This window comes from Gramella sp. Hel_I_59 (genome assembly GCF_006714895.1).
Lineage (GTDB): Bacteria > Bacteroidota > Bacteroidia > Flavobacteriales > Flavobacteriaceae > Christiangramia.
Genome location: NZ_VFME01000001.1, coordinates 1845489 through 1903159, shown reverse-complemented (window position 1 = coordinate 1903159; position 57671 = coordinate 1845489). Strand labels below are relative to the sequence as shown.

Here is a 57671-nt window from a genome sequence, read left to right as displayed (position 1 = left end):
TGCGAAAACGGTAAAGAATATAAGGTCAGTCTACGTTAAAGAGATGAAAGCTCATGTAGATGGGGACAAGATTACTTCTTATGCTGTAAATGCTAAAATATCTTTCGATAAAACTAGTTAGTTTTAGAAACTTATATATTTAAAAAATGCCGGGCCTGCGCCCGGCATTTTTTTATACATTCAAGTATAATAGCTTAAATTTGCATGCAAATAATTGATTAGATGCCTGCAGATATCATTGATCACATTAGCCGGGAAATTGACCTTTCGGAATTGGAGAAGACTGAATTCAGAAGTATTCTTTCTGAAGTTTCTCTTCATAAAAAGGAACTTCTTATTAAACCGGGGCAAACCGTACAAGATGAATATTTTGTAGTAGAAGGTTGTTTGCGTGCATACTATCTCGATGAGCAAGGAAATAAACATATTATACAATTCGCAATAGAAGATTGGTGGATCAGTGATTTCGAAGCCTTTTTCACGAATCAGCCATCAAAGCTTTACGTTGAAGCAATAGAAGACTCAAAACTATTATCCTTAAACCGTACTCTTCTGGAAGAATTGTACCATAGAATTCCAAAATTCGAACGCTTTTTCAGGCTTAAGACCACCGGGGCTTTTGTTTCACTTAGAAAAAGAATTCTATCATCTCTTGAGAAATCGAACAAAGAGCGGTATCTGGATTTTTGCGAAACCTATCCGGAAATTGAAAAGCGTGTACAGAATTATCATATCGCTAATTATCTAGGAATGAAACCAGAAAGCCTTAGTAGAATCCGAAAAGATCTTGCTTGAAGCATTAAGCCTTGGTTCCAGATGTAGGTTAGAATTCGATAAATCTGGTCAAAGTATTCTTCAAAATTCAATTACATTTTTACCAATAGATTTGCCAGATTCCTGAAGCTTGTGAACTTCTCTGAAAACTTCAGCACTTAACCCATAAAATTCTCTGTTTTTAGTTGATATGATTTTGTTGGAATCTGCTAATTCAGCGATTCGCACTAATATTTCGTGCTGCCTGGACTTATCCGTGGTATTAAACATGGGTCTTGTAAACACCAATTCCCAGTGAAAACTAATACTTTTTTCTTTCAAAGCATTCAGATTCACATTCTCTGTGGTATTAACGATACAAGCGATATGTCCCTGTGGAGCGATCAGTTTCGTCATCGTTTCCCAGTGCCCAGCAGTATCTGCGAAATTTAGAATATATGAGATCGAGTCTTTTTCATTCTTCAGTTCTTCAGATAATTTATGGTGATTCACAACTCTATCTGCGCCCATCTTTTTACACCACTCAACTGTATCCTCTCGAGATGCTGTTGCAATCACTTCAAACTGAGTCAATTCTTTTAAGATTTGAATCGCAATAGAGCCAACACCACCAGCACCACCAATGATGAGTACCTTCTCATCTTTCCCATCACCTTCAGCAATGTTCATCCTGTCAAAGATACATTCCCAAGAGGTTAAGGCAGTAAGTGGTAAGGCAGCAGATTCCATCCAGTTTAATTTAGCTGGTTTTTTAGCTACAATTGCCTCATCTATACATTGGTATTCTGAATAACAACCAGGTTTCGTTATGTCGCCAGCATAATACACTTCAACTCCAACGCTAAAGTTCTCCACGTTACTGCCCACATCTTCAACAACTCCAGCTGCATCCCATCCAATTATTTTCGGTTCGTTTAACTCTTCATTTTCCGCCGAATTTTGTCTTACCTTATAATCAACCGGGTTTACCGATATTGCTTTAATCTTTACTAAAAGTTCATTAGAACTACAGGAAGGTTTATCAATTTCATATTCATTCAGACTTGAAATATTGCTAATAGGGAGTGATCTAGTAAATCCAATTGCTTTCATATTTTTTATTTCAAAATAATAATTTAAAATCAAAATTTACTTCAAATACCATTAAACCTTTATTTATAATATGACCGATAGCCGAGTGTGATTTTCTGAAGTAAAAGTTATTAAAAACAAAATTTACAGAACTCGACTATTTAAAGCTTTCAGAATTGATTTGCTATGACTATCTTTGTAAAAATTTTAGTGCAGGCCAGAATGGCTCATGCTCTCTCTGAATAAATCCTACAAAAGATAATCTTACACATTAAATTTTTCTGGTATTCGTTTAGTTGGTTCAATGCATTGAAATTTTCAACGAATATTAATTAATTTATAGTGAATGGCAAGATCCGGACAAACCCAAAACAAAAGAGAGAAAGAAAAGAAAAAGATCAAAAAGCGTAAGGAGAAAGAAGCCAAGCGTTTAGAAAGAAAAGAAAATTCCAACAAAGGTGGATCATTCGAGGATATGATTGCTTATGTTGATGCAGACGGTAATTTAACCGACACTCCACCAGATCCAACTCAGAAGGTAGAAGTAGAAGTAGAGGATATCGAAATCGCTATCCCTAAGAAAGAAGATAGAGAAGAGGAAGAGATCATTACCGATACAGAAGGTAAAGTTTCATTTTTCGATCATTCTAAAGGATTTGGGTTTATTATAGGTAAACAAACCGGTGAGAAATACTTTGTACACGTAAGTGGTCTTATTGATGAAATTGATGAGAATGATAAAGTAAGTTTCGAGCTGGAGCAAGGAATGAAAGGGCTTAACGCAGTAAGAGTTAAGATCATTGACTAATTTCCCATCCGGGAAATTGAACTAAATACAGAACTGAATTTATCCTGTAGCGTAAAAGTTTGAAAACTAATTGATTATTTATATTGTGGATGTAATAATAAAACTTACATTTGCCATAGTAAATATTTTAGTTCTCTTCACTTTTTAGTCCTTTCAGGATATTTCAAGTTTTGTTTACTTCATTATTTAGTTTGTAAATTTAATAGTACCAGTATCAACAATCCAATATTCGCTCAAAAACGAGCATCCGATTTCTCAAAGACTCTTCGAAGCCGGGTAAATACCTATTTCAAAAAAAATAATATCAGTAAACACGCTAATGCTAGCATGATCGTGAAAACTGTACTTATGCTTTTGACTTTCGTAGCTCCATTAGTAATTGTGAACACTGGAATGGTAGAAAGTACCTGGTTGTTATTCGGTCTTTATATCATAAGTGGTTTTGGAATGGCCGGAATAGGCATGGGAATCATGCACGATGCAATCCATAACTCCTATTCAAAAAATCAAAAGGTTAATCAGTATTTAGGATACACTTTAAACCTTATAGGTGCCAATGCAAGTATCTGGAGAATTCAGCATAATGTATTGCATCATACGTTCACAAATATAAAAGAGGCTGATGATGATATCAACCCTCCGTTTTTCTTAAGATTTACTCCACATACTAAGAGATATAGTATTCATAAATTTCAACACTTATACAGTTGGTTCTTTTATGGATTGTCTACGGTAAGCTGGGTAACTGCTAAAGATTTTGTTAGAATGGCAAAATTCAAGAAAATGGGCTTCTTCAAGGAAGGTAAGGAATTTAGAAAACAGTTGTCTACTGTAATTGGATGGAAACTGGTTTCATTCTTCTTTGTATTGATACTGCCAATTATTATGGCACCTCAGGCTTGGTGGATCGTGGTTCTAGCTTTTATTAGCATGCACTTCGTTACTGGATTAATGATCACTACCATTTTTCAGCTAGCTCATATTGTTCCAACGACTGAGTATCCATTACCTGATGAAAAAGGTATTGTACAGGGTGATTGGGCTAGTCATCAACTATTAACAACAGCTAATTTTTCCCCCAAGAGCAGGTTATTTTCCTGGTTCATTGGTGGATTAAATTATCAAATTGAACATCATTTATTACCAAATATCTGTCATGTTCATTATAGAAAAATATCGCATATAGTAGCGCAGACCGCCAAAGAATATGGTTTGCCTTATCATAATCAACACAGCTTTGTATCTGCAGTTGGAGAGCATTTTAAAATGCTTCGTCAACTAGGTAAAGTAGATAAATTGCGAGTTGGATAGTTAAGATCGGAAGCCATACGATCTCAAAAGTTTAATGGCATTTTATAACAATTAATTATTAAGTAATGCAAGAAGGAAAAGTGAAGTTTTTTAATTCAACAAAAGGATTTGGATTCATAAAAGCTGACGATTCGAACGAAGACATCTTTGTACACTCAACTGGTCTTATTGACGAAATTCGTGAAGATGACAGAGTACAATTTGAAACAGAGCAAGGTAAAAAAGGCCTTAACGCTGTGAACGTTGAAGTAATTGACTGATTATTTTAAGGTTTCAGTGTGAGACTTATAAATAAGGTATGATCAAGGCCGGATGATCTTTAAATTTAACCGGCATCAATAACAATTAATAAGTATAGTAATGCAAGAAGGTAAAGTAAAGTTTTTTAATTCAACAAAAGGATTTGGATTTATAAAAGCTGACGATTCTAACGAGGACATCTTTGTACACTCAACAGGTCTTATCGATGAAATTCGTGAAGATGACAGAGTACAATTTGAAACAGAACAAGGTAAAAAAGGCCTTAACGCTGTGAACGTTGAAGTAATTGACTAATTATTTTAGGGTTTCAGTTTGAGACTTAAAAATAACAGATCATTGCCGGATGATCTTTAAATGGAGCCGGCATCAATAACAATTAATTAGTATAGTAATGCAAGAAGGTAAAGTAAAATTTTTCAATGCAACCAAGGGATTTGGTTTCATTAAGTCAGACGAAACCAGCGAAGACATCTTTGTACACTCAACAGGTCTTATCGATGAAATTCGTGAAGATGACAGAGTACAATTTGAAACAGAACAAGGTAAAAAAGGCCTTAACGCTGTGAACGTTGAAGTAATTGACTAATTATTTTAAGGTTTCAGTTTGAGACTTATAAATAATAGATCACGGCCGGATGATCTTTAAATGGAGCCGGCATCAATAACAATTAATTAGTATAGTAATGCAAGAAGGTAAAGTAAAATTTTTCAATGCAACCAAAGGATTTGGTTTCATTAAGTCAGACGAAACAAGCGAAGACATCTTTGTACACTCTAGTGGTCTTATCGATGAAATTCGTGAAGATGACAGAGTTCAGTTCGAAACTGAGCAAGGAAGAAAAGGATTGAATGCTGTAAACGTTGAAGTAATCGACTAAGCACATTCTATTCTATAGAATAAAAGCCATCCTAACCGGGTGGCTTTTTTTTATGTCTTGTTTTAACTTTAGCTCTTTGTGTTTTTATTAATACAATTGAGTGAAACATTTACGATATTGTTCTAACCAACCAAAATTTTTTGATCCATGTTTAAAGGCAAGCGCGCAATACTTTACATAGCGGCGGCAATTCTCTCCATATATTTTTTAATAGCTGGTCTGGTAAAAGCGAAAGGTTTTTTTGCTCCACTGGCTACAGCAGTCATATTAAGCCTCGTCGTTTTACCTCTTAGCATCTGGATGGAGAAGTATATGAAAAGAGCATGGGCTGCCATGTTAAACAGTCTACTTCTATTCGGTATTAGTGTAGGGCTGATGGCTTTGGTGAGCATGCAGGTGAGAAACTTTGCAGAGGACTGGCCAAAGATCCAAGAACAAATGACTCCTAAGATAGAACAGCTCAAAACCTTCGCATTGGAACATACTCCACTTGATCCTAATGACATCAATCAGTCTGATGAACAGGAAAGTGCTGCAATGGGGTCTGATATGCGTAAAAGGATCACTACTTTTCTTAGCGGACTCTCAAGTTTTATGGCGAATTATCTTCTAACATTCGTTTACGTATTTTTTTTATTGAATTACCGTGAGATCTTTAAGAATTTTCTTTTGCGAGTTATGCCAGATTCCAAACAGGAATCAATAAAAAATACTCTTACAAAATCTATTAAAGTTGCGCCTCAGTATTTACTTGGGAAATTGATGCTTATGGGGTTACTCGCGGTGTTATATTCTATAGGCCTGGGGATTTCTGGAGTGAACAACTTTATTCTGGTAAGTGTAATTGCCGCGGTATTGACCTTGATTCCTTATGTTGGTAATATTCTTGGTTTCACTATGGCGGTAGCATTTGGGTTCTTAAGTAGTGGAGATACAAGTGTACTCATTGGGATTGCTCTAACTTTCACGGTTACCCAATTTGTAGAATCTTATGTACTTCAACCTTTTATAGTAGGCGATCGAGTGGATGTTCATCCATTCTTTATTATTGTTTCTGTAATAGCTGGAAATATGATCTGGGGAATCATTGGTATGATTCTCGCAATTCCTGTACTTGGTATCATAGTGGTAATTCTGTACAATATCGAAGCAACCAAACCAATAGGTATTCTTCTGAGTAAAACCAAGTTCTCAGAAAAATGATTGCTAATAATTTCTTATTTTGGGAGAGTAACTAATTAATTCATCAATGAGAAAATTTTATTTTTTTCTAATATCAGGTTTTTTATTATCTGGTGTTAGTGTTGGTCAATCTTCAGAAGCGACTCAGCAGATTCCCGAATTCGAACTTGATTATGAAAAGTTTACTCTGGATAATGGTCTGGAAGTAATCTTACATGAGGATCATAGCGATCCAATAGTTGCTGTTGCGACAATGATGCACGTAGGTTCTAACCGTGAGAAACCTGGTAAGACAGGATTTGCTCACTTTTTTGAACACATGAGTTTCAATGATTCAGAAAATGTTCCGGTGGGTGCCAATCGTAAAATGATCCCGGAGTGGGGTGGAAGCAGGAATGGTGGAACCTGGAGCGATGGTACTGTTTACTACGAAGTGGTTCCTAAAGATGCTTTTGAAAAAATACTGTGGATCGATTCAGATAGATTTGGATATATGATCAATACAGTTACACAAGCTGCCCTTGATCGTGAGAAGCAAGTGGTTAAGAATGAAAAACGCCAGCGTGTAGATAATGCTCCTTATGGATATACAGATGAGATCATAAGGAAAAATCTTTACCCAAAAAACCATCCTTATAACTGGACGGTCATAGGTCAGTTACCAGATTTACAGTCGGCAACTCTGGAGGATGTTAAGGAATTCTACAAACAGTACTATGGAGCAGCCAATGCTTCCCTGGTCATTGCTGGAGATATTGAAATAGAAGAAACCAAAAAGCTTGTTAGACAATGGTTTGGTGAGATTCCTTCAGGACCAGAGGTTGAGCCTATAAAAGCGATGCCAGTAAAACTTGAAACTACAAAAAATCTATACTTCGAAGATAATTTTGCAAAACTTCCCGAGTTACGCATGGTTTATCCTACAGTAGAAGATTATGATGAAGATATGTACGCTTTACAAATTTTAGGACAGCTATTAAGTGGAAGTAAAAAATCACCACTGTACCAAACAGTCGTAGAGGAATCCAAATTTGCACCAAGAATAAGCACTTATCAAAGTAGTAGTGAACTAGCAGGAGAGTTTGTAGTGAGAGTACGCGCAAATGCCGGAATAGACCTGGATAGCGTACAGAAGGCAATTCAAAATGGTTTTAAAAGATTTGAGGAGGTTGGTGTACGCGAGGATGATCTCAAAAGGATTAAAGCTGAACTTGAAACTCAGTTGTATCAGGGAGTTAGTACAGTTCTAAATAAAGCTTTTCAATTAGTACAGGATAACGAATTTAATGGTGATCCTGGCTATTTAAAGAAAACTGCTGAACTTACGAATAAGGTAACTTCAGAAGATGTTATGCGCGTCTATAATAAGTATATTAAAGATCAGCATTTCATCATGACAAGTGTAGTTCCAAAAGGAAGCTTAGACCTCGCCATAGAAAATTCCGAAGAAGCCGAAGTCTGGATAGAAGAAGTTAAAAGCGATGTAGCTAGCGAAGAAGTTAGCCAGGGAGATGAAGCTGTTTATGATAAAACTCCTTCAAAATATGATCGTAGTGAACCTGAATTTGGTGACCTGCCATTATTCAAATCACCGGAAATCTGGACAGCTGAACTTAAAAATGGGATGCAGGTTTATGGAATTGAAAACAACGAAATTCCACTTGTAGAATTTGATATAACAATTCCAGGTGGACAGCGTTTGGATCCAGACGGAAAAGAGGGTGTTTCTTACCTGCTAAGTGATTTGATGTTGCAGGGAACGGCTACTAAAACTCCGGCTGAATTAGAAGAGGCTCTCGGACTTTTGGGAGCAAATGTATATATAAGTACCGGGAATGAAGATTTTCGCATTTCAGGAACCTGTCTTAGTAAGAATTTTGCAGGTACCATGAAATTAGTCGAAGAAATTCTGATGCAACCAAGATGGGATGCAACAGAATTATCCAGATTAAAGCAGGCTCTGGAAACAAATCTGAACGATCGGGAAGCAAATCCTCAAGCGATTGCATCCACAGCATTTTACAAACTTTTATACGGAGACAAGCATAGTTTTGGAGTTCCTGTAAACGGGACATTAGAGACTACGACAAATATTGCTATGGAAGATCTCAAATCTTTCTATAGTAACTTATCTCCTGAAAAAGCCAAGTTCCATATCGCCGGAGCAATGGAGCAGAAACAGGTTTTAAATGTTGTTTCCACTATGGCGACCGATTGGGCTACTGATGCTCCTATGATTTCCACTTCTGAAATCAATGCTGAAGGTGAACCTGGTACATTATACTTCATTGACGTACCTGATGCCAAACAGTCTGTGATTATGATAGGTAAACTGGTACTTACTGAAAATGACGAAGATGCCAGTAAACTTCATTTTGCAAACGAAATTCTTGGTGGCGGCTCCAGCGGTAAGCTATTTCAGACTTTAAGAATAGAAAAAGGCTATACCTATGGTGCTTACTCTGGCATATCTGAGAATGAGACAATTTCACCATTTTATATTTCAACTAGTGTAAGAGCAAATGCGACCTTACCTTCTCTTAAGATCATTGAACAAATGGTTACGAATTATTCTAAGGACTTTGGTCCTGCGGAAGTAGAACTTACGCAGAATAAATTATTAAAAGAAAACACACGCTCATATGAAAGTTTAGGTGCTAAATTGGGAATTCTAAGAGACTTGAGTAAATACGACAAATCTGAAGATTTTATTGAATCGCAACAGGAAGAATTGATGAATATGACAGAAGAAGATTTTAAATCTGTTATTACTGAATACCTGAACGAAAAGGAAATGATCTACCTGGTAGTAGGGGATAAGGCAACACAGTTGGAAGAGGTGAAGAAATTAGGAAAACCAGTAATTGAACTTGACATCTACGCTAATGAAATAACTAAATAAAACACTTTAAATATACTCTTCTTCAATAAAGATAAACAGCGCGACCTTGTCGCGCTATTTATCTTTATATGGTCATAAAATCAATTATTTAACACATACTTATCGATAACAAATTGTTTTTAATAGATAAAATTATATAAATTAGAAAAATAGTTATAATCCTTAGGTTTTCTGTAGGAATTTACTTCGGTCCTCATATATCGAAAGTGTTTTTCAATTTTTTAATTGTTTATGTCAAAAACCGACTCATTTAAATTATTACATGTAGAGGATTCAGAAACAGATGCGTTTTTGATTAGCAGGCATTTACAAAACAATAATTTCGATATAAAACTTGCTAAATGCAGATCAGAATTTGAGTGTTTAGTAGCTACTAATCAATTTGACCTTATTCTATGTGATCATTATCTGCCCGATCTAAATTCAGAAGACGCTCTTAATATTGTAAGGAAAAAAGATCCTTATATTCCCTTTATAATACTATCTGGCGCCCTGCCACCCGGTGTTGCCGTAAAATTAATGGACAATGGTGCCAATGATTTTCTTTATAAAGATAGACCTGAGCGTCTTGGTCCAGCCATACTCAATGCACTTTCGAAACGGAAATTAGAGAAAGAACGTTTACAATTACAGAAACAAATTTTATACAGTGAAAATAGATTTCGAAAGCTAGTTGAGTCAGCTCAGGATATAATTTGCATATTAAACCGTGAATATCGAATTACTTACCATAGTCCTTCAATCGAAAAGTTAGTCAACGTAGATGGAGAAATTTTTGGTGAGAATATATTAGATATAATAAACTTTGAAAATCCTCAAAGATTTTCTGAACTTTTGAGGGAGTGTAAGAATTCAGCTGATCGCTTAGAAGAAATCTTAGATTTTCGAAGATCTGATAGCCATAGTATTTATAAAATTATACTTAAAAATCATCTTGATGACGAAGGTATCGATGGAATAATTGTGAAGTTTCGGGATATCACGAATGATAGATTGAAAGACAAAAGTTTACAGGAAAAAGATGAAAAGCTGAGAGCTTTTTACGAAAATAGTATCGATGGAATCATCCTGGCGAAAACTAATGGAATTATAACGTCTGCCAATCCTGCCATGTGTGTGATGTTTGGAATGCAAGAGTCTGAACTTACGGGATTGCACAGAAGTGCTATTGTTCATACCGATGAGAATCGAGTAGCAGAATTATTAGAAGAACGTAGAATAAGCGGCAAGGCTAAATCTGAACTTGAGCTAATAAAGAAAGACGGAACAGTATTTCCAGCCGAAGTTTCATCATCGATTATCCCATTCAACAGAAATGGTAGAAGATTGAAAAAAACCGCAACCATTATAAGGGATATCACGGAACACAAAGAACATGTAAGGCAAATCAATGATACTGCACAAAAATTACAGTATGCTGAAAAGATCGCCAGAATTGGATACCTGGAATTAAATCTTAAAGAAAATACGGTATACTGTTCTGGTGAAGTAAGTAACATTTTAGACATTGAAAATTGCAATGAACTTAAAGTTGAAGAATTCAGATCACTCGTTCTGGAAGAAGATTTATACATTTTTGAAGATATTAAAAGTTCCGTATTAAACCGTGGTGATACTAAAAATATCGAGTTAAGAATTCATGTATGTAAATCGGAAATAAGATGGTTGAACGTGATTGTAAGTCCATTGATGGATGGTGATGAAATAGTTGGAGGAAAAGGTACTTTACAGGATATAACCGAAAAGAAGCTTAATTTTGAAAAATTAGCTATTAGCGAAAACAGGTATAAGAGTCTTATTCAGTCTCAAACGAATTATTTTGTGAGATTGGATACAAAAGGTAATTTCACATATTGTAATCAGCGTTATATAGATGATTTCGGATGGCTATACCCAGGAAATAACCCTATTGGAGAGAATAGTCTTATAGATTCTCTTCCAAGTCAATATGAAAAGATACAGGAAACCAATGCGAAATGTTTAAAAAATCCTTTTAGAAATTACCAGATTGATATTACTAAGCTGGGTAAAAACGAACATAATAAAGCCACCATCTGGGATATCGTATTTTTAAAGAGCGACAATGGAGAGAGTGAATTACAATGTGTTGGAATAGATATTTCTGATAGAGTGAAAGCTGAAGATGAGAATAAGTTTCAAGCCAATATCTTAAGTAAGATAGGGCAGGGGGTGGTAGCAACCGATGCCGTAGGGAATATAAAATACTTCAATGCTGCTGCAGAAAAAATATATGGTTGGAAATATGAAGAAGTAAAGGATGAAAATCTTGTGGAATTAATGTTCCCCGATCTTTATGAATCAGATTTACTCAAGGAAATTTTAGAAAAGCTTTCATATGATCATACATTTAGTAGTCAATATAATGGTAGGAAAAGCGATGGAACTGTTTTTCCGGTTCAAATAACGATGTCTGGAATTCTTGACCAGGAAGGCAGTCTAAGTGGAGTAATCTGTATATTCTCAGATATTAGCAGACTAAAAAAATCTGAAAACAAGCTAAGAGAGCTTAATGAGAATCTTACTAGTTACACGAATGAACTTGTTAGCGCCAATAAAGGCCTTGAGCAGTTTAGTTACATAGTCTCACATAACTTACGAGCACCAGTAGCTAATATTATTGGAATTTCTGAGATCATTGCAGATGAAGATATCGATTCAGATATGCGCGATAAACTTCAATGTGATATGCTCAATAATGTGAAGAGACTGGATACAGTTGTTCGCGATCTTAACAATATATTGAAGGTCAAAGCCGACTATAATAATTCCAGGGAATTGGTAGATTTTCAGTGTTTAACCGATAATGTCATCCATATGACCGGTGCATTGATTTCTGAAGACCAGGTAACAATTAAAACAAATTTTAGTGATTTTAAGTCAATGCTCACTTCCAGGAGTTATTTGCATAGTGTGTTCTATAATATTATTTTAAACAGTATAAAATACAAACATCCTGAGAGAGAGCTAATTCTTCAAATCTCCAGCCGCTCTGGTAAAGAATTCAATACATTGACGTTTCTTGATAACGGACTAGGGATCGAGCTGGGCAAAAATAGAGAAGAATTATTCGAACTATATAAAAGGCATCATCACCATATAGAAGGGAAAGGAATGGGCTTATTTATGGTAAAAACTCAGCTTGATCTAATTGGAGGCAAGATCAGTCTTGAAAGTGAACCTAATGAATGGACCAAAATAACTATTCAGTTCCCAAACAAAGTTGTAAATTCAAAAAGTGAAAATCCATGATTACATTATCGTAGATGATGATCCTACTAATAATCTCATCTGTAAATTGGTGATCGAGAAATTCGATTCCAATGCGAATGTAACTGTATTTCAACAACCGGAGGAAGGTTTAAAGCACATTCAATCTGCTACCAATATAGAAGCTCAAAAAAAAATAGTTTTATTTCTGGATGTGAATATGCCTACGATGACTGGCTGGGATTTTCTGGATAAATTTCAAATGTTTGATACCAGCATTAAAAATATGTTTGAAATTTATATTCTAACATCGGCCATTGAAGATTTTGAGTTGGAAAAAACCAAATATCCCATGGTCAAAGACTTTCTATCCAAACCACTTCGGAAAGCTACACTTCATGAATTAGATCTGAATGCCTCTTCTTGACAAACTTTATGATTTCGTTTTAACCTCCCTTAAATTTAGTTTTTAGTTTTATCAAAATTAGAATTATGAAAAGATTCATATATGCTGGAGTATTTGCTCTTAGTATCAGCGTGATGAGCTGTCAGGAAAATAATAAAGAGGAGGAGACCGTTCCGGAAGCAGTTAAAACTGCATTTCAGAAGAAATATCCAGGTGAGAATGATCCGGATTGGGAAAAGGACGACCATGGCTATTGGGAATCTCATTTTAAGAAAGATGGAGAAAAATATCGTGCAGACTTTAATGCAGACGGTACCTGGGTAGAGACAGAAAATGATGTAAAGAAGAAAGAACTTCCTGAAGTCATATTAAATATCATTGAAAAGGATTATTCAGAATATGAGATCACTGAAGTTGAACATGTACAATCAGCCACCAAAGGTGAATTTTTCGATGTGGAGTTTAAACAGAAGGGAAAAAACAAAGATGTTATGTTCAAACCAGATGGAACTATCATTAAATAATTATGTTTGATCAATTTGGTGTAAAAGCTTCCAAAGACAATATAAATAGCTACGAGCGATCAGAAAACTGGAAAGACGGCAAGTTCGTTAATCTAGAAGAGACTGGCATGAATATCAAACCTACAGATATTCCTAAACTACTGTACAAACAGTTTTTTGAGAAAAATGGTAGGCAGCCGTCAAAGGATATTAAGATCAAAGCTTTTAATAAAAAAGAGTTTTTAAAACCTTCAGCAGAAAGTAAGATGATCTGGTTCGGTCATTCTGTAATTTTACTACGTATGAATGGGCTTACGATCCTTATAGATCCAATGTTCGGTCCAGATGCTGCGCCAATTTCACCATTCGGCATTAAACGCTTTTCAAATAATACCTTGCAAATTCTGGATAAACTTCCGGAGATTGATGTTGTTCTTTTGTCACATGATCATTATGATCATCTAGACCTTCAAAGCATACGAAAACTTCAGCTTAAAACTAAAGTCTTTCATACCGCATTAGGCGTAGGAAGACATTTAAAAAAATGGGGAGTCGAACCTGCTAAGATCACTGAGTATGATTGGTGGGATAGAATAAATGTAAGTGGAATAGATATGACCTTTACACCAACACGGCATTTCTCGGGTAGAGGTCTAAATGATAGGGCGCAAGGGCTATGGGGCGGTTGGAATCTTAAAACCGATACAGAAAATATCTGGTTTAGCGGGGATAGTGGTTACGGTAGTCATTTTGAGGAAGTTGGGCAAAAATTAGGACCTTTTGATTTTGGGTTTATGGAGTGCGGGCAATATGATGAGAAATGGAACCAAATTCATATGTTTCCAGAAGAATGTGTGCAGGCAGCCAGGGATGCTCAAGTTAAGAATATGATGCCTGTACATTGGGCTGGTTTTGCACTTTCATTGCATTCCTGGTTAGATCCTGTAGAAAGATTCATCGATGCCGCAAGTGATAAGAATTACTGTATACCGGAACCAGGCGAAATTTTCACGATTCACAGTAGCAAAAAAGTAAACTGGTGGAAGCAGTATGACTAATCGATTGCGGTTGCTGTTAGCGGAACATCATATGGATAGGAAAAATTTTGAAGATCGCTACCCTGCAACCAGTTTTTATGATCCTGAGGTTTTAAAATTACAGGCATCCGCTTTTTATTATTATGAACCTTGCTCATTAAATCATTTGCTTCTGTAGTGAGAATAGAGTAGGAGTTAATAATAGTATTATTTTCCGGATTCTTCCAGGTTGAAAATATTCCAGCAAAAGCAAATATCTCCTGATCTTTAGATTCTAAAATAAATTTTTGTTTAGTTTTTCCTTTAGGATCTAACCATTGCCATTCATAATAAGCTTCAGCAATTACCAGACATCTGTTATCTACTGAATTTCTGAAAGCTGGTTTTTCAGCGGCAGTTTCTATTTTACTATTTAAAGTCATTTTTTTAATAGAATCATCTTTAGCCCAAAAGGGAATTAAACCCCACTGAAACATTTGTATCTCACTGGGACTATCGTAGGTGACTACAGGAGTTTCAGAAAAACTAAAAGCATTGATTTCTAGTTGTGGCTGGTATTTATCTGGTTCAACGAATCTGGCATCCAGTGATTTTTCAAGGGAGAAGATCTTTTTATTCAACTTAGTACGATAGCACATATAACAGTTTTTATAAATTTAAACATTAGTTGAAACTAAGGAAATAGTTAAAAGTTAATTTAATGAAAATAGGACTTGGAGGTGGTTGTCATTGGTGTACAGAAGCAGTATTTAAAGCTGTTAAAGGAGTTCATGATGTACGACAGGGTTATATATCTGCTAAGGATTCGCCAGATAAGTTCTACGAAGGTATCGTTTTCAATTATGACCCAGAATTGGTGAAACTTGAAGATCTTATTCTAATCCATTTGAGTACTCATCAAAGTATGAAAGATCACAGTATGCGGCACAAATACAGGTCGGCTTTATACGTTTATGACCAATTAGAACTGGAAAAAACCTGGGAAACTTTGAAAACTGTCGAGAATAGCGCTGGATCAAAATTTATAACAAGCGTCTATGAGTTATCGTCATTTAAGGAGTCACGTGCTGAGATTAGAAATTATTATCAAACAGATCCTCAGCGACCATTTTGCACTAGATATATAAAACCTAAGCTCGATTTACTTTTCGAGGAGTTTAAAGGGTTACTAAAAGAACAATGCTAATAATTAAGGGCATATAATGCATATGCTAAGTAAATATTGAAAATAGCATAGATAAATGAAGGTGCAGATTGTATAAAATTATCTTTTATTTTTCTACGTACGCCATAACCGAAGATCATTAGCACCGCAAGTCCAATTGCAGAACTTATTGCCAGGATTGGTTTATAATAATAGCCTGCAAGTAAACCGATAGCTCCAAGAATCTGTAATGCACCTACAAGTTTGAGGTAGCTCGTGAGGCCGTAACGTACAAATTCGGTTTTCATATGTTCCGTTGTGAAACAGCTGATTCCGAAAAAGAGAAAAGATATAGATGAGAAATAGACTAAAAATGTAAGTGTACTCAAGTATTCCAAGTATTATATATTTGAACTATAATTTATATTATGTAAAATAGAATATTTTACTCTACTACTTTATCTGTATAAAAGCCTCTGTAGGAAATATTATCTCGTTGATTCATTAGTAACTGCAAATTAGATTTTCCATTGGGATACATCGTTATAATATATCTAATCTGTTCAGTACCTGTACTGGTTTCGAATCTCAATTTCACTTTATCTGTGTGACTGGAATCTATTTCCAGGTCATTTAATAGTCCTTCATAACGAATACCTGCTTCTGCATTATATCCACCAGAAAATTGCCTTACTCCAAAATATGGTAAAAATATATCGATGGAATCCTTTCTAAATCTCAAGTGATTATCGTTCGTCACAAGATTTATCTGAGCGCCACGTAATGGTAGCGCCCAATTATTTTCTATATCAAAAGATCTTGATTCAATGAGCTTTCGCAACTCACTCAAATCTGAGGTCTCACCTTTAGTGCTTTTACATGCAGAACTGAGTGATAGGCTTAGTATTCCAATAATGAGAAGAACGTACTTATTCATTCTTCCTCATTTCCTTCGAGACTATCTAAGGTATCCTGTATAGTTTTGTCTTCTTCATCACTAAGACCATCTTTCTCTTTTTTCACTCTCAGGTTACCATCTTCTCCCTTGTAAAGACTCTCATCTTTTTCATTGAAATTAGAAGGTCTCCCTGAATTCTTCTGCCAGTCTGCCTGATCTTTATCGTTAGTGTTTGCCATAATTTTTTTCTTAATTTAATTAATTGAGTATCTATAACCTCAGGATTAATTTGAGTTTAACATTCGTTCTTACATCTTTATATTAAATACAAATGCTCTGTACTTAAGTAATGCTACAAATACGGTAGCACCAATAGCATTACCTGCTAATGCAGTACCCAGTGTTTTTAAATATACCAGAAAGGTGATTTTATCTGAAACCAGCATACCTGCAAATATTTCAATATGACCAATAATACTATGGTGTAATCCTGTAAAGCCCATAACTGCCGTAATTACATATATGATTAGGATCTCTGCTGTTGTTTCCTTAGAAGAAGTTACCAACCAGCTTAAAAGTCCCATCAACCAACCGGCCATAATTGCACTCAGAAAAATTGTAAGTATATCATAATCTACAAAGTGCTCACCAATTTTAGCGATTACTTCGGCTTCAAACAAGTTTAATCCGGAGCCAAGCCAAGAAACCGTAAGAGCTATGAGCATCCCTCCTGCCAGGTTACCTAGAATAACTACTCCCCAAATCTGGAATAAACTCCAGACACTTCTACGGTTATTCAGTACTGGCAAAGCTAATAAAGAAGTCTGTTCTGTAAATAATATAGATTTCCCCAGGACAACCAGAATAAACCCTATAGGATAGACGAAGGCTATCAACTTAAAGATAGTTTCTTCAGCAACTTTGCCTTCAAGAAAGCTGAATAATGAGCATAACATAAGAAAACTGAAACCAATTTCTAAACCAGCAGTAAAAGAACTTAATAAGATGCTACTCTTACTACGATCATAGGTTTCACAGCCTTCAATAATTTGCTCTTTCAAGATCTCTCCATGTGTTTTAGTCATGGTTTTATCCTGAGAATCCTGGCTGTCTAATTCTTTATCTACTTTTTCAGCTTCTTCATTCTTCTGCTTGTTATCCATATGCAATTTTGAGTAGGGTAAATTATAATTATTTCTTGAGCCAGACCTTTAATGCTTCATCTCTACATAGCTGGATCATTTTAAACTCCTGGTGCCTGTTTTCAGTAGAGGAATTATAATACATATCTGAGTAAAGAAATCCATTTTCCTTGGCATCTTCCGCAGAAGCAGCATAGTAAATATAGTCGAAATTTGCCCAATGAGCTGCACCTAGACACATCATGCATGGTTCACAACTAGTGTACAATACGCAACCTTCCAGGTTTTTAGTCCCCAATTGCTTACAAGCTAACTGTATTGCTCTTAGTTCTGCATGTTGAGTGCAATCCTGATCGCCAGAAACTCTATTATAAGTTGCTGCTATGATCTCCTCCCCTTTCGTGATCACTGCTCCAAATGGACCACCGTTATCGCTTTCAGCTCCTTCTTTTGCCAGGGAAATAGCCTTTCCCATCATCTTCTTTGGTAAGTCCGTTGTTTTCATACAACAAAAATAATGATTGAAACTGCCCTGCAATGCTTGTTTTAGATTCTTTATCTAATTATTAGAAATACTTTAAGTAAGTAAAAAGTATGCTCTAAATACTTTATTAAAACTTTGCTAAAAGAGCCATAACAGGCTTGGTGTCCCAAGAGATATTAGGTTAATTTAAACAATCAAAAAATTGAATTAAATGGAAACTGTATTTGAATTTGTAAACATCGATAAAAGTGAAAACCTTGAAGCTTTTACTGAAAAGAAGTTAGAGAAGCTTGAGACTAAATATGACTGGATCGTAAGAGCAAATATCTATTTCAAACATGATGAAAATCAAAAGCCAAATGGATATATTACTGAAGTTAGATTGAGTGCTCCTGGACCGGAAATTTTTGCACAGTCTAATGAGAATTCTTTTGAAGCTTCTATCGCTGAGACTGTTCGTGATCTGGACAGACAATGTGAAAAGCGTAAAGCAAAAATGAGTTCTCACTAGTATTGAGAATCTTATAAAAATTAAAAACCCTCTAATTAGAGGGTTTTTTTAATAGATATACTTGAATGAATTATGCAGTTAAATCTTTCTGCTCTAATTTCTCTTTAAATTCATTTATTATTCCACCCTTCAGTAGAACCTGAATTTGTCGATCACTCAAAGAATGTTTTGTTTCGAAGGTTTCTTCATTTCCATTTTCCTTTTTAACCACCACTTTGATATTATTTCTTTCCTTAATATCTCTTTGAAGATTTTCAAATTTCACGATATCAGCTTGTTCAATCTTTTCATAATCTGATATGTCTATAAATTCTAATGGTAAAATTCCGAAATTCACTAAATTCTGCCATGCGATTCTAGCATACGAATTTGCTATTACAGCTACCTGTCCAAGATATTTAGGAGCAATTGCAGCATGTTCTCTACTCGATCCCTGCGCATAATTATCTTTGGCAACTACAATATGACCTCCATGGCTATCTTTAGTGTCCATCGCTCGATCATAATAAGTTTCATCGATTACGGTAAATGCGTATTTACTAATTTCAGGTAAATTACTTCGGAAAGGTAAAACTTCTGCACCTGCCTTTAATATTTCATCTGTAGAAACATTATCGCCCATTTTCAGAAGAACAGGTACTTCATATTCATTTAAAATCGGGTCTATATGCGGTAAAGATTGAATATTCGGACCTTTAACAAGTTCTACATTTGATCCATCTTCCGGTGGAGCCACCAGCATATCAGTATTAATGATCTCGATTTCAGGATGTTGAAATTTAGGATACTTCATATCATATAATTTCTCCAGATCTCTTGGATCTGTGATCTTTCCTGTTAATGCTGAAGCTGCCGCAGTTTCAGGACTACATAAATGAACCTGGTCATCTTTAGTCCCAGATCTGTCTGGGAAATTTCTAGGCATGGTTCTTAAACTGATGGTTCCAGATGCTGGTGCCTGTCCCATACCAATACATCCCATACAACCAGATTGATGAAATCTTGCTCCTGCTTTAATAAGGTTAGCAAAAGCTCTGTTCTCGATCATATTCTGAATCATTTGTCTTGAGGTAGGATTTATATCAAATGATACATCTGTATTAACAGATTTCCCTTCCACTATTGCTCCAGCGATCCAGAAGTCGCGAAGTCCAGGGTTTGCTGAGGATCCAACAACTACCTGACTAATACTTTTACCTGCAACCTCAGAAACTGGAACAACATTACCCGGACTGGTTGGAAGTGCTATAAGCGGAATAAGTTCATCAAGAATAATTTCATCATGATACTCATATTCACAACCTTCATCTGCCAGTAGTTCCACCCAGTCTGATTCTCTATCCTGAGATTTTAAAAATCGTTTTGTTTCTTCATCACTAGGAAATACTGTGGTTGTAGCTCCAAGTTCTGCACCCATATTTGCGATCACGTGGCGGTCCATAGCACTTAAATTCTTAAGACCATCTCCATAATATTCGATAACCTTCCCTACTCCGCCCTTGACATCATAACGTCTAAGCATTTCAAGTATAACATCCTTGGCACTAACCCAATCCGGTAAATTTCCAGTTAATTTAACGCCCATCACTTCAGGCATCTTTACGAAATATGGCTGCCCTGCAATTGCTGAAGCAACATCAAGACCTCCAGTACCTATCGCTAACATTCCCAAAGAACCGGCTGCCGGAGTATGACTGTCTGATCCTACCATGGTTTTTCCTGGCTTTCCAAATCTTTGCATGTGAACGGGATGACTCACCCCATTTCCCGGTCTGCTATACCAAAGACCAAATCTTTCAGCTGCAGAATGTAGAAAAAGGTGATCATCCGCATTTTTAAAGTCGGTTTGAAGGAGGTTATGATCCACATACTGTACTGCAACTTCTGTCTGAGCTTTCTTAAGTCCCATTGCTTCCAGCTCTAATTGTACCAGAGTTCCTGTAGCATCCTGAAGTAGTGCCTGATCTATTTTTATTCCTATTTCTTTCCCGGGAGTCATCTCCCCTTCCAGTAAATGTTCTTTGATTAATTTTTGGGTGACATTCAATTTTGACATGGTTGGTTATTTTATTCTTTAAATTAGAAAGTTTTAGCTGAAGTGAGCAGCAGTTTAACAGAACCTTAGTTTAAGTAAGTAAATTTTGGATTCTTAAACTTATAAGTAAAAGTCCATTCTATTAATATTTAGAGTAATGGGTTAATTCTTTGATTTAAATAATATTTCAAAAAAGTGCATTAAAAAAAGGTTGCTTTTAAGAGAAACTACATCGACGGATTTGCTGAATTCAGGGCAATCGTGATCGTGTAAGATCTATCTAAACAACCTTTTATATTATATATTGATATTTCTTAAACTAGCTCTTTCCAAGAGTATTCAAAATATCAATTTGATTTCCCTCTTCTAAATTGAAGCCTGGTTTTCCCTTTCGAGGAAATAGAAAGCTGAATTCAGTATCAAAGGCAGCCCAGCTTTCAGCTAAACCAAAATCATTATTTGCATTAGTTTTTTCAGGTCTGGAGAACGTAGTTAAATCTGAAGAATAATCAGATCCTACAGCGTCTTCGCCTGGAAACAACATTCCGTCATTAATTTCAGAATAAACAACTACAGAAGCTCCACTGGCACCCGGCAGGTCAAAAATATTGATGGAGAAACTATCCAGTACAGGATCCCTTTTCGTAATATCTTTAGTTCTATAATCGTCCTTGATGTTATTTCTTGGATGAGCATAAATGGCAGCACCACCAGCATCTTCAGAAATAGTTTTTAAATCTGCATAAGCTGTTTTAAGGATAGCGTCACAGGTGATCAAAATACCTTTAATCTGGTAACCTTCTTCCACGAATTTTTTTACAGCAGCTTTTGAAGATTCCTCGACAACATCAGTTAGTAGGATGTCTCTTCTATTTAAATGTCTAATTGCGTAACCCTGATTGTATTTACCATCCACTTCATCTCCTTTGATAAGAAAAGTATCCGGGATCATTTTCAAAAATTTTCCCTGTTCGCCTTGTTCAATAAACTCAGCTGACTGACTGTGAACGATCTCCATTTTATCTACTTGCTTCATAATTTTAATTTTTGATTTCTCGATTGAAGATACAAAAGAGGTGCAGAGACAACAATGGAGTTTTTAAATGTTTAACTGCTTTTAGCAGTTAATTAACGGAAAGCAAATTGCAGCAAACCTGCCATGATGCGTGATCGAAATTGGCAAGCTGGTCCCGGTGTTCTTCAGAAACAATTCTGGTATTCCTAAATTATTTTTTCGGAATTGAATATTCTGAAGGTCATGACCAGTTCGAATGGAAAATTCCTTTAAAAATTCGGACTTATAATTCGTAGAATATGGAAGTTTTATATGTTCTATATTTTTAAACTCGAGCCAGGAGTAAATTTGATTTTCGTCCTGTACCGATTTAATTATATAAATGTTTTGATTCTTATACACACTCAAATTATCCAGATCACATTCATAAGTAACCGGATCAAGCCTGACAGGAAGTTGAAAGAGCCTTTGATGAGCTTTATAAGCCGCTTCCTTCATCGACCACATTTTCCAGATTGCCAGTTCCGGATGAGAGTGTGAATGAATTTGCCTGATTTCATTATCTGAAAAAACTTTGGATAAAAAGCGATCATTATGTCTTCTAGGTTTATCCAACGCGATCTCAAGATCTATAATATCATTTCCAATGATCAATCACCCAACTTTTTGACGATGATATCCCTGGCATCGCGTACGGTCATCATTCCTTCCATAGATTCATTATCGATTTCAATATCAAATTCATCTTCAACATCCAGCACTACATCCACAAGATTAGCGGAATTGATCTCGAGGTCATTCAAAAAGTTGGTACTTTCATCAAATTCTGAAAGCCCTTCTTTTCGTTGAGTATATGGAGTGACGATTGTTTTAATTTTTGAAATTATATCCTGATTGGTCATTAGCTATTTTTTATACCGTTTAAAGATAGTGACCGCATTTACATCTCCAAAACCAAAACTGGCTTTAGCTGCGATATTAATATCAAAATCTATTGTTTTCTTCGGAATACAGGAGTCATCGATTAAATTAGTTATATCTGCATGAGCATCTTCGCAGTTAATATTTCCGAATACATATTGATTTTTAATCTGAAGTATACTTGCAACACTTTCAATTGAACCAGAAGCACTCAAACAATGTCCGGTCATTCCTTTCAAGGAATTAATCTTCGGAAAATTTGCTCCTGAAAGTCCGAGTGCCGAAGTCCAGTTCTTCATTTCAGTAGCGTCTCTGGTAGTTGCTGTGAGATGACCATTTATATAATCAATATCCTCAGTCTTAATTCCTGCGAAAGTTATTGCATCCTTTATACATCTTTGCACAGCTTCATTATTTGCTGCCGTCATACTTCCACCAGCTCTCTGGCCACCACTATTGACAGCTCCCCCAAGCACTTCAGCATAAATATTTGCACCTCTTTCCAAAGCAGATTCCAGGGATTCAAGCAGCAAAGCTCCTGCTCCACTTCCCGGCACAAACCCCGAAGCAGTTGCGCTCATAGGTCTGGAAGCTTCTTCAGGGTTATCATTATACTTTCCCGGCAGAATCCTCATCGCGTCAAATCCTCCCCAAACATAAGGTCCGTCATCACCGCAACTTCCTACCAGCATTCTTTCAGCCTTTCCTGTAATAATACGGTCATATCCCATGATGATCGCTTCATTTCCCGTGGTACATGCAGAAGAATTTGTGGTTACCTGGTTACCGCAACCAAGCATTCCGCCCAAATAAGCGCTGATACCGCTGGCCATTGTCTGGATCACACTAGTGCTTCCCAATCTTCTGGTTTTTCCGGCATCAATCAAATGAATTGCTTCTCTAAATTTATCTACTCCCAAGATTCCTGTACCAAAAATGATCCCTGAATTCCAGTCAGGTGCCTCTTCCGAAGAAATTGGAAGGAGAGCATCTTTCCACGCATCTACGCCAGCCATCACTCCATAAATGAGTCCGCTGCTATTTAAACCTTTCTGTTGAAGTGGATTGAAATACTTGTTGATCATCTCCTGAGTAACCGGTGGCTTCCCTCCTATCTGGCAGCTGAAATTAAGATCTTTCAGATTCTGGTAGAATTTAATTCCGCTAGTGCCATTCTTCAAAGCCTGGTCAAATTGATCAATACCAATTGCATTTGGCGCGGCAACACCCAATCCAGTAATCACAACTCTTCTACTCATGATTCAGATTTTAAGATCATTCCTGAAATTTCACCCCGGCATAAAATGTTTTCATCAGCATCTGTCGTGATCACCACGCACTTCAGTTTGTTAAACCTAAAGTATTTCTTTTCAGACTTCACAAAAACTTTTTCGCCGGGATAAACAGGTTTTATAAAATCTACATTCGAAGATGTCATAGCAATTCTAGGAGTTCCGGAAATTGCAGCCTCCTTACTTAACAAGTAAATTCCAAGAGAAACCACACCAATTTGTGCCATACATTCAGCTAGGATCACTCCCGGAGTTACAGGATTGTCCTTAAAATGTCCCCGATAAAAATCGTGTGATTTATTAAAAAGGTAATTGCCCTCAATAGCATTCTCGCTAATAGACGTGATTTCGTCAACGAATAGAAAAGGTGCTGAATAAGGTAATTTGGAAACTATATCTATACTTTTCAAGGACTGCAAATTTACATTAAGTGCTCACCCCCATTAACAGGGATAATACTTCCAGTGATCCAGGAAGCCTCATCTTTACTCAGTAAATAGACAACATTTGCGACATCATCTGGCACCGTCAATCTTTTAAATGGATTGTGTTTCAAAGCATGTTCCCTAAGAGTTTGATTGCCCGGAATCATCTGGAAAGATCTTGTCACCGTTATTCCCGCCTGAATACAATTTGCACGAACACCTTTTTCAGCAAATTCAAGAGCAATTCCCCTGGTTAGGGATTCGAGAGTTACTTTGGCTGCTGAAACTGCCGCGTAATTTTTCCACGCTTTTTTGTTTCCTTCACTGGTGAAAGCAACGATGCGTGCATCTTTCGCAAAAAGGTCATTTTTATATAGTTCCTGAGTCCAGTCATACAAGCTTAATGCCATGGCATCTATAGTCAACTGAAAATCAATATTACTAAGAGTTTGTTCATCTCCTAACATTGGCTTTAAATTCCCCTTTGCTATACTGTGTAAAAGGGTTCTTACCTTACCATGCTTACCAAGAGATTTCTTGATATTTGATACGAGTTCATTCCTGTTCTCTTCCTGAATTGCATCTGTATTAAAACTGCGAAATTCCACACCAGTTTTGCGTATACTTTCAAAGGCTTCTTCTATATCTTCAATTTCAGATCTTCTGTCGCGGTGGATTATAATAATATTCATTCCGTGGTTTGCAAGCTTTTTTGCACTCGCATACCCAAGACCACTGCTACCTCCAAGGATGACCGCCCAATAATCTGTATTTCTGAAGTCTTTTACCATTCTATCAAAATTCGTTGAGCAGAAAAACCAGGTCCAAAACTTAACATCAAACCCTGTTCGCCCTTAGCAATATCTTTATCCAGAAACCTTTCCAGAACATAAAGCACTGTGGCGCTGCTCATATTTCCGAATAATTTCAACACTTCACGAGTATCGTCAATATTCTTACCTAAGTTACCAAAAAGTTCAGAAACAGTCTGCACAATTTTTTTCCCACCAGGATGAAATATTAAATGATCTACTTTTTCTATAGAAGACCCATTTTTTTCGAGAAAAGGATGAACGATTTTCGGGAAATGCTGAGAGATAGTTTCAGGTACTGCCGGATCAAGAATCATTTGCAGACCTTCATTCTTGAGATCAAAGCCCATCATTTGAGTCGCATCATAAAAATGGTACATTTCTTCTCCAATAATCTTTGGGCTATCAAGACCTTCTTCAGAAGAAAGTAATACACAAGCTGCTCCATCCCCGAAAATTGCGGCACTTACCATATTCGCCATACTTAAATCTGTCAGTTGAAAAGTAGCTGTTGGACTTTCAACAGCAATCACAGCGGCACGTTTTCCGGGATTCGACTTCAAAAAATTGTAAGCATATATCATTCCGGAGATACCTGCAGCACATCCCATTTCGGTAACTGGCAAACGAGTAATATCCTGTTTCAATTTTAATTCATTGATCAAATAAGCATCGAGGGAAGGGATCATGATGCCGGTACAACTTACGGTTATAATATAATCGATACTTTTAGCGTCCCAGTTTGCAGCAGCCAGCGACTTTTTCAAAACCTGGCTACCCAGCTTCTTGATCTCTCTAACATAAATATTATTCTTATCCTCGAATGAAGTTGCAGTAAAGACTTCCTCAGGATCCATGATCGAATAGCGCCGGTCTACTGCTGCACCTTCAAAAATCTTGACAATCTTTCTACGGAATCTGTTATCCTGGTCACCAAGCCAATTTTCCACCAGGGGAATGATATCCCTGGTTTCCCGAAAATATTCCGGTAATTGCTTTTCAACGTTTACTATATGTACACTCATTCTTTTATTTATTTATGATCCATAAATATCTGAAAGCCCATTTCCACTGGATCGAGTAGGTATCAACTTTAATGGTATTCATATATTTATTAATATCATGTTCCTTAAAACCCCGTAATATTGAGATAAGACCATCTTTTCTGGCAATTTCATTTTTCACAAATACCGCACAGAACATTTTAAACAATCTGTAAGCTAATGCTGAACGTTGGAGGTCATTGATGATCACTGCTATATTAGACTGATCGTAGAATTGATGCAAAATTTCCGGGATCTGGGAATCCTTGAAATGATGCAATGTTAGCGTACACATCACCACGTCAAATTTTGAACTGCGAAATTCTGAGCTAAAGATATTCTGAGTTACAAAGTCTAATTCAGGATAATCTTTGGATAAAACCTGTGCGATATCGATGGCATATGCATTCGCATCTACACCTGTCAGTTTTAGTTTTAACTTCTCTTTTCTCCCCCAGTCTGCTATTTTCCGTAACATCGCTCCATTACCACAACCTACGTCTACGATTGAGATTTCTGAATTTCGATCAAGATCCAATTGCTTCAGACCATCTATACTAATTTGATTCCCTCCCAGCAAGGAATTGACCTTTTCCAGATCCTCCAGAGTGATTCTTAATTCTTCACCTCTAAAGTCAAAATCATCCATGATCTCCGGCTCAAGAGATCTTTTTGTTGTATCTATTTCAGACATGCATTTCTTTTCCGTGCGTTAGTTTAATGATCTTCGGAAGTAATCCGGGTACTTTCTGTACAAAACTTTGAGAGAAATTGCTCAGCTTCTCGTGCATTAATACCTTCTGAAGTACCCTGCCTGTATTCATTCTTGTTCTAAAATTATTCTTCCAGGAATTAGCGTATTTTGATTCTATCCTTTCCCGGTCCTTAGGATCTAGCTTGAACTCTAATAATGCTTCCGAAGCCAGCTTAGCGCTACGTATGGCCATCGCCATACCATTACCAGATAATGGATGAATTAAACCTGCAGCGTCCCCGATCATAATAATATGATCCTCGACCAATTCCTTATTTTCAAATGAAATTTGTGCAATACTCAGAGGGTTTTCGAAGACCATTGTTGAATTTTGAAAAAAATCCTTTAAATACGGATTGCGGCTAAGAACCTTGTTCTCATATGTTTTAATATTACCATGTTTCTGGAATGATTCATAAGTCGCCAGATAACAGACATTCACAGTATCAAGATCGGTTTTTGATAGTCCGCAATATCCACCTTGAAAGTTATGTAATGCTACCATATCATCAGGAAAATCCTGATTCTCGTAATGTGCCTTAACACCCATCCAAGCAGATCTTTTATTTATAAAGGATCGCTTAAGACTCTTGTCAAGATTGGATCTTTTGCCATATGCCCCGAGTACAAAATTTGCTTCAAAAGATTCCCCATCCTTGCAATGAATAATAAAAATATCATCCTGAAATTCACAATTTTCAGCAGTAGTCTGCATAATTTCACCTCCCGCTTCTAAAAATTCTTTAAACAATAGATGATCTAAAGTGTACCTGCTAATACCTATTCCTCCAAGGTCTAGCTCGCATTCAAGCGCATGACCCTTCTGTGTGCTAAATTGCATCCTGGAAAGTTGTGGAGCTCTAATATCCTCAAGATCAAGTCCAAGAAATTCCAAATACGGTTTTACTTCATTAGACAAGTATTCTCCACAGACCCTATGTCTTGGATACGAGTCTTTCTCAATTAGACAGACATTAACGCCAGAATTTGCAAGATGTATACCCGCAACAAGACCCGCAATTCCTCCTCCCAGCATAATAACATCTCTTGAATTCATTCTTTGAATGTACTTATTAATCACAAAAAATCCCGGTATAAACCGGGATCTTTCAGAAATAATTTAAATTATATTCTTAGTTGCCATCCTGCTGCTCAGCCTGTTCTTTAGCCTCTTCCTTTAATTCGTCATTAGCAACAATAGCAAGTTCTACTCTTCTGTTCTTTGCTCTTCCATCAGCAGTAGAATTGTCATACTTTGGTTGAGTTTCACCATACCATTTGGTAGTAAATCTTCCTTTTTCAATTCCGTTGTCTACAAGGTATCCAGTTACTGCCTGTGCTCTGTTTTTTGATAGCGTAAGGTTATAACTGTCACTACCTGTATTATCAGTATGACCTTCAACAAGAACGTTTGTTTGAGGGTATTCTTTAAAAATACCAGCAAGTTTATTTAAAGCTTCCTGAGATTTCGCATTAATTGTATATTTCTCGGTATCAAAATATACTCCACTATTCTCATCAAAAGTAACGTTGATCCCTTCACCAACTCTTTCAACTTCAGCTCCAGGAATCTCATTCTCGATCTTCTTAGCTTGCTCATCCATTCTGTTACCAATAATGGCTCCGGCAGCTCCACCTACAACACCACCAATGATAGATCCAAGAGCAGAGTTACCATCTCCGGTGTTATTTCCTATAACTCCACCAATTACGGCTCCACCTGCAGTACCTATCACAGCACCTTTTTGTTTATTATTTGCGTTCTGTACTGCATCACATCCAAATAAAAGTGTGGATGCGAAAAGTATTACGAACATTCTATTAATTACTGTTTTCATAGCTTTATGTATAATTATAGTTTAGTAAAATTCATTTTAATTGTAAACGGTGAGCCATCAAGACTAACGGTTTGTGACCAGGTCATGTTAGTATCAGTTAAACTCTGCAAGTTCAATCTGAATCCTTCATTTCCTGTTGTAGATTTGTAATCTTCATTTGTAGGCTTCAGAAGAAAATCATAGATACCCTGAGGGGTATTCTCTTCATCGATAGACCAGATGAACTGGTTCGTTTCTCCATCACAACCTGTTCCCGAAACTGTATATGTTCCACGGTTATTGTTGGATACGAAATCCCAGTTGCTATTCTCAAAACATGATGCCTGAGCTTCGTTGAAAAGAGTCACGTTAAACTGACCAGGATTATTTGGGTAGGTTACACTAGTTAGTGTCCACTGACCATCAAAGCTCTTTCTAGCCTCTTTGGCAACTTTACTCGTTCCTCCACAGGAAGCAAGTAGTCCAATTGTTGCAAGTAAAATAAATATCTTTTTCATGTAGGATTTGATTTAAAAGTAAAAATCCAATGTGACAAGGATTGTTCCGAAGCACATTGGATTTATAATGTTATTGTTCGATTATCTTCTGAATAAACGACTTAGTAATGAGATTACCAGTAGTACAAGGAAGATATAAAAAATGATCTTCGCGATATCTGCTGCACCGTCTGCAATTCCTCCAAAACCGAAGATTGCGGCAACGATTGCAATAATCAGAAAAATGACGATTAAACGTACCATAATGTATAGATTTATTGATTAGTTGAATCTAAATTACAGTAGTAGTAAGGCGTCAACAAAAGATTATTAATTATTTAACAGAGAATGTGTTAACTAATCTTAATTATCTCAAATTAATGATAAAAGCTTGCTAATAATTCAATAATTCCTGCAATCTTAATTTAAAGCGATCCTTTGGCAAATACTGGTTTTCCAGCTCTTTTGCAAATGGTATAGGTGTTTCCAGAGCACCCACTCTAAATACCGGAGCGTCAAGACTCTCAAAACAATCTTCAGAGATCATCGCGGCAATTTCTGAAGCAAAACTACCTGTAAGTGAATCTTCAGTTAGCACGATCGCCTTTCCTGTTTTCGTGACAGATTTACAAGTTGCTTCCTGGTCTAGCGGTTGTAAACTTCGAAGATCCAGAAGATCTGCAGAATCTATTTTCAACTCATCCAGAATTTCCATGGCCCAATGCACACCAGCACCATAAGTGATTATTGTAACATCACTGCCTTCTCTTATTAACGATGCTTTTCCGAACTCTGTAGTGTAATATCCTTCTGGAACTTCCTGCCTGATACTTCGATACAGCGCTTTGTGCTCGAAATATAACACGGGATTAGGATCATTAAAGGCGGTATTCAACAAACCTTTCGCATCTGCCGGAAAAGCAGGGTATATAACTTTTAACCCTGGAATTTTTGTAAACCAGGCTTCGTTGGTCTGGCTATGGAATGGTCCTGCACCTACACTACCCCCACAAGGCATTCTAATGACCACATCGGCATTCTGATTCCATCGATAATTGACCTTTGCCAGGTAGTTCACGATTGGATTGAATCCTGAACTTACAAAATCACTGAATTGCATTTCAACCATAGCTTTCATGCCCTTAATGGATAGCCCCATGGCAGTGCCGACTATTGCCGACTCACATATTGGCGTATTGCGAATTCTTTCCTTACCATAATTAGCAAGTAAACCATCGGTAATTTTAAAAACACCACCGTAATCTGCAATATCCTGACCCATAAGCACAAGATTGGGATGACGTTCCATAGATTCTGAAACGGAGGCAGCTATAGCATCTATAAATCTTAATTCTGAAGTTGTAGATGCAGGCTGAACATTTTCAAATTTATAATCAGCATACACATCATTCAATTCAGCTTCCAGATCTGCGGAAATAATTGCTTCAGAATTGGCAATCTCAAGATGTTCGTTGATCTCCTGTAATATTTTTTCTTTTATTTCAGAAATCTGATCTTGAAATATGATTTTCTGTTCCAGGAGATAATTTTCAAAATTGAGCACAGGATCCTTTGCCTGCCACTCATCCATTAATTCCTGCGGAACATATTTGGTACCACTGGCTTCCTCATGTCCTCTCATTCTAAAAGTCTTAAATTCCACAAGAACCGGCCTGGGTTCTTTCCGCATACTTTCAGCTATTTCAGAGATTTTCTCATAAACTTCGAGAATATTGTTACCATCAATGATATGCGCCTCCATCCCGTAGCCAGCACCGCGATCTGCAAGATCCTTACATCTATACTGTTCTGTAGTTGGAGTTGAGAGTCCGTAACCATTATTTTCGATACAGAACAAAACCGGTAGATCCCAAACCGAGGCTATATTCAAAGCTTCATGAAAATCACCTTCGCTGGTACCACCTTCACCAGTGAAAACTGCAGTAACATCCCCTTCTTTCTTGAGTTTGCTAGCAAGTGCAATACCATCTGCCACTCCAAGCTGTGGTCCAAGATGAGAGATCATTCCTACTATATTAAATTCCTGTGTTCCAAAATGAAAACTCCTGTCTCTACCCTTTGTAAAACCAGAAGCTTTCCCCTGCCACTGAGCGAATAGCCGCTTTAAGGGAATTTCCCGGGTTGTAAAAACACCGAGATTTCGATGCATTGGCAAAATATACTCATGTTTATATAAGGCCTTGGTTACTCCAACAGAGATCGCCTCCTGCCCTATTCCACTAAACCATTTACTAATTTTACCCTGACGCAACAAGATCAACATCTTCTCTTCGATCATTCTGGGTTTTAGAATGGCAGAATACAGATCCTGAAGAGTCTTGGTATCGTGATTGCTGGAATTGTATTGTATACTGTTTTGTGAAGTATCTACAGAAGACATATATTATAATTTGTTCGATAAATGTAAGTAAAATTATAAAGTTGAATGGATGCTAAAAATCCATGAATTACTTAATTTTACTTAACTTTGTTTGTTACCTAAAATTTTAAAAGCGCTATATGGCAATGAATAATATTCCCAGTGTAGATCTCGCCGATTTTCTTTCGGAAGATCCTAAAAGAAAAGAAAAGTTCGTTAACGAGATTGGTAAGGCATATGAAGAAATAGGTTTTGTAGCTCTTAAAAATCACTTTTTGAGTGATGGTCTGGTTGACAATCTTTACAAAGAAGTAAAATCTTTTTTCGACTTACCTGTTGAAACTAAGAAGAACTACGAGATCGAAGGGCTGGCTGGACAAAGAGGTTATATTTCCTTCGGAAAAGAGCATGCGAAAGGTAAAAAAGAAGGAGATTTAAAAGAATTCTGGCATTTTGGACAGGAACCTTCAGCAGATGCGAAACTTTCTGAAGAATATCCTGAAAATGTACAGGTAGAAGAATTACCAGATTTTAATGAAACTGGTATGGAAGCCTATAGAATGCTGGAAAAAACTGGCATTTACGTGCTTCGCGCCCTTGCTATATATATTGGATTGGAAGAGCATTATTTTGACCATTGGGCAAGTAATGGAAATAGTATTTTAAGACCAATCCATTACCCACCAATTACTGAAGAGCCAAAGGGAGCTGTTAGAGCTGGAGCTCACGGAGATATCAATTTAATTACTCTTTTGATGGGAGCATCTACGGGTGGTCTGCAAGTTCTTCGGAAAGATGGTGAATGGATCGATGCAGTTCCGCAGGAAGATGAACTAGTGATCAACGTTGGGGATATGCTGGAAAGACATACCAATAACAAACTTCGTTCTACTATTCACCGAGTTACGAATCCGCCAAAAGATCAATGGGGAAAACCTAGATATTCTATTCCATTCTTTATGCACCCACGCAGTGATATGAGACTTGACTGTCTTGAAGAATGTATCGATGAAGATAACCCAAAACAATATGAAGACATTACTGCAGGAGAATTTTTGCATCAGCGTCTTGTGGAGATAGGTCTCTTAAAAAAATAGATAATGGCGAAAAAGAAATTAGGTCTGGAAGATCTGGGAGGTTTCGTGTTTTCGACCAATGATGAATTTGATGAAACATCATATGCCAATGGAGATTCCCAAGAAGAACTCGCTCCGGAGGATCAGCAATTAGAAGCACATTTTAGTAATAAAGGAAGAGGCGGTAAAACAGTGACTATCATCAAAAATTACCAGGGTTCTGAAGAAGAACTCGTCAAACTAGGAAAATTACTGAAGAAAAAATGTGGAGTTGGCGGTAGTACCAAGGATGGAGAAATAATCATCCAGGGTGACGACCGTGAGAAAATAATGCAGATCCTGCAAAAACAAGGATATCAGGTTAAACGTGTTGGAGGTTAATTTCAGCACGTTTTTTATATCTCAAATATGAGCGAAAAAACTTTACATATAGTAAACGGTGATGGTTTGGCCGAACAAATGCAGGAGCTCAACTTACCGGGTGAATTGATTATATGGCGTGAACTTTTATGTGAAGGTCCTACAAACAGGAAGCTTAATGACAAGTTCTTCAAAATGCGCAAGAAATTCCTGTTAAAGGCATACGATATCTCTGCGGAAAATTATGAAGAACGTTTTATTTCTGAAGTTGAAAGACTGAAAGCCATGGATGACTATGACAAGATCTATCTGTGGTTTGAGTATGATCTTTTTTGCCATATTAATATGCTTGCCGCCATTCAGGTTCTTGCGAACAAGAGAATGGACATGCCTGTTTATCTTGTGTGTAGCAAAAAACTTAAAGGTGAGAAGGAATTTCAACCCTTATGCCAGCTATCAATTTCAGAATTGAAGAACCATTATGAGAACAGCATTGTATTAACTTCTGAAGATATTGAAGTTGCATTGTTGATTTGGGAACTTTATTGTGGTGATGATCCTTTAAAACTAAAAGCACAAATCAAGACCAAGTCCAATTTTGAATATCTATCAAGCTGCATTAGAGCACATATTGAAAGGTTTCCAAATAGTAAGACAGGGATCAATTCGCTTGATAGAAACATTTTAAAACTTATAGAATCAAGAGAGATTACCAGTAGAAATCATCTACTGGGATATGCTCTACAGCATCAGGGTTATTATGGATATAGCGATAGCCAGATGCAAAGAAAACTGGACAGGCTCTCCCTGTTCTATTCTGAAAACGAAAATAAAATACAACTTACTGAAAAAGGAATTCAGGTATTAAATGGAAAAAAGAACTTCTATCGTGAACTTTCAAATGAACAGGTTTATGGCGGAGTTCGAAAATTCGATTTCCTATATGATCCTGAATTGAACAGATTATTAAAACTATAGAATGAGTTTAAAAGCTTCAGAATTGATCCTCAACGAGGACGGTTCCATATATCACCTTGGTTTACTACCACATGAAATCGCAGATACAGTGATCACCGTTGGTGACCCGGCAAGAGTAGAAAGAATTAGTGCTTATTTTGATAAAATCGAGATTACTAGAATGAAACGTGAGTTCTGTACTCATACTGGTCTGCTGGATGGAAAAAGAATTACCGTGATGTCTACAGGAATGGGAACAGATAATATTGATATCGCTTTAACCGAACTGGATGCATTGGCAAATATCGATCTGCAGAAGAAAGAAGTTAAGAATGATCTTAGAGCTTTGGACATTATTAGAATTGGTACCACCGGTTCTATTAGAGAAGATATCGCTTTAGATTCATTTCTGGTAAGTGAACTTGCAATGGGCTTTGATGGTCTAATGCATTTCTATGAAAGTGATAGTTTTTTACAGGCTGATTATGCTGAAGAATTTGTAAAACAAACGAACTGGTCTTCTAAAAAAGCATATCCATATGTAGTCGAAGGAAGTGGTAGACTCATCGAGAAGTTCTCATCCAAAGATACTGTCAAAGGTTTTACTGCCACGAACATTGGTTTCTATGGTCCACAGGGAAGAGTTCTTCGGAACTCTATTCCTGAAGCAGATATGAATCAAAATATCGCCGCCTTTAGTTTAAATGGAAGGTCTATTACCAATCTTGAAATGGAAACTTCAGGAATCTATGGGATGTCCAAACTACTGGGACATCATGCAGTCTCTATGAATGCCGTATTAGCGAACAGAGCTACCGGAGAATTTTCAGCAGATCCTGGAAAACTTGTGGATAATCTCATTAAATACTGTCTTGAAAGGATCGTTGCTTAAGTAGCTTATTTAACAATATATTAAAAGCTCTGCATGGCTTACTTTGTATTTTTGGTTAAACAAAATAATGTCCATGCCGCAACCTAGTGAAAACCGTTTTAGACACCGAGATCTAAACTGGTTGAGTTTTAACGAAAGGGTTCTACAGGAGGCTGCAGATAAAATTAATCCTCTTTACGACAGGATGAAATTCCTGGCAATTTTTTCTTCCAACCTGGATGAATATTTCCGCGTACGCGTTTCTCAACTCCGCCAGATGAAAAGGGTGAAGAAAAGTATCAGGAAAAAACTAGCCCTTAAACCTTCAAGGATCACTAAGCAGATCATCGAAGAAGTTAAAAAGCAACAGAATCAGTTTGGAGATATCTATAAAAAGCAGATCATCCCGGAACTTGCAGCAAACAACATATTTTTACTGGAGGCAGATCATTACGATGAAAAGCAGAAGGCCTTTGCTGAGGATTATTTTCAAAAGAACATTCAGCAACATTTAGATCCTATTCTAATTAATCTGGATGAAGAGAATGAATTGTTTCTGAAGAATTCTATCCTCTATTTCCTGGTTACTTTTAAAGATGAAAATAAATTAGCCATTGTTAATATACCGGTAGAAGAATGTGGCCGATTCGTGTCTTTTGATGATGAAGCAGAAAAACATCAGATCACTTATTTAGATGAAATTCTAAGACATCAATTGTTTAAAATTTTTCCTGAAAGCGATATTACAGGAATCTATGAGATCAAATTATCCCGGGATGCTGAACTGTATATCGACGATATATATGAAGGCGTACTGGCAGAAAAGATCTATGAATCTTTAAAGCAAAGAACAGATGGGCAGCCCACAAGATTACTTTATGATGCAAGCATGCCCGATCCTGTTCATAGAAAAATCAGGAAACTTCTGAAATTAGGGAAGATCGATATGATGCCGGGAGGTAAATATCATAATTTCAAAGACTTCTTTACTTTTCCTGATCCAGGTGACAATAAGGATCTTCATTTTAAAAAGCTTCCTCCTCTACCTCATAAAACCCTGGAAAAAAGTAATGATTACTTTAAATCTATCCTAGAGAAAGATCAGGCGCTGCATTTTCCTTTTATGTCATTTGATTATGTGGAGAGATTTGTAGAACAGGCCGCGGCAGATGAACAGGTTACTGATATTAGTATTTCCCTTTATCGGGTAGCCGATGAGTCCAAACTTACTAATTCTCTAATGCGGGCTCTGGAGAACGGTAAAAATGTAACTGTTTTTGTAGAAGCCAAAGCAAGATTCGATGAGGAGAACAACATTAGCTGGGGAAGAAAATTTGAAGAAAAAGGCGCTCATGTGATCTATTCTTTTCCGAAGGTGAAAGTACATTCGAAAATCATGCTGGTAAAAAGGCAAGAGAATGATGAAACTGTACGATATGCATATATTGGAACCGGAAATTTCAATGCAGAAACCGCTGAAATCTATTGCGATCATGCCATCTTTACAGCAAATAAACTTATAACTAAAGAACTCGACCGCCTGTTTAAAGTGCTGGAAGGAGAACTGATCATCCCGAGAGAAAAGAACCTTTTGATCTCTCCATTTTCTACAAGGCAGGAATTTACCAAATTGATCTACAACGAGATCGAAAATGCCAGAGAAGGCAAGAAAGCTAAGATTACCGCCAAGATGAACAGCCTTGAAGATGAGGAAATGATCGAGTTGCTGTACCGGGCGAGCGAAGCGGGTGTCGAGATTAGAATGCTGATACGGGGTTTTACCTGTCTAATTCCAGGAGTTCAAGGAATGAGTGATAACATTTATATCACCAGTGTCGTTGATCGTTTTCTGGAACACGGTAGAATCTATCTTTTTGAAAATGATGGTGATGAAAAGATGTTTTATGGGAGTGCAGACTGGATGAGTCGTAATCTTGATCGCAGGATTGAAGTCATCTCTCCGGTGCTGGATAAAGATATTTTTAACGAATTCAAAGAGATACTGAATATTCAGTTAAAGGATAATATGAAAGCTCGTATTCAGGATAAGGAAGAGTCGAATACCTATGTTCAGAAAGAAGATGATGAGGAAACAGTACGTTCGCAATATGCGATATATGACTATCTAAAAGAAAAGCATTCAAATGACTAAGATTAAAGTTGGTGGTGTACCGGAGCATTTTAATTTACCCTGGCATCGTTGTATCGAGAATAATAAATTCGCAGAAGCGGGAATAGATCTTGAATGGAAGGAAGTTCCGGAAGGTACAGGAGCGATGTGCAATTTGCTTAGGGAAGAGGAAATAGACGTAGCCGTTATACTAACAGAAGGTATTAGCCGTGACATCATAAATGGAAACCAAAGTAAGATTATTCAGAATTATATTGGAAGTCCGCTTATTTGGGGAATTCATGTGGACGGTAGATCTTCCTTTAAAAACATCAACGATCTTAAAGATACAAAGGCCGCAATTAGCCGTGAAGGAAGCGGCTCACATCTCATGGCCTATGTAAATGCTGAAAATGTTGGTTGGAATACAGATTCACTCAAATTCGAAGTTGTTCATAACCTGGAAGGAGCTATTGAGGCTTTGAGACAGGATAATGCACAGTATTTTATGTGGGAACATTTCACCACAAAACCTCTGGTGGACAATAATACCTTCCGACTTATAGCCGACTGCCCTACTCCATGGCCTTGTTTTGTGATAGCAGCTTCTCAAAAAGTAATTGTTGAAAAGCCTGACGAACTTCTAAAAATGCTGGATGTCTTGAATACTGAAACAAGCAATTTCAAAATTCAGAAAAGTATAGATGTTGAACTGGCAGAAAGATACGGACAGAAACTGGAAGATATCCGTAAATGGCTTGATCTTACTCATTGGAGTCAGCAGCAAATTGCCGATCAAAATCTAACTGAAGTTCAGGATTATTTAAAAAGACTTAAACTTATTTCCGAAAAAGTAGATAATAAGGAATTAATTCATAATTTCAGGGCCAAATAATCTACTTCTACAAATGAAATTTTTACTTACCTGCTTGCTTTTAGCAGCCACATCTCTGGGTTTTAGTCAGACCAACGACAGTATTTCCAATGCAAATTTAAGGGAATCCGGAGAACAAGAATTAAGTCTGAATGCTTTTAACCTCGTTGCCTTCGGTATCGTAGATATCACTTATGAACGCATAATTTCTGAAAATTCTACCTGGGCGATCGAAGCTTTTTACCATCCAACTAAGGATGATTATCTCAATGATGCTTATTACAAAGAGCTCTCTTTAACCGGTAAATACAAGCATTTCTTTAGCTCAAAGTATGCCCGTGGCTTTTATGTTCATGGTTTTGGAATGTTATCTAATGGTGAATATGAAGATGGATCATATTACAATGAAAGCACTAATGAATATGTTTATGAAACTAATGACTATACCGACTTTGCCATAGGATTCGGTCTGGGTGGTAAATTTGTTTCTAAAGGAGGCTTTTTATTAGACCTAAGCGGTGGTATTGGTAGAAATTTGTTTAGTGACAAATCTCCAACTATTGTTGGTCAGTTTATGGTCAACCTGGGATATAGATTCTAATTAGCACTTATTGAGTATGCTTACCAATTAATCGGTTTTTTACCTTTTGATTGCAAATACTCATTGGCCTGACTAAAATGTTTATTTCCAAACCAGTATCCTCTGTTTGCGCTTAATGGTGACGGATGACCACTGGTTAAAATTAGATGCTTCGAACTATCGATTAGCTTGGATTTTTTCTTGGCATACCCCCCCCAAAGTATAAAAACTACATTTTCTTTTTCTGTGGAAATGAGCCTGATCACTTCATCTGTAAAGACTTCCCATCCTTTATTTTGGTGGGAGCCGGCCTGGTGAGCTCTCACGCTTAAAGTTGCATTTAATAAAAGTACACCTTGATCTGCCCATCTTTCGAGATTTCCACTGGAAGGAGCTGGTTGATTAAGATCAGTCTCAATTTCTTTAAAAATATTGATCAGTGAAGGAGGAATCTGGACATTATCACGAACAGAAAAACATAAACCGTTCGCCTGCCCTACTCCATGATATGGATCCTGACCCAGAATAACTACCCTGGTATTATCAAATGTTGAATGATCAAAAGCAGCAAAAATTTCACTGCCTGGAGGAAAACATTTATGCTCCGTATACTCCTCTTTTACATATTGGATTAAATTCTTGAAATAGTCCTTTTCAAATTCAGCATTTAGAACTTTTTTCCAGCTTTGATCTATTCTTACGTTCATGAGAATTGATTAACTTTGTAGAACCTCAAATGTAGGGAAAAATTGATATGATAAAAATTAGTTCCAGGAGTCTTGATGATTTGGAATTTCCAGTAGTATGCGCACAGGTTAGCGAACTTTGCATTACAGGACAGGGAAAAGAAAAGGCTCTTAAGATCCAACCATACCCGAGTTTTCAAAAGACCGTTTTTGGACTCGATCAAACCAATGAATTTATTAAATCCAAAACCCAGGATGAAGCGATCCCGAATTACGGATTTGATAGTATTCAACCTGAGCTTCGATTACTGGCTATAGAGGAGTCGGTTCTTGAAATTGGAGGTTTCAGAAAGATTTCTTCGCTTAATGAAACGGTGAATAATCACTTGAAATTCTTTAGAAAAAACAAGCATCTCTATCCTGCTTTGTCTGAGACTGTTTCTCATCTGGAATATGACCTAAGCCTCGTAGAAAAGATCAATTCGGTTATTGATCGGTTTGGGGAAATGAAAGATGATGCTTCCACGTATTTACAACAGTTGCGAAGATCGATCAATGCTGTAAAGGGCCAGATAAATACAAGTTTTAATTCAGCTTTAACTACCTACAACGGTTATGGATATCTTGACGAGATCAAGGAAAGTGTTGTGGAGAATGTGCGGGTGCTCGCTGTCAAATCCATGTACCGACGTAAGGTAAAAGGTGGAATCATGGGGAATTCCAAAACCGGCAGTATTGTATATATTCAACCGGAAGCTACACATCGTTATACTCGAGAACTTAATAATTTAGAATACGAGGCAAAAGAAGAGATCAAGCGTATCTTAAAAGAACTGACAGAGTTTACCAGGCCCTATCGTGAAGTTTTGGTAGAACATCAGGATCTTTTAAGTGAAATGGATGTGATCGCTGCCAAGGCTAAATACGCCTATAAGATTGAGGGGATCTTACCAAAGATCACCAAGGATCGAGAATTATTTCTGAAAGATGCATACCATCCTTTATTACTTCTGAATAATAAGAAAAAGAACGAAAAGACATATCCACAGAGTATTGAACTAGGCGCTGACAACCGAATAATGGTTATTTCAGGCCCAAACGCCGGTGGTAAAAGTATCACTCTTAAAACTGTTGGACTTTTGCAGGTAATGCTCCAGAGCGGAATGCTTATTCCAGTTCATGAGTATAGTAGAATGTGCCTATTCTCAAAAGTTCTTACCGATATTGGTGATAATCAATCTATAGAAAATCACCTCAGTACATATAGCTACCGTTTGAAAAACATGAATTACTTTCTGCGGAAATGTGATGATAAAACATTGTTTCTAATAGATGAATTTGGAACGGGAAGTGATCCTGAACTTGGTGGTGCCTTAGCTGAAACATTTCTGGAGGTTTTCTATGAAAAAGGATCTTTCGGAATTCTTACAACACATTACGCGAACCTGAAGAAATTGGCCAATGAATTGCCAGAGATGAGCAATGCGAATATGATGTTCGATAGTCAGACGCTTGAACCAATCTATAAGCTACAGGTGGGAGAAGCCGGAAGCTCCTTTACTTTTGAAGTTGCCCAGAAGAACGGTATTCCTTATAGCCTGATCAATCGGTCTAAAAAGAAGGTAGAACGTGGTAAGATTAGATTTGATCGAAGTATCGCGAACCTTCAGAAGGAACGTTCTAACCTTAGAAAAACAACCGACAGTCTTAAGACCAAAGAGGAAAAAGCCGCGGCTGAAAAGGAAAAGCTGGAAGAGACAAACTCCAGGGTTCAGCAGAAACTCGAGAGCTATCAGGAGCTGTATGATACCAATCAGCGAATGATCTATCTTGGACAGAAGGTCAATGATTTAAGCGAAAAATACTTCAGCAATAAGAAGAAAAAGGAGCTTATTGGAGAATTTATAAAGCTGGTGGAAATAGAGAATTCCAAACGAAAAAAAGAAAGCGCCAAGAAACTAAAGGCTAAGAAAAATAAGGAAGAACAGCTTAAAAAAGAGGTTCAGAAAAAAATTGAACCTATTCGGGAAAAGAAAAAAGAAGAGAAGAAAAAAGAAACGCAATTAAAGAAACAGGAAGCCAATAAACCAAAAGCTAAATTAAAGATTGGTGATCGTGTTCGGCTTGAAGATGGAAAAGCGGTTGGGACTATCGATAAGATAGAAAAAGACAAAGCTCTGGTGAATTATGGTATTTTCACCACTTCAGTAGGAATGGCTCAACTGGAACTGGTACAATCTGCTAAAAAGAAATAGTTATGGAAAATATTTCCAAACATAAGATCATATTGTTCGATGGCGTTTGTAACCTTTGCAATAACGCGGTACAGTTCATTATAAAACATGATCGTAAGGATAGGTTTCGATTCGCATCCCTGCAAAGTGAAATCGGAAAAGGACTTATTGAAGAAAGAGGATTTGATCACGAAGATCTGGATTCTATTATGCTTATTGAGCCGGGTGTGGCATATTATAGAAAGTCTACTGCAGCCCTGGAAATCTCAAGAGACCTCGATGGAGGATATTCTTTACTGAAAAACTTCTTATTTCTACCTGAGGGTTTGAGAGATAGTATTTATGATCTCGTAGCTAGTAATCGATATAAATGGTTCGGGAAAAAGGATAATTGTATGATCCCTACTCCCGAACTAAAATCGAAGTTTCTGGATTAAACGGTTTCCTCATTTTCAGGATGGTAATCATCATCCCAGTCTTTCACATTAGGAGGTCCCATCATATCTACAGATTTTGCTACCATGAGAGATACTGCAGCATCACCGGTAACATTAACGGTAGTTCTACACATATCTAATGGTCTGTCTACTGCAAATATTAAAGCCAATCCTGCTTCAGGAATACCAGCTTGGGCAAGTACAATTACTAACATTACCATGCCTGCTCCCGGTACAGCCGCTGAGCCTATAGAAGCCAATGTAGCTGTTGCGATGATCCCTAATTGTGCCCCTAGTGATAGGTCCATCCCGAATGCCTGAGCGATAAATACCGCCGCTACTGCCTGGTAAAGACTCGTACCATCCATATTGATCGTGGCGCCAATTGGAAGTACAAAACTAGTAACCTCTTTGTTAACACCCATGTGTTCTTCTACCCTTTCCATAGTAACAGGAAGCGTGGCAGCACTAGAGCTTGTGGAAAAAGCAAGTAATTGAGCAGGCCCGATTCCGTTCAGGAAAAATGAAGGTGTATTTTTAGTAAAGATCCATACCAGTAAAATATATACTCCTATCATAAGAGCCAAACCTAGCAGTACAGTAAGTGCATACATGGCAAGAGCTGCAAAGAGATCTGCACTTGGCGATTCTACAACGAGCGCTGCCAGTAAGGCAAATACACCATAAGGTGCAGTTAGCATAATAAGGTCGATCATTTTTAATATGACTTCATTGAAGCCATCAAAGAAATCTTTAACCGGTTTTGCTGTTTTTTCAGGAATCAGTATGAGTCCTAGTCCAAAGAATATCGCGAAAAATATAACCTGAAGCATGTTCCCGTTATCGCTCGCCGCACCAAAAATGTTACTCGGCACCAGATCTTCCAGGGCCTGTAAAGGTCCGGCATCCTTCTGTTTCTGAGCATCTGTAATTCTAACTGAAGCATCTCCTTCGTAACTGGCTATAAGATCACTCCGCGTTTCTTCAGAAATCGCTTTCCCGGGTGCAATAAGGTTTACCATGAGCAACCCTATAGAAACTGCGATCACGGTTGTAATTACATAGGTCGCAATGGTTCTGGTTCCCATCTTGGACAACTTTGAAATATCTTTAAGGTCTGAGATCCCCTTGATAAGAGATGCCAGGATCAATGGCACTGCAATTAACTTAAGTGCATTGATAAAAATATTTCCGAAAGGTTTGATCCAATCCCCTGTAAATTCTGGTCCCCAACTAAAATTAGTCATGATAAGTCCAAAAATGACACCAGCGGCCATTCCTAAAAGTATCTGCCAGTGCAACGCGAGTTTTTTCATATACCTAATGTTCTACTATTAAATTTTTGATGATTTATTCTGAAGAAAATAGTCGGCCATAATGATTGCGGCCATGGCTTCTACGATGGGTACTGCTCTGGGCACAACACATGGATCATGTCTACCTTTGCCCTGCATGTCTACCTGCTCTCCTTTGGAATTGATAGTTTGTTGTTTCTGCATTAGTGTTGCAACTGGTTTAAAAGCTACTCTGAAGTAGATATCCATTCCATTGCTTATTCCTCCCTGGATACCGCCACTCAAATTAGTCTTAGTAGAACCATCCTGATTAAACTGATCGTTGTGCTCACTACCTTTCATCGTAGTTCCAGCAAATCCGCTGCCGTATTCAAAGCCTTTCACAGCGTTGATCGATAGCATCGCTTTACCGAGTTCAGCGTGTAACTTGTTAAAAACAGGTTCACCCAAACCTTTAGGAACATTTTGGATAACACAATCAACGATTCCACCAACAGTATCCCCGCTTGAGCGAATTTCCTTGATATAAGTCTCCATTTCCTTTGCCTTGGCAGGGTCTGGACATCGAACCGGATTCTTTTCAACTTCTGAAAAGTCCAGTTCCTGATATTTTTTATTTAGTTCAATATGACCTACAGTAGAAACATAGGCATTGAATTGAAGGGAACTTAAAAGCTGTTTGGCAATACTACCTGCAACAACCCTACATGCCGTCTCTCTAGCCGAGGATCTTCCACCACCACGGTAATCGCGAACACCATACTTTTCGTCGTAGGTATAGTCGGCATGGGAAGGCCTGTAAGTATCTTTTATATGAGAATAATCTTTGGATTTTTGATTCGCATTTTTAATGACAAATCCAATTGGAGTACCGGTTGACTGACCTTCGAAAATTCCCGATAGAAATTCTACAGTATCGGGTTCTTTACGCTGAGTTACAATTGCAGATTGCCCGGGACGTCTTCTATCCAGGTCCTGCTGTATCTTCTCGAGATCTAGCTTTACTCCTGCAGGACATCCATCAATCACACCACCAATAGCGACACCATGAGACTCACCAAACGTAGTTAATCTAAAAAGTGTGCCTATAGAATTTCCTGCCATTTATTCGATTTTGAACAAATGTAATTTTTTAAGAACATATTTGAAAGTGGAATCCTATATATTCCCAATGTAGGAAAAGGCTATTGCTTATTTAGAAATATAATAGCTAAACACTTGTTTTCTATGAGCTAGCAGATTCTCCGCTATTATCCCTCGCAAGGACTTCAGACACTCTATTTAAAAGGGTATCCATGTCAAATGGCTTGGGAATAAATTCAACGGCACCTACAGATTTACAAAGGTCACCTACGTTATGCAATGCAGACATCATGATGATTGGAACGTGAGCAACTTCTTCATCTGCTTTTAATTCCACGCATACATCTGTACCGTCCACTCCAGATATAAGTTTATCCAGAAGTATCAGTTCTATATCGTGTTTCAGAATATTTTCTTTCGTAAGCTTAGGTTGTTGAGAAACAGTGACGTTATGATCTGAGAACTCAAGTATATCTTTAAGCATTAATCCAATTGTTTGATCGTCATCCACGATTAAGATTCTAGCCATTTTTTAATTAATTTAGGGGTAATATAAATGTAAATTCAGAACCTTTACCAGGTTCACTTTTCACGACAATTTTGCCCTGATGCTTCTCAATAATTTCGTTTGAAAGATAAAGCCCAATTCCGAAGCCTTCATAAGTTTCATCTTTATTTCCAGAAACTCTGTAGAAGCGTTTAAATATTTGTTGTTGTTCCTGCAATGCTATACCTATTCCATAATCTTTTACGCTTACAGCTGCTTGATTTTCACCAGTTTTAAAAATCCTTATAGATACTTTCTTAGTGTCTGGAGAATATTTTACAGCATTCGTAATAAGATTAGTTATAACCTGTCCAATTCTTTCTCGATCAGCGTTTACTGAAACTCTCTCATCATGATTGATATCAATTTGCATCTCGCGATGAGAAAACGATAGATCTTCAACTACTGTTTCTATCTGGTCATTTAATTGAAATTCGCTGAGTTCCAGAATAAGTTCATTTTGCTCAATTCTACTTAGGTCAAGCATTTCTGATATCAACCGAATAAGCCTTTCGATCTGGCTCTCAATTCTATGTAGATATGGTTTAACGGGAATATTCTTAGAATCTGTCTCTACCTTCTCAGGCAGTATAGATTGTAGCAATTGTATATAAACTTTAATAGAAGTAACTGGAGTCTTGAGTTCATGACTTACGAGTTTCAGAAAACTTTCCTTTCGCTTCTCATCATCCTTTAATTTCTGAATTTCGGTACTGGATGTTAGCCAGGAGTAAATTTTACCATCTACATCCTTCAAAGGGTTGCTTCGACAAAGATGCCACAAGTAATCGCCTTTCTTATTCAGAAGCCTAATTTCAGTCTCTAAAGACTCACCACTACTAAAATGTTGCGCTACTTCCTTAGAAACTCTTTCTTTATCTTCAGGATGAATAATTTCCAACCACGGTCTTTCCAAAGATTCCTGCAAGTTTAGTCCAACGTAATCCAACCAACTCTGATTGTAAAATTTAACCTTAGAATCAGGTCCAGCTATACTAATTTTATGAGGCATGAAATTAACGAGCTGTCTAAAATCAGACTCACTTTTTTTGATTTGTTCATTCAGTAATGCCTGTTTAGTTACATCACTCGAGATATTTGCGACACCAATAATATTACCTTTACTATCTCTTTGTGGTTGATAAGAGATATCAAAATATCTTTCTTCTGTATTCCCGTCAATATTTAAGGTTATAGGTTTTTCAACAGCATGAAATGGTTCACCGGTAGAATACACACGGTTTAATAAATCTACCAAACCTTGTTCTTTAATCTCAGGTAAGATCTCCGCAATAGGTTTTCCAATTACATCTTTTCCCTTACCCCATACTTTAACAATAGCATCATTAGCCATATCTACCACATGATCTGGCCCATGAAAAATCGCTATCAAACTTGTTGTAGAATAAAATAGATCACGGAATTGCTGCTGGCTCTTCTTTAAATTATTCTGAGCTATTTTTCTTTTGGTAATATTTTCAATACTTAGTAAGATAAAATTACTATCAGTCCCGGATAGCTGTATTTCACTAGCATTTAACAGCAAGTGCTTTTCTGTACCGCCATTCCCTTCAACCTGCATCTCAAAATTTGTCATTTTGCTATTAGAAGGTAGAATTGTTTCTAGTACAGTCTTAAGCTGCGGAATATCCCACTGAGCAGCCTTTACTTCATAAATTAATATGTCCTGAACTTCATCAGAAGATATTTTAAATGTCTTCAGAAAGTATTTATTGGCAAATACTACTTTGAGTTTATCATCAAGGATCACCAGAGGATGATGAATGTTATCTATAACAGATTCCTTTAAATCGAATATATTATTAGATAGGGATCTGTTAGTTTTTGCCTCAAACTTAATATTCGAGGTTTCTAATTCGTCTATTTTTTCCCTGGCCCGTTGTAAGTCTTCTTCGAGTTGCTTAATTCGCATTTCTTTATCCATTGACATACCGTATTCGAAGCTCTTATTAGTTTTAATTTAGAGGGCTAAATTTAATGTTTTGAAAGTCCTAGAATTGCAATTAATATAGCATTAACAAAACTTTGCGTCTTTAAGCAAGTGCATTATATAAAATACTTACCGGGTGTTGTGCTATTCTGCCAGTACCATCCTTAATTTGATGTCTGCAGCTTGTCCCATTGGCAGAGATAATCGTGCCTTCCTTACTTTTCCTAATGGCTGGAAATAAGGAGTTTTCCCCTATTTGCATACTAATCTCATAATGTTCCTTTTCATAGCCGAAAGAACCTGCCATGCCGCAGCAACCTGAAGGGATGATAGTTACCTTGTAATTTTCAGGAATATTGAGAATATCGAAAGTTCGTGAAGTATTAGAGAGCGCTTTTTGATGACAGTGTCCATGAATTTTAATGGTTGCCACTTCAGTAGTGAATTGCTTGTTGCTGATAATTCCTGCTGAAAGCTCCTGTTTCAGAAATTCTTCAATTATAAAGCAATTCTTAGCAAGTTTCTCAGCTGACTTTTTATCATCTGCCAGTCTTAAGTATTCATCTCTAAAACTTAAGATCGCTGAAGGTTCTACTCCTAGCAATGGAGTTTCGTTCTTAATAATAGAACTAAAGATTTTAATATTCTCATTGGCCAATTTCTTCGCTTCACCCAGGAATCCTTTGGAAAGGTAACTCCTTCCACTTTCAGGATGGTCAATCATTTTCACCTGGTAGCCTAACCGACTTAAAAGTCTGAGGGCATCGATACCAACTTCTACATCGAGATAATTAGTAAATTCATCATTAAAAAGATAAACCGTCCTAACAGGATTCTGAACTTTGAGCGTCTCTTTATTAGCCAGGTAGTATTTTTTAAGCGTAGTCTTTCCAACTGCTGGAAGTTCTCTTTCTACCGCTACCCCAAGTATTTCTTTTGCTATTCTGGAAGTAAATTTATTTTGCATTACAAATCGTGATAAACCAGGAACTTTAGATGCCATAGCGTTTTGCTTCGTGATCCCCGCAAAAGTTCGATCCCTTAAACTAGGTTTGTTCGATTTGTAATACTGAAATTGAAATTCAGCTTTAAGAGCAGCCATATCCACATTGGACGGACATTCACTTTTACATCCTTTACAGCTAATACACAGATCCAGCACTTCCTTTAGTTCTGGATGATCAAACCTGTTCTCCTTATCTGAATTTGTGAGAAATTCCCTTAGAGCATTTGCGCGAGCTCTGGTGGTATCTTTTTCATCCCTGGTGGCTCTGTAACTAGGACACATGGTTCCTCCTGCTTCTACCGACTTTCGGCAATCACCACTCCCGTTACATTTTTCGGCCAGTTTAAGAACTCCTTCGGCATCAGAAAAGTCCATGATGGTCTCGATCTCGGGTTCTTTACGATCTGGAACATATCTAAGAGAAGTATCCATAGCAGGTGCATCTACGATCTTACCTTTATTGAAAATATTATCTGGATCGAAAGCAAACTTTATATCCTTCAGCAGTGAATACACTTTTTCACCATACATAAGTTCAATAAATTCGGCCCTTAACCTTCCATCGCCATGTTCTCCACTAAGAGAACCATTGTATTTTTTCACCAGTTTCGCAACATCCAGCGTAATACTTCGGAATAAACCAACATCTTCAGATTTTTTCAGATTCAGAATAGGACGCAAATGAATCTCTCCAGCGCCTGCATGAGCATAATAAACGGCTTGTTGATCAAATTTTTTCATGATCTGTGTAAACTCCGAAATATAATCTGCCAGTACAGGGATGGCCACAGCTGTATCTTCAATACATGCAACAGCTTTACGGTCTCCCTTCATATTACCCAGTAATCCCAATCCGGCTTTTCGAAGATCCAGAGCGAGATCAATTTGATTACCATAAAGAACGGGAAAAGCATAACCAAGATTGGAACTTTTAAGTGTACTCATCAAAGCTTCTAAATTTTGCTCAAGTACTTCCTGTGTTTCTGCGCGTAACTCAAGCATCAGGATCGCCTCAGGATCATTTTCTATAAAGAATCTGTTCTCACGATATTTCAAATTATCACTGGTGCAGTCGAGAATGATCTTATCCATCATTTCACAGGTAAATAGCGAGTGTTCCATGGCCGGAACAACCGCTTGCATACATGCGTCTATTGAATGAAAATGCACTGCGATCATCGCCTTTTCTGAAGGAGGCAGAATATCCAGCTTTAGCGTTATTTCAGTAATAAAAGCCAGCGTTCCTTCACTACCTGCGATAAGGTCGCAGATATTCAGTTTTCTTTCAGATTCCTCAAATACTTCAGTATGCAACAATTCATCAAGCGCATAACCTGTATTTCGCCTATGTAATTCCATAGGAGGAAAATTACTAATGATCGCTTCTCTGTTTTCTTCTGAATTAAGAATATCCTGGATCATACGGTAGATATCGCCCTCCAGACCTTTGATATTTAATTTTTTCTGAAATTCAGTTTTTGTAAGATCTCTAAACTCAACTTCACTTCCATCACTTAACAGTGCTCTGATAGATTTGATCCTATCCCGGGTTGTACCATACCTGATCGAAGTAGTTCCACTGGAATTATTACCTACCATTCCTCCTATCATACATCGATTCGAAGTCGAAGTATTAGGTCCAAAGAAAAGACCATGCTTATGAAGTTTCCGGTTGAGATCATCCCGAATTACCCCAGGCTGTACGGTAACCGTATTACTATCCGGAGCTATATTTATTATATCGGTAAAATGACGCGAGACATCCACAATAATTCCATCACCAGTACATTGTCCAGCCAATGAAGTTCCAGCAGTCCTGGGGATCAAAGTAATTTTATTTTCCCTGGCGAATCTTATAAGTCTTATAAGATCTTGCTTTGACCTAGGTATGCTTACGGCTAGTGGTATTTCTCGATAAACAGAAGCATCGGTTGCGTAAATGGTTTTCCAGAGCTCATCATAATATAGCTCTCCTTCTAATTCTTTCGCAAGCTGTTGCAGGGAATCCTTCAATTTCATACTCAAATTTAGGAAGTTTCAGTTTACCGACTTAACAGAATCTTAATTAATATTAACAATACATTTACTAGCCTGAACGTTCTCATATTGGTAAACGGCATAAATTTGCCGAGATGAATTTAAAACAATCAAACATGAAAAAAGTAGTTCTTTTTGCAGCTTTTATTTTTGGAGCTGTTTTTCTGAATGAGGCAAGCGCACAGCAAATCTCTAAAAACGCACTTGGTTTGAGAGTGGGTGATGGTGGTGGATTTGGTGCCGAGGTTTCATATCAGAGAGCAACAAGTGAGAACAACAGGTTAGAGTTCGATCTTGGATGGCGTAGTGATAATGATAAGTATGATGCTATCAAGCTTGTTGGATTGTACCAATGGGTATGGAACATTGACGGAGGTTTTAACTGGTACGCAGGTGCTGGTGCGGGACTTGGTAATTACGATGACAACCGTAGAGGTGATATAGATCGTAATGATGGTGTTTTTGCATTATTGGCCGGTAACGTAGGGATCGAATATAATTTTGATTTCCCGCTATTGTTATCATTAGATTTCAGACCTGAAATTGGATTTTCAGACTATGATGATCACGATGATTTCACACCAGATATCGCTTTAGGTATTAGATATCAATTCTAATTGAGTAGAAGATAACAACAAAAAAGGAGCCAATTGGCTCCTTTTTTTATGCTTTAATCAGTGCTTTCTTATACAGCTCTTCGTACCTGGGAACGATCATATTTATATCAAAATCCCTTGCTGTTTCTCCAGCCTGCCTTTTAAATTTCCGTAGAACTTCTTCTGTTTCTAAAATTGAAATAGCACTGTTAGCCATTGCAGATACATCACCTACGTCATGAAGATAACCTGAGAAATCATCTTTATTCACTTCTGGCAAACCTCCAGTATTAGAGGATATTACAGGGACAGAGTGAACCATTGCTTCAAGTGCAGCCAATCCGAAACTTTCAGTTTCAGAAGGTAAAAGGAACAGATCTGAAAAGCACAGGATCTTATCAATTTCATTACTTTGCCCCAGGAATAGTACTTTGTCTGTCATGCCCAGATCGCGAACCAGTTTTTCCGCTGTTTCTCTTTCTGGACCTTCACCTACCATCATTAAACGAGCACTTACAGATTTCTGAATTTCAAAGAAGATCTTCACGACATCATCCACCCGTTTTACTTTCCGAAAATTACTTACGTGTGTAATTATTTTTTCGTCAGATTGTGCCATCAATTCTCTCTGGCAGTCTGTAAATGTTTTCTTCTGAAATTTAGATACATCAATAAAGTTAGGAATAACTTCAATTTCTGTTTTTACGTCAAAATGTCTTAGGGTATCCTCTTTTAAGCTTTCTGAAACAGAAGTCACATAATCACTTTTATTGATACTAAAGGTTACAGCAGGCTTATAAAATGGGTGATTTCCAACCAGAGTAATATCTGTTCCATGCAAAGTCGTCACCATTGGAATTTCGATTCCTTCTTCAGCGAGCATCTTTTTAGCCATATAGCCAGCATAAGCATGAGGAATCGCATAATGAACATGCAAAAGTTCTATTCCATAATTCTTTATAACATTTACAAGTTTGCTGCTTAAAGCAAGCTCGTAGGGTTGATAATGAAATAGAGGATACTCTGGTACGTTCACTTCATGAAACCTGATGTGGCTGGAAATTGTCTCCAGTCTAACAGGTTGTTTATAGGTAACAAAATGTACCTCATGGCCACGTCTGGAAAGCGCCAGGCCTAACTCGGTGGCTACTACTCCGCTACCACCAAAAGTTGGATAACAAACAATTGCAATTTTCATTAATTAGAAATCTATAGATTCGTATATCACTTTCTGGATCTCAGACCGGATATCTTCCCTGATGAGTTTCCTGTTCGTTGAATCAGGAAAAGTTCTGTTTGATAAAAATACATAAACTATCTCTTCTTCAGGATCTGCCCAGGCGAATGTCCCTGTAAACCCACTATGTCCAAAACTATTCATAGACACACAGTTACAGGTTGGTCCTGAGGTTCCAAGCTGTGGTTTGTCGAAACCTACACCTCTTCTTACATTTTGCTCACAATAATAGCAGGTATTATATTTCTCAATGGTATCTTCGCGCAAGTATTTTTTCCCACCATAAGAACCGCCATTTAGATAGGTTTGCATCAACTTGGCAACATCATTTGCAGTACTGAACAATCCTGCATGGCCTCCAATTCCGCCTTGCATCGCAGCACCCTGGTCATGAACATATCCACGAACAACCTGCCCTCTCCATAATTGATCATTCTCTGTAGGTGCTATTTGGAGGCTATCAAACCTTGTTTTAGGTAAATAGCCAGTATAATTAGCACCAAGGGATTTGTAAAAATGCTCCTGTGTAATGTTTTGAAGTGAAGTCTCGTAATAGCTCTCCAGGTAATACTTTAGCAAATAGTATGGCAGATCACTGTATTTATAAGACCTCGTTTTCTCAAGTTCGCTAAGCCTGATCGTGTTGATAATGGTATCGCCAATATCCTTTCTAATAAACATATTATCTGCAACCTGAGTATTGTAAGTTTCAGAAGGTAAAGTGTTATAATAATCGGCAGAAAGCCCCTTAGTTTCAGAGTCAAGGGTAGAAATATAAAATGGAATCCAGGCTTGTAATCGAGCATAATGCATCAACATATCCTGCAACTTAATATTGGATTTATTCGAATCTTTAAGTGAAGGAAGTAATTCACCAAGCGTAGTATCAAAACTCAGAACTTCTTTCTCATCCAATTCCATGACCAGCGGCAAAGTAGCCAGGATCTTAGTAAGAGATGCCAGATCATAAACCGTAGTATCGGTCACAGGCAACTCTTCTTCATAAGTCTGATAGCCAAAATTCTTCTGATATATTACTTTACCCTGGCGAGCAATAAGTATCTGTGCCCCCGGAGTCATTTTTTCTGAAATAGCATAATTAATAATACTATCGATCTTCTGAAGTTTATAGGAATTCATTCCAACGCTTTCCGGAGTTCCATAAGCTAAGCGATCAACATCCTTAGTATTAAAACCGGTTCCTGCTGGAAATTCATTCTGGATGCTAACCGGAAGACGACCTTTCGCCTGAGCCGCTCCAAAAATTATCTGACCAACCTTTTTCTGAGCCAGAGGATGATTCTGGTAGCCAATAAGGATCCCTTCTATATTGGTGAAACTTTTTATATCAAGTAATGCGTAAGGTCTAGCGAATAGTGCAAGGATCGTCTTATTCTTGCGGGCAATCTCATGCAGCCACACCAATTCGTTATTTGAAAATTTGTAAGATGCCCACGGACTACTATTCGATTTATGGAAACCAATGATCACACGATCATATTCTTCGAGTTTGTCAAGCAGCAAGGCTAATTTATCTGCATGAACCCAATCTACTTTCGCATATTTCTTTAGCTGCTGAAGAAAAATACTACCATCATTGTCCCCAAAATTCACATAGGCAATCTTTTCTTCTGAAAGATCTTTAACCGGAACTACAGCCTTATTGTTTTTGATAAGCGTTGCAGCATTTTCATAAAGCTCTTCCAGCAAAGCTTCATCACGAGAAGTATATAGTTCTTCTATGAGGAAATTTGTACTAATCGGTTTAAAATAATGAAGACCAGCCTTATACTTAGCATATAATATTTTCTTTACTGAAAGTGCCAATCGGTTTTCACTAATAGTACCATTATTTACCGCATCCATAATACTTTGAGAAGCTCTGCCAACATCTTCACTCATTAGCAGGATATCGTTCCCAGCGCGAAATGCATCAAGATCCACTTCACCGGGTTCCATATTTCTTGAAACACCTTTCATGTCAAGTGCATCGGTAAAAATAAGACCATTAAAGCCAAGCTCTTTCTTCAGTATTTCTGTGATAATATCCTTGGATAATGAGGCAGGCTTGCCATCTGTAGGCTCTAAATCTGGAACATTAAGATGGGCTACCATGATACTGCTAAGCCCTTCAGGAATTAGTTTTTTATAAGGATAAAGTTCTACACGTTCGATCCTTTCCGCAGAGAAATTAATCGTTGGTAACGTCTTATGCGAATCGGAATCTGTATCGCCATGACCTGGAAAATGTTTTGCACTGCTGAGTGCTCCCTCACGGTGCATGCCTCGCATAAAAGCAAGGGATTTTTCGGTGACATTAAATTTATCTTCCCCAAACGACCTGTTTCCTATAATTGGATTGTCTGGATTAGTATTAATATCCACTACTGGGGCAAAGTTAAAGTGCACACCCAATCTCTTAGTTTGCTTGGAAATAGCTGCGCCAGCTTCCTCTACCAGTTGATTATCCTGTATGGCACCAAGTGTCATATTCCATGGCAAGGCAAAAGTGCTGTCAAGTCGCATAGCAAGTCCCCATTCAGCATCCATTCCAATTAGCAAAGGAACTTTAGACATCTTCTGAAACTCATTGGTCAACTGAGCCTGTTTCACCGGACCTCCTTTGGAAAAAATAAGTCCGCCAATATGATTTTCAGCAATAAGCTTACGAATAGTATCGGCTTCGTTATCATTTTTAGACCAGATACTCGCCATGAATAGCTGCCCCACTCTTTCCTTAAGATTCATGGAGTCGTACGTACTATCCACCCATTGTTTTTGAGCAGCATGATCTTTGGTAAACAATGGATTTTTCACCTGGGAGAATACACCAAGACTGAAAAACAAAAAGAGTAAAAGTGGTAATTTGAGGGACAGGGTTCTCAATATCATTATTTCATGAAGCGTTTATGCCAGCTCTCAGAAGCAGGAACTTCCCATTCTGTTAGATATTCGGCTTTGGTATTAACGAGATTATTGAATACGATCGTATTCATGGACACCGCTTTATCCTTTGCCATTTTTCTGAAATCGGTAAGTGTTTTATAAGCAACAAATTCTCCCTGTTTATAGGAAACATTCATTTTATCGAGAAGATCAACGTTATAGTCTTTCTCCAGTTGCTGAATGAATTGCACGGAAGAATCTATAGAGCAGCCTGTAGCAGCGTTCAATTTCTGATCCAAGGCTATTGTAATAAATCTTTTGTACTTGATATCGTAGGAAGCCTTAAGATCTCCTCCATGTGCTGTCCATCTTTCAATGAACTGGTCTAATCTTGATGAGATCTCCTGTAATTCCTCTTCTGTAAAAGATCTGTTGGCCTGATAAATCCAAACTCTTGAATCTTCTGAAAGGCTATCAAATGGTACTAACATAGGCTAAATTTGTATTCACACAAATCTAATTGATTTAGCCTTGGAGTCAAATAGAGACTGGTCTTTTAACTTTTAGAATTTAAAGTTCGTCTGCGCTGGCGATCATTTCAGCAACATCCATTACCTCGATACTATCTTCCTTTTCTTTATTCTTAACCCCATCTGTCATCATGGTGTTGCAAAAAGGACAACCGGCAGCGATTATTTCCGGTTTCACTTCCATAGCCTGCTCAGTACGTTCGATGTTTACATCCTTGTTTCCTGGTTCAGGTTCTTTGAACATTTGTCCTCCTCCTGCTCCACAACACAAGCCGTTCTTTTTACACTTACGCATTTCAACAAGCTCAACTTCAAGCTTCCGAAGAAGATCACGAGGAGCTTCATATTCATTATTAGCGCGACCTAAATAACATGGATCATGGAAAGTAATTCTTTTTCCTTTGAATTTTCCACCTTCAACTTTTAAGCGACCTTCATTCAAAAGATCTTTTAAAAACTGAGTATGGTGCATTACCTCATAATTTCCGCCAAGAGCAGGATATTCGTTTTTGATGGTATTGAAACAGTGAGGACAGGCAGTAACCACCTTTTTGATCTCATAACCATTTAACACCTCAATATTCGTAGCAGCCTGCATTTGAAAAAGAAATTCGTTTCCAGCTCTTTTTGCAGGATCCCCGGTACAGCTTTCCTCAGTCCCAAGAACAGCAAAGTCAACTCCAGCTTTATGCAGAAGTTTTACAAATGCCTTGGTGATTTTTTTAGCACGATCATCGAAACTTCCCGAACAACCAACCCAGAACAGAACTTCAGGCTTTTTGCCTTCTGCCATATATTCTGCCATTGTAGGTACTTTGAGTGCTTCTGCCATATTATCGATCTTTATAAAATTCTAATGTATTAATTTTCTTTGGCCCAGTTCAAACGGTCCATCTGGTTGTAAGGCCAAGGTGCACCATTGTTTTCAATATTTGTCATCGCTATGGATAGCTCATTAGGAGCGGCACTTTGCTCCATCACCAGGTATCTTCTCATATCCAGAATAATAGATAGCGGATCGATCCCCACTGGACAAGCCTCTACACATGCATTACAAGTAGTACACGCCCATAGTTCTTCTCTAAGAATATAGTCATCAAGTAATTGCTTGCCGTCATCTTCATACTTTCCGTTCTTGGTAACATTCTCACCTACTTCCTCGAGCCTGTCACGAGTATCCATCATGATCTTTCTTGGAGAAAGCTTTTTCCCGGTTTGATTCGCAGGACATTCAGAAGTACATCTACCACATTCTGTACAGGTATAGGAATTCAGTAATTGAACCTGGTTCAGGTCAAAGACATCTGAAGCTCCAAATTTTTCTGGCTCTCCTTCATCCTCGCCTTCCGCAGGAGCTGCGAAAGGATCGGCATTTGGATCCATCATTAATGCTACTTCCTTCTGAACTGCCTCCAGATTATCCATTTTCCCCTGAAGACTCAGTTTTGAAAAATACACGTTTGGAAACGCTAGTAGAATATGTAAATGTTTTGAGTAATATAAATAATTCAGAAAGAAAAGAATTCCAAGAATATGTAACCACCAGGCAGCTCTTTCAATAATAATAAGAGTCGCATTGCTCATTCCGTCGAAAATAGGAAGCAAAAACTGACTTATTGGAAAGCTTCCCATAATACCTGCTTCTGAAGCATAATGATCTGCTCCATTCATTTGCAGTTGATAATCTGTAGCATTCATGATAAGAAATAATGCCATTAGCACCATTTCGAAATACAGGATATAATTTGCATCATTCTTTGGCCAGCCTTTCAATTCACGACCTAGGAAACGGTAAATATTAAGTGCATTTCTACGTATCCAAAAGATCACTACTCCAACAAATACCAGGAAAGCTAAGATTTCGAAACTCGCGATAAGAACATCATACGTACCACCTAGAAAAGAAAAGATTCTGTGTGTACCTAATATTCCATCGATAACGATTTCGAGAACTTCTATATTAATAATAATAAAACCAACGTAAACGATAATATGCAAAAACCCGGAAACTGGTCTTTTTACCATTTTACTCTGCCCTAAGGCTATCCTGGCCATCTTGGTAAATCTTTCTCCACCATTATCTGTTCGATCGATTTCCCGACCTAATTTGATATTACGAATAAGTCTTTTAATATTTCTGGCGAAAAAGCCAACGCCCACTAAAAGAGCGATCACAAATAGTATTTGCGAAACAATTTGCATGATAGATTTATTTTAAGGAATCTTTCGGTTCTTCATATTCTCCACCTTTCTTACCGAAAACTGAGAAATGAACGTAGCGCTTTGGATTAAGTTTGATATCCTGTAGGAGTTGTTCTAGCTGTTTGGTTGCCTGATCCAGGTTATTATACACAGCATCGTCATTGATCAATTTCCCTGCGGTTCCTTCCTTGCTGTTAAGTTTATTCGAGATCCCTTCAAAATCTGCAATTACCTTCTCAAGATCTGAGGTGATCTTGCCTATGTTCATGGTGGATAGCGTGTCTGAGAACTTATTAAAGTTCGTAGACATCTCATCAAGATTCGTAAACGTTCGATCGATCTTTGAACTATTGCCCTTTACAATACCTTGAAGTTCGTCTGCGGTTACTCTGAATGAAGATACGGTAGCATCAAGATTTCTAAAAGTACCGCGAATATTGTTCCTGGTAGAGTCATCTAGAATTTCTGTGATGGCCGTCAACATAGAATCTGCACTTGTGATCGTGTTCTCCAGTTTATTCTGTAGTGGAGTCAATTTATCATTCACAAGCTCCATGATCCCTTCTTCTTTATCACCCTCAAGTG

59 protein-coding genes (2 of these 59 cut by a window edge) are annotated in these 57671 nt (G+C 37.4%); 26 read left to right on the top strand and 33 right to left on the bottom strand.

What is annotated here, in order from left to right:
• On the top strand, positions 1-121 hold the 3' portion of the coding sequence (locus JM79_RS08640; protein ID WP_141877763.1) for a dodecin family protein. 83 nt of this gene lie to the left of the window's left edge; only the last 121 of its 204 coding nucleotides appear in the window; its start codon lies beyond the left edge, outside the window; it ends in the stop codon at positions 119-121.
• A gap of 101 nt (positions 122-222) precedes the next feature.
• A complete protein-coding gene (locus JM79_RS08635; protein ID WP_141877762.1) occupies positions 223-795 on the top strand; it encodes a Crp/Fnr family transcriptional regulator in 573 nt (190 codons plus the stop codon).
• A 60-nt stretch (positions 796-855) separates the two neighbouring features.
• Here the strand turns inward: JM79_RS08635 and JM79_RS08630 are convergent, their stop codons facing one another.
• Positions 856-1866, bottom strand: a complete 1011-nt coding sequence (locus JM79_RS08630; protein ID WP_141877761.1) for a zinc-binding alcohol dehydrogenase family protein — start codon at positions 1864-1866, stop codon at positions 856-858.
• A 325-nt stretch (positions 1867-2191) separates the two neighbouring features.
• On the opposite strand from JM79_RS08630, the gene JM79_RS08625 reads away from it, so the two are divergent.
• From JM79_RS08625 to JM79_RS08570, 12 genes are all read left to right on the top strand, one after another.
• Positions 2192-2653, top strand: a complete 462-nt coding sequence (locus JM79_RS08625; protein WP_141877760.1) for a cold shock domain-containing protein — start codon at positions 2192-2194, stop codon at positions 2651-2653.
• 348 nt (positions 2654-3001) lie between these two features.
• On the top strand, positions 3002-3964 hold the full coding sequence (locus JM79_RS08620; protein ID WP_260443405.1) for an acyl-CoA desaturase: 963 nt from the start codon (positions 3002-3004) through the stop codon (positions 3962-3964).
• Between the two features lie 65 nt (positions 3965-4029).
• A complete protein-coding gene (locus JM79_RS08615) occupies positions 4030-4224 on the top strand; it encodes a cold-shock protein (protein ID WP_141877758.1) in 195 nt (64 codons plus the stop codon).
• A 100-nt stretch (positions 4225-4324) separates the two neighbouring features.
• The gene (locus tag JM79_RS08610) at positions 4325-4519 is read left to right on the top strand and encodes a cold-shock protein (protein ID WP_141877758.1); all 195 of its coding nucleotides are present in this window, start codon (positions 4325-4327) and stop codon (positions 4517-4519) included.
• 97 nt (positions 4520-4616) lie between these two features.
• Positions 4617-4811, top strand: coding sequence for a cold shock domain-containing protein (locus JM79_RS08605; protein ID WP_141877757.1), 195 nt, complete (start codon positions 4617-4619; stop codon positions 4809-4811).
• A gap of 97 nt (positions 4812-4908) precedes the next feature.
• Complete coding sequence (locus tag JM79_RS08600; RefSeq protein ID WP_141877756.1) at positions 4909-5103, top strand: cold-shock protein; 195 nt, start codon at positions 4909-4911, stop codon at positions 5101-5103.
• Between the two features lie 147 nt (positions 5104-5250).
• Complete coding sequence (locus JM79_RS08595) at positions 5251-6306, top strand: AI-2E family transporter (protein ID WP_141877755.1); 1056 nt, start codon at positions 5251-5253, stop codon at positions 6304-6306.
• Between the two features lie 46 nt (positions 6307-6352).
• Positions 6353-9187, top strand: coding sequence for a pitrilysin family protein (locus JM79_RS08590; RefSeq protein ID WP_141877754.1), 2835 nt, complete (start codon positions 6353-6355; stop codon positions 9185-9187).
• A gap of 231 nt (positions 9188-9418) precedes the next feature.
• Positions 9419-12457, top strand: a complete 3039-nt coding sequence (locus tag JM79_RS08585) for a PAS domain S-box protein (RefSeq protein ID WP_141877753.1) — start codon at positions 9419-9421, stop codon at positions 12455-12457.
• On the top strand, positions 12444-12842 hold the full coding sequence (locus JM79_RS08580) for a response regulator (RefSeq protein ID WP_185739473.1): 399 nt from the start codon (positions 12444-12446) through the stop codon (positions 12840-12842). Before JM79_RS08585 ends, JM79_RS08580 begins: the two co-directional genes overlap by 14 nt.
• A gap of 65 nt (positions 12843-12907) precedes the next feature.
• Positions 12908-13345, top strand: a complete 438-nt coding sequence (locus tag JM79_RS08575; protein WP_141877751.1) for a PepSY-like domain-containing protein — start codon at positions 12908-12910, stop codon at positions 13343-13345.
• Between the two features lie 2 nt (positions 13346-13347).
• Positions 13348-14382 (top strand): MBL fold metallo-hydrolase, encoded by a 1035-nt coding sequence (locus tag JM79_RS08570; RefSeq protein ID WP_141877750.1) that lies wholly within the window; start codon positions 13348-13350, stop codon positions 14380-14382.
• On the opposite strand, the gene JM79_RS08565 is transcribed toward JM79_RS08570, so the two are convergent.
• Positions 14379-14999: an SOS response-associated peptidase gene (locus JM79_RS08565; protein WP_141877749.1), complete on the bottom strand. Its 621-nt coding sequence runs from the start codon at positions 14997-14999 to the stop codon at positions 14379-14381. The two genes, JM79_RS08570 and JM79_RS08565, sit on opposite strands and share 4 nt — an antisense overlap.
• A gap of 62 nt (positions 15000-15061) precedes the next feature.
• Between JM79_RS08565 and JM79_RS08560 the strand changes: the two genes are divergently transcribed.
• A complete protein-coding gene (locus JM79_RS08560; RefSeq protein ID WP_141877748.1) occupies positions 15062-15547 on the top strand; it encodes a peptide-methionine (S)-S-oxide reductase in 486 nt (161 codons plus the stop codon).
• On the opposite strand, the gene JM79_RS08555 is transcribed toward JM79_RS08560, so the two are convergent.
• The 5 genes from JM79_RS08555 to JM79_RS08535 form a co-directional block, all read right to left on the bottom strand.
• Positions 15544-15894, bottom strand: a complete 351-nt coding sequence (locus JM79_RS08555) for a DoxX family protein (RefSeq protein ID WP_141879209.1) — start codon at positions 15892-15894, stop codon at positions 15544-15546. The two genes, JM79_RS08560 and JM79_RS08555, sit on opposite strands and share 4 nt — an antisense overlap.
• Positions 15895-15950: 56 nt before the next feature.
• Positions 15951-16442 (bottom strand): DUF4251 domain-containing protein, encoded by a 492-nt coding sequence (locus JM79_RS08550; protein WP_141877747.1) that lies wholly within the window; start codon positions 16440-16442, stop codon positions 15951-15953.
• Complete coding sequence (locus JM79_RS08545; RefSeq protein WP_141877746.1) at positions 16439-16642, bottom strand: hypothetical protein; 204 nt, start codon at positions 16640-16642, stop codon at positions 16439-16441. Before JM79_RS08545 ends, JM79_RS08550 begins: the two co-directional genes overlap by 4 nt.
• A 69-nt stretch (positions 16643-16711) precedes the next feature.
• Positions 16712-17566, bottom strand: a complete 855-nt coding sequence (locus JM79_RS08540; protein WP_141877745.1) for a formate/nitrite transporter family protein — start codon at positions 17564-17566, stop codon at positions 16712-16714.
• 28 nt (positions 17567-17594) lie between these two features.
• A complete protein-coding gene (locus JM79_RS08535; protein WP_141877744.1) occupies positions 17595-18050 on the bottom strand; it encodes a nucleoside deaminase in 456 nt (151 codons plus the stop codon).
• Between the two features lie 190 nt (positions 18051-18240).
• Here JM79_RS08535 and raiA point away from each other — a divergent pair, with 190 nt between their 5' ends.
• Positions 18241-18540, top strand: a complete 300-nt coding sequence (gene raiA, locus JM79_RS08530; RefSeq protein ID WP_141877743.1) for a ribosome-associated translation inhibitor RaiA — start codon at positions 18241-18243, stop codon at positions 18538-18540.
• A 70-nt stretch (positions 18541-18610) separates the two neighbouring features.
• Here the strand turns inward: raiA and JM79_RS08525 are convergent, their stop codons facing one another.
• The 14 genes from JM79_RS08525 to JM79_RS08460 form a co-directional block, all read right to left on the bottom strand.
• A complete protein-coding gene (locus tag JM79_RS08525) occupies positions 18611-20596 on the bottom strand; it encodes an aconitate hydratase (protein ID WP_141877742.1) in 1986 nt (661 codons plus the stop codon).
• A gap of 298 nt (positions 20597-20894) precedes the next feature.
• Positions 20895-21611, bottom strand: coding sequence for a hypothetical protein (locus JM79_RS08520; RefSeq protein ID WP_141877741.1), 717 nt, complete (start codon positions 21609-21611; stop codon positions 20895-20897).
• 81 nt (positions 21612-21692) lie between these two features.
• The gene (locus tag JM79_RS08515) at positions 21693-22244 is read right to left on the bottom strand and encodes a 4'-phosphopantetheinyl transferase superfamily protein (protein ID WP_141877740.1); all 552 of its coding nucleotides are present in this window, start codon (positions 22242-22244) and stop codon (positions 21693-21695) included.
• Positions 22241-22492, bottom strand: a complete 252-nt coding sequence (locus JM79_RS08510) for a phosphopantetheine-binding protein (RefSeq protein WP_141877739.1) — start codon at positions 22490-22492, stop codon at positions 22241-22243. Before JM79_RS08510 ends, JM79_RS08515 begins: the two co-directional genes overlap by 4 nt.
• A gap of 3 nt (positions 22493-22495) precedes the next feature.
• Positions 22496-23770 (bottom strand): beta-ketoacyl-[acyl-carrier-protein] synthase family protein, encoded by a 1275-nt coding sequence (locus tag JM79_RS08505; protein WP_141877738.1) that lies wholly within the window; start codon positions 23768-23770, stop codon positions 22496-22498.
• A complete protein-coding gene (locus tag JM79_RS08500; protein WP_141877737.1) occupies positions 23767-24213 on the bottom strand; it encodes a 3-hydroxyacyl-ACP dehydratase FabZ family protein in 447 nt (148 codons plus the stop codon). The genes JM79_RS08505 and JM79_RS08500 overlap by 4 nt, the downstream gene beginning before the upstream one ends.
• A gap of 11 nt (positions 24214-24224) precedes the next feature.
• Positions 24225-25019, bottom strand: a complete 795-nt coding sequence (locus JM79_RS08495) for an SDR family oxidoreductase (RefSeq protein WP_141877736.1) — start codon at positions 25017-25019, stop codon at positions 24225-24227.
• Positions 25013-26065 carry a type III polyketide synthase gene (locus JM79_RS08490; protein ID WP_141877735.1) on the bottom strand — a complete coding sequence of 351 codons (1053 nt, stop codon included), beginning with the start codon at positions 26063-26065 and terminating at the stop codon, positions 25013-25015. Before JM79_RS08490 ends, JM79_RS08495 begins: the two co-directional genes overlap by 7 nt.
• A 4-nt stretch (positions 26066-26069) precedes the next feature.
• Positions 26070-26777, bottom strand: coding sequence for a methyltransferase domain-containing protein (locus JM79_RS08485; RefSeq protein WP_141877734.1), 708 nt, complete (start codon positions 26775-26777; stop codon positions 26070-26072).
• Positions 26770-27894 (bottom strand): NAD(P)/FAD-dependent oxidoreductase, encoded by a 1125-nt coding sequence (locus JM79_RS08480; protein ID WP_141877733.1) that lies wholly within the window; start codon positions 27892-27894, stop codon positions 26770-26772. Before JM79_RS08480 ends, JM79_RS08485 begins: the two co-directional genes overlap by 8 nt.
• A 76-nt stretch (positions 27895-27970) precedes the next feature.
• Positions 27971-28675 carry an OmpA family protein gene (locus tag JM79_RS08475; RefSeq protein ID WP_141877732.1) on the bottom strand — a complete coding sequence of 235 codons (705 nt, stop codon included), beginning with the start codon at positions 28673-28675 and terminating at the stop codon, positions 27971-27973.
• Between the two features lie 14 nt (positions 28676-28689).
• Positions 28690-29172: a lipocalin family protein gene (locus JM79_RS08470; RefSeq protein WP_141877731.1), complete on the bottom strand. Its 483-nt coding sequence runs from the start codon at positions 29170-29172 to the stop codon at positions 28690-28692.
• 81 nt (positions 29173-29253) lie between these two features.
• A complete protein-coding gene (locus tag JM79_RS08465) occupies positions 29254-29415 on the bottom strand; it encodes a DUF1328 domain-containing protein (RefSeq protein ID WP_026916217.1) in 162 nt (53 codons plus the stop codon).
• A gap of 130 nt (positions 29416-29545) precedes the next feature.
• The gene (locus JM79_RS08460; RefSeq protein WP_141877730.1) at positions 29546-31552 is read right to left on the bottom strand and encodes a dehydrogenase E1 component subunit alpha/beta; all 2007 of its coding nucleotides are present in this window, start codon (positions 31550-31552) and stop codon (positions 29546-29548) included.
• Between the two features lie 125 nt (positions 31553-31677).
• On the opposite strand from JM79_RS08460, the gene JM79_RS08455 reads away from it, so the two are divergent.
• The 7 genes from JM79_RS08455 (at position 31678) to JM79_RS08425 (ending at position 38380) form a co-directional block, all read left to right on the top strand.
• A complete protein-coding gene (locus JM79_RS08455) occupies positions 31678-32628 on the top strand; it encodes a 2-oxoglutarate and iron-dependent oxygenase domain-containing protein (protein ID WP_141879208.1) in 951 nt (316 codons plus the stop codon).
• 3 nt (positions 32629-32631) lie between these two features.
• Positions 32632-32988: a translation initiation factor gene (locus JM79_RS08450; RefSeq protein WP_185739472.1), complete on the top strand. Its 357-nt coding sequence runs from the start codon at positions 32632-32634 to the stop codon at positions 32986-32988.
• A gap of 27 nt (positions 32989-33015) precedes the next feature.
• Positions 33016-33945, top strand: coding sequence for a DUF1835 domain-containing protein (locus JM79_RS08445; RefSeq protein ID WP_141877728.1), 930 nt, complete (start codon positions 33016-33018; stop codon positions 33943-33945).
• A 1-nt stretch (position 33946) separates the two neighbouring features.
• Positions 33947-34816 (top strand): nucleoside phosphorylase, encoded by an 870-nt coding sequence (locus JM79_RS08440; protein WP_141877727.1) that lies wholly within the window; start codon positions 33947-33949, stop codon positions 34814-34816.
• Between the two features lie 73 nt (positions 34817-34889).
• Complete coding sequence (gene ppk1, locus JM79_RS08435; protein ID WP_141877726.1) at positions 34890-36947, top strand: polyphosphate kinase 1; 2058 nt, start codon at positions 34890-34892, stop codon at positions 36945-36947.
• Positions 36940-37800, top strand: coding sequence for a substrate-binding domain-containing protein (locus JM79_RS08430; protein WP_141877725.1), 861 nt, complete (start codon positions 36940-36942; stop codon positions 37798-37800). The genes ppk1 and JM79_RS08430 overlap by 8 nt, the downstream gene beginning before the upstream one ends.
• Positions 37801-37813: 13 nt before the next feature.
• Positions 37814-38380, top strand: a complete 567-nt coding sequence (locus tag JM79_RS08425; RefSeq protein ID WP_141877724.1) for a hypothetical protein — start codon at positions 37814-37816, stop codon at positions 38378-38380.
• Between the two features lie 20 nt (positions 38381-38400).
• Here JM79_RS08425 and JM79_RS08420 read toward each other — a convergent pair whose 3' ends face one another.
• Positions 38401-39066: a uracil-DNA glycosylase gene (locus JM79_RS08420; RefSeq protein WP_141877723.1), complete on the bottom strand. Its 666-nt coding sequence runs from the start codon at positions 39064-39066 to the stop codon at positions 38401-38403.
• A gap of 47 nt (positions 39067-39113) precedes the next feature.
• Between JM79_RS08420 and JM79_RS08415 the strand changes: the two genes are divergently transcribed.
• Together JM79_RS08415 and JM79_RS08410 are read left to right on the top strand one after the other, a co-directional pair.
• Positions 39114-41300, top strand: coding sequence for a DNA mismatch repair protein MutS (locus JM79_RS08415; RefSeq protein WP_141877722.1), 2187 nt, complete (start codon positions 39114-39116; stop codon positions 41298-41300).
• A 2-nt stretch (positions 41301-41302) separates the two neighbouring features.
• Positions 41303-41716 carry a thiol-disulfide oxidoreductase DCC family protein gene (locus JM79_RS08410; protein WP_141877721.1) on the top strand — a complete coding sequence of 138 codons (414 nt, stop codon included), beginning with the start codon at positions 41303-41305 and terminating at the stop codon, positions 41714-41716.
• Here JM79_RS08410 and JM79_RS08405 read toward each other — a convergent pair.
• The 5 genes from JM79_RS08405 to JM79_RS08385 all read right to left on the bottom strand — a co-directional run bounded on the left by JM79_RS08405 (position 41713) and on the right by JM79_RS08385 (position 49617).
• Complete coding sequence (locus JM79_RS08405) at positions 41713-43032, bottom strand: dicarboxylate/amino acid:cation symporter (RefSeq protein ID WP_141877720.1); 1320 nt, start codon at positions 43030-43032, stop codon at positions 41713-41715. The two genes, JM79_RS08410 and JM79_RS08405, sit on opposite strands and share 4 nt — an antisense overlap.
• A gap of 18 nt (positions 43033-43050) precedes the next feature.
• Complete coding sequence (aroC, locus tag JM79_RS08400) at positions 43051-44115, bottom strand: chorismate synthase (protein ID WP_141877719.1); 1065 nt, start codon at positions 44113-44115, stop codon at positions 43051-43053.
• Between the two features lie 121 nt (positions 44116-44236).
• Positions 44237-44623, bottom strand: a complete 387-nt coding sequence (locus JM79_RS08395; RefSeq protein ID WP_141877718.1) for a response regulator — start codon at positions 44621-44623, stop codon at positions 44237-44239.
• A 7-nt stretch (positions 44624-44630) separates the two neighbouring features.
• Positions 44631-46592, bottom strand: coding sequence for a PAS domain-containing sensor histidine kinase (locus JM79_RS08390; RefSeq protein ID WP_141877717.1), 1962 nt, complete (start codon positions 46590-46592; stop codon positions 44631-44633).
• A gap of 103 nt (positions 46593-46695) precedes the next feature.
• Positions 46696-49617, bottom strand: a complete 2922-nt coding sequence (locus tag JM79_RS08385; protein ID WP_141877716.1) for an FAD-binding and (Fe-S)-binding domain-containing protein — start codon at positions 49615-49617, stop codon at positions 46696-46698.
• 134 nt (positions 49618-49751) lie between these two features.
• Between JM79_RS08385 and JM79_RS08380 the strand changes: the two genes are divergently transcribed.
• Positions 49752-50252: a porin family protein gene (locus JM79_RS08380; protein ID WP_141877715.1), complete on the top strand. Its 501-nt coding sequence runs from the start codon at positions 49752-49754 to the stop codon at positions 50250-50252.
• Between the two features lie 46 nt (positions 50253-50298).
• Here JM79_RS08380 and bshA read toward each other — a convergent pair whose 3' ends face one another.
• The 6 genes from bshA to JM79_RS08350 form a co-directional block, all read right to left on the bottom strand.
• On the bottom strand, positions 50299-51429 hold the full coding sequence (gene bshA, locus JM79_RS08375) for an N-acetyl-alpha-D-glucosaminyl L-malate synthase BshA (RefSeq protein ID WP_141877714.1): 1131 nt from the start codon (positions 51427-51429) through the stop codon (positions 50299-50301).
• A 3-nt stretch (positions 51430-51432) separates the two neighbouring features.
• The gene (locus JM79_RS08370; protein WP_141877713.1) at positions 51433-54360 is read right to left on the bottom strand and encodes a glycoside hydrolase family 3 N-terminal domain-containing protein; all 2928 of its coding nucleotides are present in this window, start codon (positions 54358-54360) and stop codon (positions 51433-51435) included.
• The gene (locus JM79_RS08365; RefSeq protein ID WP_141877712.1) at positions 54360-54845 is read right to left on the bottom strand and encodes an ABC transporter ATPase; all 486 of its coding nucleotides are present in this window, start codon (positions 54843-54845) and stop codon (positions 54360-54362) included. Before JM79_RS08365 ends, JM79_RS08370 begins: the two co-directional genes overlap by 1 nt.
• Before the next feature lie 79 nt (positions 54846-54924).
• Positions 54925-55716 (bottom strand): (Fe-S)-binding protein, encoded by a 792-nt coding sequence (locus JM79_RS08360; RefSeq protein ID WP_141877711.1) that lies wholly within the window; start codon positions 55714-55716, stop codon positions 54925-54927.
• A gap of 29 nt (positions 55717-55745) precedes the next feature.
• Complete coding sequence (locus JM79_RS08355; protein WP_141877710.1) at positions 55746-57086, bottom strand: (Fe-S)-binding protein; 1341 nt, start codon at positions 57084-57086, stop codon at positions 55746-55748.
• A gap of 7 nt (positions 57087-57093) precedes the next feature.
• Positions 57094-57671 carry the 3' portion of an MlaD family protein gene (locus JM79_RS08350; protein ID WP_185739471.1) on the bottom strand. 376 nt of this gene lie beyond the right edge of the window, so 578 of the gene's 954 nt are visible here — the last part of the coding sequence; its start codon lies off the right edge, out of view; it ends in the stop codon at positions 57094-57096.

Bases quoted from the DNA above. Each gene is read 5' to 3' on its own strand.
- JM79_RS08545 (WP_141877746.1), bottom strand. From the start codon at position 16,642: ATGGCAAACACTAACGATAAAGATCAGGCAGACTGGCAGAAGAATTCA.
- JM79_RS08370 (WP_141877713.1), bottom strand. From the start codon at position 54,360: ATGATATTGAGAACCCTGTCCCTCAAATTACCACTTTTACTCTTTTTG.
- JM79_RS08415 (WP_141877722.1), top strand. From the start codon at position 39,114: ATGATAAAAATTAGTTCCAGGAGTCTTGATGATTTGGAATTTCCAGTA.
- JM79_RS08380 (WP_141877715.1), top strand. From the start codon at position 49,752: ATGAAAAAAGTAGTTCTTTTTGCAGCTTTTATTTTTGGAGCTGTTTTT.
- JM79_RS08585 (WP_141877753.1), top strand. From the start codon at position 9,419: ATGTCAAAAACCGACTCATTTAAATTATTACATGTAGAGGATTCAGAA.
- JM79_RS08440 (WP_141877727.1), top strand. From the start codon at position 33,947: ATGAGTTTAAAAGCTTCAGAATTGATCCTCAACGAGGACGGTTCCATA.
- JM79_RS08570 (WP_141877750.1), top strand. From the start codon at position 13,348: ATGTTTGATCAATTTGGTGTAAAAGCTTCCAAAGACAATATAAATAGC.
- JM79_RS08635 (WP_141877762.1), top strand. From the start codon at position 223: ATGCCTGCAGATATCATTGATCACATTAGCCGGGAAATTGACCTTTCG.
- JM79_RS08560 (WP_141877748.1), top strand. From the start codon at position 15,062: ATGAAAATAGGACTTGGAGGTGGTTGTCATTGGTGTACAGAAGCAGTA.
- JM79_RS08590 (WP_141877754.1), top strand. From the start codon at position 6,353: ATGAGAAAATTTTATTTTTTTCTAATATCAGGTTTTTTATTATCTGGT.
- JM79_RS08490 (WP_141877735.1), bottom strand. From the start codon at position 26,065: ATGAGTGTACATATAGTAAACGTTGAAAAGCAATTACCGGAATATTTT.
- aroC (WP_141877719.1), bottom strand. From the start codon at position 44,115: ATGGCAGGAAATTCTATAGGCACACTTTTTAGATTAACTACGTTTGGT.
- JM79_RS08595 (WP_141877755.1), top strand. From the start codon at position 5,251: ATGTTTAAAGGCAAGCGCGCAATACTTTACATAGCGGCGGCAATTCTC.
- JM79_RS08540 (WP_141877745.1), bottom strand. From the start codon at position 17,566: ATGGATAACAAGCAGAAGAATGAAGAAGCTGAAAAAGTAGATAAAGAA.
- JM79_RS08360 (WP_141877711.1), bottom strand. From the start codon at position 55,716: ATGGCAGAAGCACTCAAAGTACCTACAATGGCAGAATATATGGCAGAA.
- JM79_RS08485 (WP_141877734.1), bottom strand. From the start codon at position 26,777: ATGTCTGAAATAGATACAACAAAAAGATCTCTTGAGCCGGAGATCATG.
- JM79_RS08520 (WP_141877741.1), bottom strand. From the start codon at position 21,611: ATGAAGCAAGTAGATAAAATGGAGATCGTTCACAGTCAGTCAGCTGAG.
- JM79_RS08600 (WP_141877756.1), top strand. From the start codon at position 4,909: ATGCAAGAAGGTAAAGTAAAATTTTTCAATGCAACCAAAGGATTTGGT.
- JM79_RS08575 (WP_141877751.1), top strand. From the start codon at position 12,908: ATGAAAAGATTCATATATGCTGGAGTATTTGCTCTTAGTATCAGCGTG.
- JM79_RS08420 (WP_141877723.1), bottom strand. From the start codon at position 39,066: ATGAACGTAAGAATAGATCAAAGCTGGAAAAAAGTTCTAAATGCTGAA.
- JM79_RS08470 (WP_141877731.1), bottom strand. From the start codon at position 29,172: ATGAAAAAGATATTTATTTTACTTGCAACAATTGGACTACTTGCTTCC.
- raiA (WP_141877743.1), top strand. From the start codon at position 18,241: ATGGAAACTGTATTTGAATTTGTAAACATCGATAAAAGTGAAAACCTT.
- JM79_RS08630 (WP_141877761.1), bottom strand. From the start codon at position 1,866: ATGAAAGCAATTGGATTTACTAGATCACTCCCTATTAGCAATATTTCA.
- JM79_RS08525 (WP_141877742.1), bottom strand. From the start codon at position 20,596: ATGTCAAAATTGAATGTCACCCAAAAATTAATCAAAGAACATTTACTG.
- JM79_RS08430 (WP_141877725.1), top strand. From the start codon at position 36,940: ATGACTAAGATTAAAGTTGGTGGTGTACCGGAGCATTTTAATTTACCC.
- JM79_RS08410 (WP_141877721.1), top strand. From the start codon at position 41,303: ATGGAAAATATTTCCAAACATAAGATCATATTGTTCGATGGCGTTTGT.
- JM79_RS08625 (WP_141877760.1), top strand. From the start codon at position 2,192: ATGGCAAGATCCGGACAAACCCAAAACAAAAGAGAGAAAGAAAAGAAA.
- JM79_RS08385 (WP_141877716.1), bottom strand. From the start codon at position 49,617: ATGAAATTGAAGGATTCCCTGCAACAGCTTGCGAAAGAATTAGAAGGA.
- JM79_RS08475 (WP_141877732.1), bottom strand. From the start codon at position 28,675: ATGAAAACAGTAATTAATAGAATGTTCGTAATACTTTTCGCATCCACA.
- JM79_RS08460 (WP_141877730.1), bottom strand. From the start codon at position 31,552: ATGTCTTCTGTAGATACTTCACAAAACAGTATACAATACAATTCCAGC.
- JM79_RS08550 (WP_141877747.1), bottom strand. From the start codon at position 16,442: ATGAATAAGTACGTTCTTCTCATTATTGGAATACTAAGCCTATCACTC.
- ppk1 (WP_141877726.1), top strand. From the start codon at position 34,890: ATGCCGCAACCTAGTGAAAACCGTTTTAGACACCGAGATCTAAACTGG.
- JM79_RS08450 (WP_185739472.1), top strand. From the start codon at position 32,632: ATGGCGAAAAAGAAATTAGGTCTGGAAGATCTGGGAGGTTTCGTGTTT.
- JM79_RS08495 (WP_141877736.1), bottom strand. From the start codon at position 25,019: ATGGTAAAAGACTTCAGAAATACAGATTATTGGGCGGTCATCCTTGGA.
- JM79_RS08610 (WP_141877758.1), top strand. From the start codon at position 4,325: ATGCAAGAAGGTAAAGTAAAGTTTTTTAATTCAACAAAAGGATTTGGA.
- JM79_RS08535 (WP_141877744.1), bottom strand. From the start codon at position 18,050: ATGAAAACAACGGACTTACCAAAGAAGATGATGGGAAAGGCTATTTCC.
- JM79_RS08425 (WP_141877724.1), top strand. From the start codon at position 37,814: ATGAAATTTTTACTTACCTGCTTGCTTTTAGCAGCCACATCTCTGGGT.
- JM79_RS08605 (WP_141877757.1), top strand. From the start codon at position 4,617: ATGCAAGAAGGTAAAGTAAAATTTTTCAATGCAACCAAGGGATTTGGT.
- JM79_RS08615 (WP_141877758.1), top strand. From the start codon at position 4,030: ATGCAAGAAGGAAAAGTGAAGTTTTTTAATTCAACAAAAGGATTTGGA.
- JM79_RS08620 (WP_260443405.1), top strand. From the start codon at position 3,002: ATGCTTTTGACTTTCGTAGCTCCATTAGTAATTGTGAACACTGGAATG.
- JM79_RS08465 (WP_026916217.1), bottom strand. From the start codon at position 29,415: ATGGTACGTTTAATCGTCATTTTTCTGATTATTGCAATCGTTGCCGCA.
- JM79_RS08510 (WP_141877739.1), bottom strand. From the start codon at position 22,492: ATGACCAATCAGGATATAATTTCAAAAATTAAAACAATCGTCACTCCA.
- JM79_RS08480 (WP_141877733.1), bottom strand. From the start codon at position 27,894: ATGAATTCAAGAGATGTTATTATGCTGGGAGGAGGAATTGCGGGTCTT.
- JM79_RS08405 (WP_141877720.1), bottom strand. From the start codon at position 43,032: ATGAAAAAACTCGCGTTGCACTGGCAGATACTTTTAGGAATGGCCGCT.
- bshA (WP_141877714.1), bottom strand. From the start codon at position 51,429: ATGAAAATTGCAATTGTTTGTTATCCAACTTTTGGTGGTAGCGGAGTA.
- JM79_RS08445 (WP_141877728.1), top strand. From the start codon at position 33,016: ATGAGCGAAAAAACTTTACATATAGTAAACGGTGATGGTTTGGCCGAA.
- JM79_RS08505 (WP_141877738.1), bottom strand. From the start codon at position 23,770: ATGAGTAGAAGAGTTGTGATTACTGGATTGGGTGTTGCCGCGCCAAAT.
- JM79_RS08390 (WP_141877717.1), bottom strand. From the start codon at position 46,592: ATGTCAATGGATAAAGAAATGCGAATTAAGCAACTCGAAGAAGACTTA.
- JM79_RS08355 (WP_141877710.1), bottom strand. From the start codon at position 57,086: ATGCAAATTGTTTCGCAAATACTATTTGTGATCGCTCTTTTAGTGGGC.
- JM79_RS08365 (WP_141877712.1), bottom strand. From the start codon at position 54,845: ATGTTAGTACCATTTGATAGCCTTTCAGAAGATTCAAGAGTTTGGATT.
- JM79_RS08395 (WP_141877718.1), bottom strand. From the start codon at position 44,623: ATGGCTAGAATCTTAATCGTGGATGACGATCAAACAATTGGATTAATG.
- JM79_RS08455 (WP_141879208.1), top strand. From the start codon at position 31,678: ATGAATAATATTCCCAGTGTAGATCTCGCCGATTTTCTTTCGGAAGAT.
- JM79_RS08565 (WP_141877749.1), bottom strand. From the start codon at position 14,999: ATGTGCTATCGTACTAAGTTGAATAAAAAGATCTTCTCCCTTGAAAAA.